The organism is Vibrio sp. LaRot3 (assembly GCF_027587025.1).
In the GTDB taxonomy this organism is placed as follows: domain Bacteria; phylum Pseudomonadota; class Gammaproteobacteria; order Enterobacterales; family Vibrionaceae; genus Vibrio.
In genome coordinates this window covers 344,444-402,114 of sequence record NZ_JAPPTI010000001.1, presented here as the reverse complement: position 1 = coordinate 402,114, position 57,671 = coordinate 344,444, and the positions used below count along the sequence as shown (strand labels likewise).

Sequence of the window (57,671 nt, the reverse complement as noted above, 5' to 3'; positions counted from 1 at the left end):
ATCAGGGTTCAGCAAATCTGAACTAGGTTCATCGAAAACCTCATTTCGGTTAGCCATGAAATCATCTGTAACCCGTTCTCCCCCGTCGGCGAAGGATATCCAATCAGGTTTTGTTTCGCTCTTTGCAAGCAAATCACTGTGGATATGATAAGGAGTCATCCCTTCTAGCAGTTCTTTTTCGGTCAACTTTTTCTTGTTCATCGCATACAACCTGACAGGATATTTAGATTAGTTGCAGTATAGCAAAATCAGCTAGACTGCCGTTAAAACGAATGCGCTGAAACAAACTTTGGGGCACAGGTAAGTTATCACGCAAATTGCGTGACGCAGCCTGCGTGATGGGTTTGTAACGCGAAATGGGGCAGAAACGATTTACGATCCTGGCCCATTACACTTTGAACGTGAGAGCGCGTTACTTGATTGGTGTCACAACCGAATTTTCATCTAACAGCTCTTGCTGTAGGTCAAACACCCTAAAGCGAAGCCTCGCATTTTCAGCCTCTAGCTGTTTTCGGGCCTCAACTGCATTGTTTCGTTGCACCCTGTATTTATCCTTAAGCTCATTAGCTTTTTTTAATTCGTGCTTTAGCCTATCAAGCTCAGATAACGGGACATCCAGCTCAATATCTAAACCTGTCGTCATCGCCTTATCGCGGTTGAGGTTGTATTCGTCGATAACAGGTTTAGCGTAAGCCACGAACTCTTTGAACTTATGGACATAGCTATTGCCAAGCTGGGCTTCATTATTGATTCGGTTTAACGTGAGCTTCCCCGTCGGCTTAACGTGAAGCGGCTTACCATCTAATAAGCGCTGAAATGCATTGACAAGCAACCCCTCGACCTTACAGGTTGCCTTATACTCTACTTTCATGACCACACCGCCTTAATGCCATCATTGAAGTTATCAAAAGGAATGTTGTGCTTGACTAGAGTTGGTTCAATAGACTGAATCTTCTTTTTTCTGGCATCCAAAATCAACTCATTGGCATAATCACCCATGTCATTGATTACCCTGAATGAAGCTATGAGGTTGTCCCGCTCTCTTGAAAGCCTTTTGGCTGCTTTATCAGTGATAATCTTATGCTCACAGGGGGCTTCAACAATGTCCATCAGTGAGCAAAGGCGTTCACAATTGCGGTTGGTGCAGTATCCCCCTGTAGGCAGCAACACAATGGATTTGTCACCAGACCGTACCAAAGCGAGCAATTCACTGCGGGACATAACTATTTCTTCACCCTGTGCTAGTCGCTCGGCTTTAGTTTGAGCTATGCGCTCGCCTTCAGCACCACTTAAGGTATCTGATACGTTGTAAATCTCATCCCATGCATCGACCGCTGAACTTTCAATGGCTTCCTCAAAATCACTCATTAACTGAGTATCCATCAACATCTGGTTGGTACGCGCCAGTTCGGAATAGTTCGCGTACCAATTGGACATATTTATATTGCGATGTTTGAGCTGATATTTCACAGTTAGTGCGTTGCCTAGGCGGTTCTTTACCATAAAGACTACAAAACTTCGCCGTAAATCATGCGGGCTAAGCTTCGGTAAAGCGCCTCCAACGTTTAAACATCCAGTTCTTTCTGGATTTAAAAGGTCAAATTCATCAACGTCCTCTGCGGTCGCAGTAATGTTGAACTCTTTCATATTCAATGCATCACTAGCCCCTTCAATCGTATATTTTAGTGACGTTTTATTCATTAAACCGTCACTGGCATAAGGGATCTCGGGAGAAATAAAGGCACTCTCAAGGTCTTTTTTCTTAGCATTATATTGATCTTTAGTTAACTGTCCGTTTTGATAACCGTCATCCAGTTTTTTTAACGAATACTTTCTCGTGGCTTGCGTGGCATCAAAAGCTAGATCCAGTGCTAGTTTTGCAATAGGAGCAGTATTCCACGTTGTATAAATCTTCTCGCCCTTATTTCCTTTTGTAGAAAACCCAGAGATTTTGGGTACAGCCGCAAGTGAATCATCATAGCTATCTTTATTCATGGAGAGCAGTTCTTCTTTTCGGGCAGCAGAGAATAACCCCAAGCAGATAAAGCACATTCTGAGCAATCTACCCAACCAATTTCCCTTGCGGTTAAATGAGAAATTTGGAATAGCTGTTCGTTCAGGCCATTCCTTAGTTACTCTATGTACCTTCATTAATAAAGTATTCATTTGCCTCGTTGTAAGGGTACTCATGCCTAGCGCTTTAAGCTCAGCATTGAATATTTCGTCCTGATACGTGTAAAGCTTTTCCATTGCTTCCGAAATTTGATAGCGATATGGGTGATAGGTTTCCACAAACTCAACAACGATCTTTAAAATACTGACGTAGATAACCTCAGGAAATGCAATTGCTTGACCGTCACCAGCATCAGGTTTTACCCAATTGATATACTCTCGTTTATGTACATAACGCGTTACAAGACCTACTTTATTCAGTGCATTAATAATAGAAGCAAGGTGTCTGCACACACTTAGACAGCCAACGCCTTCTAATTTCCTTGTGCACTTTTTCCATTCTCGTTCGCTCGAGAGTAAACTAAACTCACTCTTTCCCCAGCGTGTTGCCAGGGTGTTTAACTTATTTCTGTAATTTATTAACGAGCTAACCGCTACATGTGAATCAGAGCTTGAGTTCTTCTTTTGCCATTGCATCAGTGCATAGAGGTAAGACTGAATATCGTGGCGGTACTTTTCATTAATATGCCCAAAAGAGAATGTTTTTTTGTTTTGGTTCAGGGCGTGAAAGTCCCACTCTAAATCAAAGACACGAGACACGCCATTATCGTCAGTGTCAAACGTCACATACGGATTTTCAGCTAGTTCTTGGCGAAGATGTATAAGCTGTTCTGACATAAATTACCACTTAAAAAATTGGCTAGCGCTGGCTCGGTCTTGGTAAAGCGGGTGGTAATCTCCGTCATCCACTTTTTGTTTTGCTTGAACGTAGTTTTTAGGTGCTTTTTGTTTCAGCCTGAGAAGGACTTTTTTTAACATGCCTTCCACCACGAAGTACTCATCCTTAGGTACCGAATTACTTGCCAGCATCTCTTTGAGGTCTTCAATTTTTTCTAAAAATGACAGCATTAACCAGATATCATCTTCTGATGCCACCAATTTATGGCTGCCACAATCAAAGCAAGAAAGAAAATCCGTACAACGCCCTGTATCTTCCGAAAAATCAATACCCAATTGCTTCATGCGCCTCGCCTCAGCAATAAGCTTCTCTGGTGTTGCCCCTGCGCATTTGATGCCACTGGGTGTTGTCATTAATGGTTGTTTTTTGCTTGCACGGTTACGTAAATTCTTATAATCATAATCTGACAAAATATCGCTGTGCATCACCTTTGCATTCTCAATAGCTTTACCAACCTTCTCTCCCTTGGCAATAGCACTCATCGCGCCAAACGTAGCATTTAAATTATTATTATGGTCTGCCTTAACCCCACTGGAATACTTTTTACGAACAACATTTACAGTATTGTTCAGCCCCTGTGACACAAGGAAAATATCCTCAGTCACTTGCATCAGCACATCCGCCTTTGTCGCCCTGAATCGACTTGTAGTAACCTTTAACCCTATTATTTTCTCAAGCTGTGAATTGATGCAACCAATACCCGTACCATTGATATTGAAAGTCCAGACCTCACCATTCGCACTAAAGAAAGGGCAGAGTGGCAGCTCATTTGACAGCGGGATACCCAGTGATTGGTACATCAAATTAGATGTTTTAAGCCATCGAGTAATCAACTCTTTGGTTCGCTTACTAAAACCACAACTATTATCCAAATCTTTATAGCCTGCCCTGAACTTTTCACCGTCAAAAACAAAGCGCCCACTGCCAATATTTTTAAATGAAACGTCCTTATGTCGCACCTTAGCGAGTACCGATGTATTCATACCTGTCAGCATTGAGAACACGAAAAACCAATTGCGTGATGCCTGATTATAAAAAACCTGTTGATGAAGTCGCTCAAGTGGCAGTCGGCTCCTCTCTATTGTTCCTGCCACCGGTCTCATACACGAATTAAAGCCTAATCTCTTATTTGCAACTTGCTGCTTTGTCCATCCCTGACTCTTTGCTTGGTCATAAAACAGATCTTCATCAAAGAACGGATGAATATCTAGTAACTCATTTTTCTCAATCGCTTCCTGAAAGGCATGCGCACCTTTAACCAATACTTTCGATAATGGTTTCAGCTCTGTTTCCAAATGAAACGCTTTACTAGCCGAAGCATGTCTAGGTGCTATTTCTGGCAGTGCATTAAGGTCGGATTCTCTACCCCAAAGCCTTAAGAAAATAGATAAGCTACTTTTAACATTTTGGACTTTATATACCTGCTGACCTTTATCACGCAATTGATTAAAATGCTTAATGCAATCAATCATGACTGTATTACTGAAAAGGTCACCGTGATAACCAATGCTGTCAACGTATCGGAAGTAATCAACAAGCCCAGAAAAATAAGTTCGCTTTGAGTGTTCTTCAGGTAAGAGAGTAAACCTTTGATGAATTTCCTTGACGATATCATCCCGATTAGCCAATACACCATTTCCTGATTTAATTTGTTTCACTGTCGGAACGTTAAGATAGCGCAAGCGGTAAGTAAAAGATTTATTTCCATTGCCGCAGAAAATCACCATATCGTCAAAGCGTAATGGAATAATGGGTGTACTAGTCTTCTTTAACGTAATTTTGGTGCGTTTTCGTCCTTGAATCATAAAGAATCCTCTAAATCATCAAAAGCGCCAATATAGTCCAGAACGTCCTCGTAGATTTCATCGGCGGAGGGCATATCCTGTGCTATTTTCAGGTACTCTATCGTCGTCGCTCTATCTTCATGACCAAGCAACGCTGACACCCTATCCAATGCCTCATCAGGTGTGATTGACGGGTTGCCATACTCATCCTTTTTATTTAAAAGGTGTCGGAAGATATTCACGGCAAACGTCGAGCGTAAATTATGTATGGAGCCAACAATCGGGAGGTCAAGACCTTGAGTTAGATTCGCAGTATTACGTATTTCGATCCAGCGGCCAGTGAAGTCTTGTAGCCGCGTAAACATAGGTTTCCCAGACTGGGTAATAAATAGGTACTCAAGCTCAGGATTAATCGCATCGTCACCCTCAAAAAAATGCGTGTTACCTGCCTGCTCCCTGCACCATGCCTTAAATTTCTCAAGGCGCTTTCGATACCTGTCAGACTGCGAGTAATCGTAAAGCATCTTCATCAATTTGGCAGGGATAATGGTAACGCGGCTTTTATTCTTTTCTGCGAAACCCTCAGCCGTCTTTGTGAGTGATTGGTACTTATCACCAACACCCAAATCCATCACAGGCCTTTTGAACACTTCTTCGCCATCCTGAATCATGGTTTCGGGGTTAACTATCTGCCCTAAATGAAGGCTTGCAGCTTCCTCACGGCGTAACCCCGTATAACGGCAAATCATTGGGTGCAGACAAAACTCAATCGGCAGTGAATGCAGTTTATTATTCTCGCAATGACGAACCACCCTACGGGATTTCATCAATATGGTTTGTAGGATGTTCCATTCATTATTGGTAAACGGTTTTAGGTCACGGCGTAGGTTGCTGAGACTTGTACCGCCACTGCGAGATGACTTAGCAAACTTAATCCGCATATCCGTCGTGTGCACCTGCTTACGTTGGTAAGCTTTCATACTGGATGCAGACGCCTCGAAATGGATATTCACTGTCTCAAACTGGAAGGGAGGATTATTAAAACGGATGCCTTGGCGAAGACAGTGTTTATAGAAACCCACGACACTGCTCATATATTGCCTAGCCGTAGTTTTAGCCAATATACCCTCAATAGCGAGTTGCTTTATGCCATCCCGATATTGATAGGTTAATCGCTCCTGTTTATTGCGAGGAAAAGTATTCCATTCTGGGCGAGGGTCATCATAGATAGGGTCAAAGTACTCTTCATCGTATTCAGCATCCCACTCTACCTGCTTGTCTAAGACAAAACTGAAGTAATGGGCAAGCCCCTGTGCATCGGTTCCAAGCTCAAGCACACCATCATCGATTGCTTTCGACAACAAAAACTCATTGACCATGTCTAATGGTTGGTATCTGATTAGGTTGTTTTTGTCGCCATACCAAACAATATGGAGTAAAGGGAGTTTCTTGATGGGGATCTTATTGCCATTGGTACGGTATGTAACCTGAGGTTCACCATTCTCATCAATGGACACCAATGGTTTCTCGTAAACGAAGTTCGAGATAGTCGAAATTTCTACTTCTTTTCGTATGACCTTTTTCTGATTTATATCGTTATCTGACATAGAAAACCCCACACTGTACATACAAACAGCATATACAGCATTCTCAACTTTGAAAGTTAATTATGAGGTTTTAGTCTATCAGGTAAGTTTTGGATGTGGTCTTCCCAGTTCACCACGTCAATTTCGTACACCACTTTATTACGCACGCTTTCGCCTGCAGCGTGCATAGCCGATTTTGAACCGGTAATGAGTGGATGCCACTCAGGTAGACCTTCACCATTGGCCATCAAGCGGTAAGCGCAGGTATGAGGTAACCATTGAAAATCTTCGATGTCTTCACGAGTGAGCTTGGTGCACTCTTCATCATAATTGAAGCGGTTTGGGTAATCTTTACATGAGCAAGTTTTACTATTCAGTAAGCTACACGCCACATTGGTGTAGTAAATCTCATCGGTATCCTCATCCATAAGTTTATGTAGGCAACATTTACCACACCCATCGCACAGAGATTCCCACTCTTGCTCACTCATTTGCTCTAGGGTTTTCGTTTGCCAGAATTGTTCGCTCATAGACTCAGTACTTCAGTGTTTTTAATCGTGTCAGCTTTTAAGTTTAGCTTTTGTTGTAAGGGTGCGATTTATACTCTTGTCACTGTCAAAGTGCAAGTCTCAAACTGCTCACCATGTTCTATGCTTACTACGTATCCAGCTCTATTAAGGAGAGAACATGGGCATTATTTCTTGGATTATTCTTGGTTTGATTGCTGGCGCACTCGCCAAATGGTTAATGCCGGGTAAAGATGGTGGTGGTTGGATAGCCACTATGTTGCTTGGTATTGCGGGGGCATTTGTTGGTGGTTTCTTAGGTGGCTTACTAGGCTTTGGTGGTGCTGATGGCATCAACATTGGCAGCATTGTTACCGCTACCCTTGGTGCATTCGTACTGCTGTTTGTCTATAACCGATTCTTGAAGGGCTAGGGGTAGCCTCTTCCAATTTCAACAAAAATCATGATAATAGCCCCCTTTGTTTTCTGGGGGCTATTATTATGGAATGTCGATTAGGATGCGGCGCATGCTGCATTGCACCAAGTATTTCTTCTGCCATTCCTGGTATGCCAAAAGGAAAACCTGCTGGTGTCCGCTGCATTCAACTCAACGACGAAAACTTGTGTAAGTTGTTTGGTAAGCCAGAACGTCCTAAGGTTTGCCACGAGTTTAAACCTTGCCCAGTAGTGTGTGGTACTACCAACAAACAAGCGATAGATAATATCACTGAGCTAGAGCAGCTAACCTAACTCTCGCAAGTAGAGGTAGATAGTATCTCTTGAAATACCCAGTTGATTAGCGACGGTTAACACTGCATCTTTGATCTTGAAGATACCCAAGCCATGTAGCCTTGTGACCACCTCACGGTTACGCTTTGATGGTGAAATCGCATCGTTGCTCCACACCTCTTCTTTCACCGTATCAATGGTACTTTCAATGGTCTCATCAATATTACGTGCGAACGTTTCTGGTGATGGGGTTTCATTACAGCAATCACCGTTTGGTGGCAAGATAGCGCGTAAAAACGAATGTACTGGTGCGCCCATATCTACGTTGATACACAATAAACCAATCGGCTTATTCTTTGGGTTTCTAACGATAGTAGTAATAGAGTGCAAGGTCTTCCCGCAGTTCGTCTTAGTTAAATAAGAGTCGGAAACATCCTTGCCCTCTTTCAGCTTCATTAACGCTAAGTTAGTGATGGGCGCGCCTTCGTCTCGTTCGGTAACATGACCATTAGCAATCTTTATTATCTTAGGTAGCTCGGCATCTAAGCTATGCAATACTACTTCGGTGTATTCACCATACATTCGAGCGATACCGTCGACGACGTTTCTCATAGAGTTCAAGATATCGAGGTCGCTTTTGGTCAGTTTTTTAAGTTCCAACGTGCCTTACCTTAGCGTTTAAATGATTTTACGCTGACATAATATCGATAATTGATTTATCGGTATATGCCATGCCTAAACTTACCATAGAGCCAACGTTTTTAATGGTTTGCTCTACTTCTTGGCCTACTATACCTTGATTTTGAACTGAATGGTTATTCATCGCCATCAAATAAGAGCGTACAGCAGTGGTTGATGAGGTACATACTTTCATTGCACAAGACGATTTGGCACCATCACATACCATGCCTGAGCTATCACTGATGACATTCTGAATCGCAAAACAAGATTGTTCAAAGCTACCACCCGCTAGGTAAACCAACGCCATCGCCGCCGCGGCACTGGTTACCGTGTTACCACAAAATGCAGACAACGGAGGGTAATGAGATTTAATGTAGATAGCACCAAGATGGCTCATGATAAGTGCGCGAGCTAACTGATCTTCTGAGCTATTTAATACTTCTGCTGCCACCACAACTGGCATCGTCGCAGCAATACCTTGGTTACCGCTACCAAAGTTACTCATTGCAGGTAATGTTGCGCCACCCATACGTGCATCGGAAGCTGCTGATGTCATCATTTGAATACGGCTCATCAGGTCATTACCCAATAGGCCTTGCTCGATGTTCGTTTTCAGCGTGCGGCCAATTTCCAAGCCATAGGCATGAACAATCCCTTCTTGAGCTAACTGAGTATTCAGCTCAGCCGCTTGTAAGATAAAGCGGATGTCTTCAAACTCCGCTTGCATCGCGAAGTCATAAATCTCTTTGATTGAAATGTTTACGCCTTCACAAACAGACGCCGTTGCTACACGTTGATCCTGAGCGGCTTCAAAAATCACTTCACCATTAAGCGTTTTATTGATCACATTTGTATGACCGCCACTGATAGTGATGCTTACTGTATCGTCACCAGCAGTCATGGTCACGCTGCAGTAGATAAACTCTTGAGTATCAATGCGTGATACCGTCACGCGGTCTTGGTCAATCAGAGCTTGTGCAGCGGCAACATCTTGTGCATTGATTTTCGCCAGCACTTCGAGTTCTGCCTCAGGATTCCCTGCCAAAGCACCCACCGCCGACGCGATCTTTAAGCCGACTTTTCCTGTTCCCGGTACATAAACTCCCATCGAGTTTTTGTACAGGTTGTCTGACACTCGCACTTCAATACGGTCAGGGGTTTTGTTCCCAAGTTCTTTACTCGCTACTGCTGCCGCATAAGCAGCAGCAATGGGTTCGGTACATCCCAAAGCAGGTTTAACGACTTGCTTAATGATTTGGATATATTGTTGCCACTGCTGTTTCATGATCAAACTCCGTGCTTACGCTTTACAAGCGATCGCTTCAACTTCAATTAGTACACCAAGCGGCAGATCTTTTACTGCAAAGCAGCTGCGCGCTGGGCAATCTGTTTTGAAAAACTCTGCATACACCTTGTTAAACTCAGCAAAGTCTTCAATGTTCGCTAGGTAGCATGTCGTTTTCAGTACGCTTTCGATGCTGCCACCGCCAGCTTCTAATACATTTTTCAAGTTCTCTAATGACTGATGGCTTTGCGCTGTAATGCCACCTTCAACCACTTTCCCCGTTTCACTATTTACCGGTAACTGACCTGACGTAAAAATAAACTCGCCAAATGACGTGCCGTGAGAGTAAGGGCCAATCGCAGCTGGAGCTTTCTCTGAATTGATCACTTTTCTCATCATTTCCTCACATATATTTTAGTTATTTATCTACAATTGCGTAACACAACAACGTGCCACACCTGCATTCTTTCAACTTTATTCGAGGATAACAACCTACACAGATCACAAAAACGATCCATTTCTCATCAAAATTTGAAAAATATCGCCAAGTTCTCAAATTTATATGAACTCAGATTAATTTGATTGATCAATTAAATTCTCTCAACTAGATTTGAGAAAAATTCATAACTACACGAGAAAATACAAATGAGCGTGAATGTACCTACAGAGAACCTCCCTCTAGGCAAAGAGCCGCCGCACATCAAAGCAGGCATGAGCGAGCAAGAGTGGAAACAAGCAATCAAATTAGACAGCACTGACTGGGGCTGGGTAATTATGAGTATTGGTATGGCAATTGGTGCCGGTATCGTATTCTTACCTGTGAAAGTCGGTGTGCTCGGCTTATGGGTATTCTTAGCTTCGGCTGTTATCGGCTACCCTGCGATGTACCTTTTCCAACGTCTTTTCATCAACACTCTTTCTACATCACCAAAATGCCAAGATTACGCGGGCGTTATTTCAGGCTACCTAGGCAACAAGTGGGGCGCTCTACTCGGCGTGCTTTACTTTGTCATGCTAGTAATTTGGGTATTTGTTTACTCCACTGCAATCAACAATGACTCTGCATCATTCCTGCAAAGCTTTGGGGTAACCGAAGGCTTATTGTCTGAAAACCCATTCTATGGCCTAGCGTTAGTCGTCGCGTTGGTGGCAATCGCTTCTCGCGGTGAAAAGATCCTATTTAAGATCAGTACCGGTCTTGTGCTGACTAAGTTGTTCACCGTTGCACTGCTTGGTTTCATGATGGTTGAGAAATGGGACTTTGCAAATGTTGGCGCTATTCCAGAAACGGGTGCTGGCCTAAAAGATGCGATTGAACTACTGCCATTTACACTAACTTCAATCTTATTTATTCAAAGCTTGAGCCCAATGGTTATCTCATACCGCTCTCGCGAAAAATCTATCGAAGTAGCGCGCTTCAAAGCAATGCGTGCAATGAAGATTGCTTTCGGCATCCTGTTTGTAACCGTATTCTTCTACGCGATTTCTTTCACTCTAGCAATGTCACATGAGCAAGCAGTGAAAGCAGCTGAAGAGAACATTTCTGCACTAGCGATGGTTGCTCAAGGTATGGACGGTGCAACGCTGAAACTACTGAGCCTAATGCTAAACATCTTCTCAGTAATGACAGCATTCTTCGGCGTTTACTTAGGTTTCCGCGACTCTTGCCAAGGCCTAGCAATGCTAGCACTTAAGAAAGTGATGCCAGAAGAAAGCATCAACAAAGATCTAGTGACTAAAGGTATTATCCTATTCGCAATTCTAATGTCTTGGGGCGCAATTGTACTGAACCTTCCAGTACTAAGCTTCACGTCAGTGTGTAGCCCTATCTTCGGTCTAATTGGCTGTTTGATCCCAGCGTACCTAGTGTACCAAGTGCCATCTCTACATAAGTTTAAAGGCGCTTCACTCTACCTAATCATTGCGACAGGTATTCTACTTTGTATCTCTCCATTCGTAGCGTTTAGCTAATCGAGTTTATGCTCCTGTACCCCCGTGCAGGATAATAAAAAGCCCGCTATCACTAGCGGGCTTCTTCGTATTGATTACCAAATCTTCATAACGTTAACCGTTGCACTGCTACCATCAGTCGCCTGATCAACCACTTCCAGTACAATGCCATAATGCGGCGTTAAGCGGCCAGTCGCTGGTCTGGTCGGGTTCGAGTAATCTTCCCAATCCGCAAACTGTGGGTTCGCGACTACATATGGGTCTGTTAATACTCGACCTTGTTTGTCCACCATGGTAATTGGTGTTCCTACCGCGGTATTAAAGGCAGCATCACGAACTTGATAGCGCGAAGTCGCTGGTATACCGTCATCCCACACCTGTGGGTTTCTATCGGCATCCACCACACCCAACCAACCTTCTCCCGGATGGCCAGATACACCGTTATCTGTGTGCGAAGTATCCACATACCAAAGTACCAAGCCCGGGTCAAAACTCATAATGTGCTGATTACGGTTAATATGCGCTAAACCTTTATCGACACCTTTATGCTGACGCCACTCAGCTAAGTAGTAATGCTCATAATCAAATGACCCATCATTAAGCACCATACCTGCAAAAGTGAGCTCTGGTTCTACAGTTTCCCCATTGAAGTAAGCCACTTCTTGACCATCAGCTACGATGCGAACCTCATCGAACCAAAAACCATTTTGAATATAGCCACCATCGGTTAAATAGTTAAAACTGATCGTTACGTTTTGACCGGCAAAAGCACTCAAGTCAAAGCTCGCATCTACCCAATCTGCCGATGTTCCAGTAAAGCCGATACCATAGCCAATTGCATGTGGATCATGAGTAGTCGTGATGTTTCCTGCTATTGGTGTTCCATTTACCAAAACGCGGCCAAAATCAAAATCAGATTCGATGTCGTACTTAACCTTAAAGTTTAAAGTCGCACTAGCGGCATTCGGAATTTGCACCGTCACATTCAGGTTAGTGTTTAGGTTATCACCTCGCTGCGAGTAGAATGACTGAGTCCCAATAACATCCGACAACGTGACTTTCTTAGGCGGCAAATTGATACGAAGGTAATCATGGTTACCCCCTTTTCCTGCCGCTTGGTCTAGCTTCACCACTTGTGGCTGACTATTAAGCGCAGCAAATTCTAGCACCTCACCATGAAGCCAATTGCCCCCTAGAGAGTTTTGCAGGAATTGTCTTGCCCATGGACTAAACCCTGTCGGCTCAGTTCCCGGGATCAGCCCAGCCCAAGAACCCGACGACATGATAGACCAATATGACACTGGCTCTCCGGGAACACTGTTCCATTCGTCTTCACCATAAACGGTGTCGTATTCATCGGGTAAACCTAAATCATGACCATATTCGTGCGCAGCAACACCGGCAGCAGCATCGATTGGCTGAATTGTATAATCGTACGCAGCAAGTTGACCGCCCCAATTAGGAATTGGTGTAGATGTACCGTTAATAGGGAATACACCACCCAGATTCCAACGGTGAGACCAAATCGCATCAGAGCCTAAATGACCGCCACCTGCTTCTTGACCGACCGCTGAGTGGAAGATCATGATGTGGTCGATAAGGCCATCAGGTTCGCGCAGGTTTCCATCACCGTCAATATCGTAACGATCTTCTAAATCGTAATCGGACAAATCAACGTTTGGATCAGCCGCTGCAGCGAGCAGGGCTTCGCGAACTAAATCACGTGCGTTCACATCTCGGGCAGAGCCTTGTTGTGCCCCATAAAACGCAGCGGGATGTTTGGCCTGATACCAACCGCCAACACCACCGATTTGCGTATATGAACCACCCGACTGCTGCTCATAAAACTGCACCATAGAGATAAGATTCTCGCCATTGCTCCCTACGTAACCAGCGCGGTTAAATAGCATGTCTTGATAATGGCTCGGCGCGTAATCCTCATAATAATTTGAGGTTTCTTCAGGGGTAACTTTATTCGCTGGGTAATCGGGAAACTCAATCAAAATAGCGAGTATCTTGTCTTGAGTGACTGGGCCATTCCATTGCTGGTTTGAATCCGGCAAAGCGTACGGCGCAGCAACTTGCTGCTGTGGTTGGCTTTCCATCAAAGAAAGTAAGCGCTGATTGCGCTTTTCTTCTAAGTTGGCCAATTGCCCTTTTTCTGGCAACTGGGTATGAGTCATCGCAAGGTACTGATGTAAGGCTTTAACCGCCTCTGTTTCATTTGCCTGTGCTGGAATAACTCCTGTTTTCTTGAGCATCATAATCATACGATCTTGGTTAATGACGCCAAAATCCACGTGAGGATGCTGTTTTGGTGCTGCCATAGCGCTCGCACCGATGCTACCCAGTAATACTGACGTTAAAACGGTCGCTAATTTAAGGGTAAAGGTTCTTCCTTGTTTCTTCATTTATTAACCTTTCTGTAAATATTTATTATTTAAAATATAAATTAAACACAAAAGAAAATATAAGACCGCATACTTTATAAATTCCAATTTCATTTATTTTGATAAACTAATTGAAACTATTTGTCTAATATCAAGTCAATAAAAATCACTGTTAATCGCGTAAACAACGCTTGCACACAAAACAAACAAAAACTTACAACAATCTCAATAAAAACAACAACATACATCAGATTTAAAATTCAATATTATTATAAAAATCAAATATGTATAGCCGATTATATCGTAATATCCGTTCTTGAACCCATTTCAAACTATCAACATAATTCGATTTATGTTAATAATATTAATAGATAAAACTATTATTATTCTAATAAAAAATAAGCCCATTGCTAGGATGGGCTTATTTATAAAAAGATATTTAATAAGACACTAAATCTTATGTCTACCAAGTAAAGAATGTGATAACGTCGTGCCGTCCACCAGCTCTAGTTCCCCACCAACAGGAACACCATGAGCAATACGACTTGCCTCTACTTGGTGCTCATGACAAAGCTCTGCAATATAGTGCGCTGTCGCTTCGCCTTCTACGGTTGGGTTAGTGGCAAGAATCACTTCTTTAACATCGCCTCGACGTAAACGGTAGTCCAACACATCCAAGCCAATATCACTAGGGCCAATGCCATCTAACGGCGACAAGTGCCCCATAAGAACGAAATAACGCCCTGAATACTGGCCCGTCGCTTCGACTGCCGCGATATCTGCTGGGCTTTCGACCACACAAATTTGCCCATTTTCCTGACGCTTAGGGTTGGTACAAATATGACACGTTTCTTCTTCAGTAAACGTTCGGCATTCGTTGCAGTGGCCTATCTCTGTCATTGCTTGACTCAGAGCATCCGCCAATTGCAAACCGCCTTTTCTATCCCGCTGTAACAAATGAAAGGCCATACGCTGCGCCGACTTGGGGCCAACCCCAGGTAGACAACGTAAGGCCTCCATCAATTGCTCCAGCATATGACTGGTGCGCATTTACTAACCTTATCGATTAGAACGGCATTTTCATACCTGGTGGTAATTGCATACCGCCAGTTACGCCAGCCATCTTCTCTTTTTGAGTTTCTTCAACACGACGAGCTGCATCGTTAAATGCTGCTGCGATTAGGTCTTCTAGCATCTCTTTGTCGTCTTCCATCAAGCTCTCATCGATCTCAACGCGACGCACGCTGTGGCTACCAGTGATAGTCACTTTAACTAGGCCAGCACCAGACTCGCCAGTTACTTCCATATTAGCGATTTCTTCTTGAAGCTTTTGCATACGCTCTTGCATTTGCTGGGCTTGCTTCATTAGGTTGCCCATTCCGCCTTTACCAAACATGTTTATCTCTCTGGGTTAGCTTGTTTCGTTATTAGATGGGGTCGAAAGTCGCGCTTTCAACCCCCATGATTCTTTATCTATTTGTGTTAGACCGGTCTAACACTGTCTTTATCTAGCTCAGCGGCGAATCGTGTCTCGATAAATTTAATATTGTCATCAGACTCTAAACTATCAAACGCTTGTTGAAGCTTGCCTTGGTACAAGGCTTCGCGCAGCTCTAACGGAGATTGACCACTCTCACCTACTTCGACACTCAAATGGCACTCTTCGTTCAATGCCGTATTCAGCGCTTGCAGTAATTCACTTTGCGCACGGTCAGTATTTAAGTGCGCTTGCTGCGGACGCAGCGTCAGTAAAATAGACGAGCCATTTTTCTGATAATGAGAGTTAAGTGCAAGCTGCTCGGTTAACTTCGCCGTCTCTAAACGGGCGATCAATGCTGCCCATTCATTTTGTACGACTGATTCATCCGCCAACTTTTGCGCCATTTCTGGCGTTTTTTCATGCTCTAGCGCCTGTTTAATTTGCGTAGGCGTAAGCTCTTTCTTTTTCTTCTGCGTTTGTGGTGAAGAAGGTTTCCAGCGATACGCTTGATCTTGTTCTTCAACAGGTGGGGCACTTGGCAAACCGTTGCTTAATGGCGACACCTGCGCTGAACCTGCGTGTTTTTGAGCAACACGGTCAAGTACAGACTCTTTTTTATTTGCAGATGTCGCATTAGGCTTTTTTACCGATGAGCCAGATACAGACGATGCTTGATTACCCGTCAGACCATTACGCTGCGAACGCAATTGATGGCGTAAACCACCAGCTCGTGAAGCGGGTTGGGCAGGCGAAGCTTGAGTTGTTGGCCTTGCCACGGGTTGTGATTGCGGCGGCACTGGTGCTTGTTGCGGCGACATATCATTGGCAGGCATACTTGCCGGATGAACCGCATCATACTGGTCACTGTAATGTTCTGGCGGTGGCGCTAAATCATACTCAGGCGCAGATGGCGGCACTGACACTGGTGCGGCAGGCGCTCTCTGTGGTGTACTTGAGGCATTGGCCATCACTTCTTGCTTAGCCGGCGTTGGTTGCGCAGGTTTAGCAACTGGTTCTGGCGTGGTCACTGGCGAAGCCACTTGCTGTGGAGCGCTGACTTCGGTAGAAATGATGTTCGCCGATGCCGTCGTCGCTGGCCTAAAGGCCATCATGCGCAAAACAACCATCTCAAGCCCAACTCTTTCAGAAGGCGCGAGTGGTAAATCTTGGCGGCCTTTCAAGGCAATTTGGTAATAAAGCTGAACGTCTTGTGGTTGTAACGCTCGGCTTAATAATTCAATCTTTTCCGCATCCGGCTGCCCTTTATCAAGCGTACTTGGCAGTGCCTGATACATGGCGATTCGATGTAATTGACTCGCTAATTGCTGTAATAACCCATCCCAATCGACACCATTTTGTGCCAACTGATTAACGGCTTCGATCGCAATCTTCGGCTGCTTTTGACTGATCGCTTCCAGCATGTGAATCGCATGATCTGTATCCAGCGTACCGAGCATATGAGAGACCAGTTCAGTTTGAACTTGGCCATTGCCGAGAGCAATTGCTTGGTCGGTAAGGCTCAGTGCATCACGCATACTGCCATCAGCAGCATGAGCAATCATGCCTAATGCGCGTTGCTCAAAGCCCATGCTTTCAGCATTAAGGATCGTTTCGAGTTGCTGATGAATATCATCAACACTGATCGGCTTAAGATGGAACTGTAAGCAACGAGATAATATCGTTACTGGCAGTTTTTGCGGGTCAGTTGTCGCTAATAAAAATTTCACATACTCAGGCGGCTCTTCTAACGTTTTCAGCAAAGCGTTAAAACTGTGGCGCGACAGCATGTGAACTTCATCGATTAGGTAAACTTTAAAGCGACCGCGTGCAGGTTTGTACTGCACGTTGTCTAAAAGCTCACGAGTATCTTCAACTTTAGTGCGAGATGCCGCATCGATTTCTAATAGATCAACAAAGCGACCTTCATCAATCTCTTTACAGGTATCACACTCACCACAAGGGTTAGCAGTAATACCCGTTTCGCAGTTGAGTCCTTTCGCAAATAATCGACCAATAGAGGTTTTACCCACACCACGAGTACCACTGAATAGATAAGCATGGTGCAGTCGATTCTGCTCTAAGGCATTTTCAAGGGCTGTTAAAACGTGGGCTTGGCCAACTACTTCTTTAAACTTAGTTGGTCGCCATTTTCGCGCTAAGGCAAGATAACTCATGAACCGTTCCGATTAGTGACCTTCAAACTCACAGATGCTGTAAACATTCAGGCCTAGTTTTTCTAGACGCTTGTCACCACCAATTTCAGGTAGGTTGATAACAAATGCAGCATGCTCAACTTCGCCACCAAGTTTACGAATTAGCTGAGTCGTCGCTTCAATCGTACCGCCAGTTGCCAGTAGGTCATCAACTACAAGAACTTTATCGCCTTCTGAAATAGCGTCTACGTGGATTTCTAGCGTGTCAGTGCCGTACTCTAGCTCGTAGCTTTGAGCGACAGTCTCACGAGGAAGTTTGCCCGGTTTACGTACAGGTACGAAGCCAAGACCTAGCTCAAGAGCAAGTGGCGCACCAAACAAGAAACCACGCGCTTCAGTACCAACGATTTTGGTGAAGCCCATGTCTTTGTATTTTTCTACCAATAATTGAATGGTTGCTTGGTAGGCTTTTGGGTCTTCCATCAAGCTAGTTACATCACGGAAAAGGATGCCTGGTTTTGGATAGTCTTGAATGCTTTTAATGCTTGCTTTGATCTGTGAGATTGTTTCAGTCGTCATAATTTCTTTCTTAAGATTGGCTGCGCAGTCGTATCGATTACGGCTAATGTGGCGCAGATAAGGATTGTTCACACTCCCCACTCTGCTTTTGAGACTATTAGCCTGCCAGCAATCTAGGGGCGAAAAAACAAACGCCCACTTACAATAAAGCGGGCACACTTCTTACCAATCTTAGTGATTTTCTTCTTGCTCAGCAAGGCGCTCTATCACAGGTAAACGAATAAACCAGCTCAGAAGCACCACCAGCATGACGACTAGCATAATCTTTAACCAAAAATGCGGGACGATGTAGATTGAGAAGCTAAAACTCGCCACCATCGCAATAGCACCACGCGCTTTCACTTTACGGGTCACAGCTCGGTGTTGGTGCCAGTTATCGATGATAGGTCCGAACGTTTTATGCTCCAGTAACCATTGATTAAAGCGGGGGCTGCTGCGCATAAAGCAAGCGCTAGCAAGCAGTACAAATGGTGTTGTCGGCAGCACAGGTAAAAATATGCCGAGGAATCCAAGCAATAAACTCAGGCTGCCCACTATGTTTAGGGCTATACGACGAATGGTAATGGTGTGCTCCAGTCTTAAAAGTTCGCGTAGCCATTTAGCACACGAAGCCAAGTTATGATTGCCGGTAACATTGGGATGAGTAAAACCAAAATGAATCCCAAAAAGTAGAAGATATTATAAGGTTCTTTGAATTCGTTGTCTGTCATGTTTGCTTGCCTCACTGTAATGAAATATTGCAGCCCAATAAGGTGGGTGCTGCTTTGTTAGTATGCTCAAACTATAGTCGATTCAGAGCTTCACAAACACGGAGTAAAAGTGAGGATAACCCCGTTTCTATCAGTGACCAGTTGATGACAGCAAACAAAAAAGCAGCCTTGCGGCTGCTTTCTACATCTTTAGTCATTTAGTGTTTTTTCTTCTGCAGCTCCAAGCTAAAGCTACTAGTACCGATCCGGCTTAAGCTAATATTACTGGCCTGAGTAATCGCTAACCCATCGACAATTGAATTTTGACGGCATTGCTCGCCAAGAGACACACCACCATCAATATGCTGCGCATAGGTCTCGCTGCTAAAATTGGCGTCTAATCCTGCAGGCAAAATTGAAATCGTCCCTTCGGCTAAATCAGCTACACCAAATAAGGCATTAACCGGCGCTGCACAATCTGAACATTCAATGCCTTTTTCAATCAACTCGGCAAGATCTTTGAGCTCTGCATTAAACGATTTTAGGTTTCGTAAGTAGTCATGGAACAGTGCTCGGATCAACAACGTGGTCGCCGCGCCATTCTCAGCTTGGGAATCCACTAAGTAAAAAGCAAACTGACCATTGATTAACCACGCGTAATCAAAAACGAGCGGCATCACTTCTGTCGATTGTAATAAGCGATAGGTGCATTTCCAATCGCCTTGCGAAGTATCTTTTTCTGGCAATAGAGCGTGAAGCAGATCTTTGGCGGCGCTCGGGTTTTGTTGAAGATAATCTAAGTGCCAATGCAATTCTTGCTCTTCTGGCATATCACCACTCTCAACCCTAAACCACTGACTAGAGAAATCGCGCTGATCGCTCATGTGGTTATCGGAGTCTTCTAACGTGTTTTCAATGGCCTCAGAAAGGTGTTCGAACTTACTGATCGGCTTAGTCAGAAAATCTTTAATCCCATAACGCAGTGCTTTGGCAACGTCTGAAATTTCCTCGGTCGCTGATACGACGATCAATGGTAAAGATGGGTACTCTAAACTCACTTCTTCAACAAACTCGATGCCATTCATTACTGGCATTGCGAGATCACACAAAATCACATCAGGCTCAAAATCACGTAACAGGCGCAACCCTTCTAACCCATCTTCTGCTTGAAGTACTTCATATCCCTGGCTCACAAGAAAAGCATCAGTGATACGACGAAAAATCGGATCATCGTCTACTAACATAATACGTTTCTTATGCGCTGAAACATGCTCAGCAGGAACAATTTGAGCATCAATAATCTTATGCATAAAAGCCTCACACAACCTGAAAACTGGAGATTCGTTATTTAGTTTTTTATAGTTATTGAATAATTTATTCGGCAAGCCAACCTAAATATAGTAGCTAACCAGATTTATAGAAAGCGACGCTGGGAGAATGTTTCTACAGAAATAGTTAACTTGTACGCTGCCACTTTTTGCATGTACGAAATGTGAAAGATCGCATTACTTGTTGATGTGACTCAATCTTTAGCGCACATTAAGGATATAGATTAATGACAATTCGTAAATATATGTGTCTGAAACATGAAATTAGATGATCTAAACCTATTTCGACTCGTTGTCGAAAATGGGAGTTACACAGCAACATCACGCAAGACCATGATCCCTGTTGCAACCATTACGAGACGAATCCAAGCCTTAGAAGACTCACTAAACCTAAGGTTATTGAACCGTCATGCGCGTAAACTCTCTTTGACAGAAGCGGGAGAAAGATTCTACAACGAATGTTCACCACTACTGCAAAGACTCTCTTCAGCCGCGGAAGAAATTTCCGACGAATGTCGCGGCGCTGCGGGTAAGATTCGCATTTCATCTCCATCAAACCTGACCAAGCGTATGATGATGCCGATGTTCAATGAGTTTATGATGCAGTACCCAGACATCAACATTGAACTGACTACCAGTAATCATGCTGACCAGCTTGACCCAACAGAATGGGATGTCATTTTCCGCGTCGGCCCTCAACGAGATTCTAGCTTAATTGCACGCAAAATCAGCTCAGTAAAAGATATCTTAGTTGCGAGCCCAGACTATTTGAAAATCTACCCAGCACCGACTCATGCAGAGGAGCTGCACAACCACTCACTACTTAAAGGTCATCCATTACTGAAATGGCAACTTATGAATGAAAGTGGTGAAACAGTCATCAATAATGACAAAGGCCGTTTTCAAGCTAACGCTTTAAATGTTGTTCGTAGTGCATGTTCTGATGGGTTGGGTATTACGTTGATGCCGGATGTTATGATCCGCGAATTTATCGAAGATGGCAGTTTGATACAGGTACTACAAGATTGGAGCGCAAACCCGCGTGATATCTACATGCTGTACAACCATAAGGACCACCTACCTGAAAAGGTGCGTTTGTTCATCGACTTTGTGATTGCTTATAACATCCACTAATTTTCACATCGTCTCTTTCCCTACAAATGTGTTTGTATAAACGGTTGGCTTTAAGCCAACCGTTTTCTATTTCACCCTATTTAAAGAAACTCAACAAACTTCGACAAATCTCTTTCCGGCACTTTTAGCGGGGTACAGCCCGGAGTTCCAAGGTAGAGAAAACCGACAATTTGATCCTCCCCTTCCAGACCAAACGCCTGTTGTACCTTGTCATGAAACATCCATTTTCCTGAACGCCAAAAACCTTGAAAGCCTTGAGCTACCGCAGCCATTTGCATCGCATGTGCCGCACAGCCCGCTGAGATATGCTGCTCAATCGCAGGCACTTTTTCATGGGGTGTCACTTTGGCAATCACAGTAATTACCATCGGCGCTCGAAAAGGGGCATTGCTGACCTTTTCTATCACTTGAGGATCACTGCTATCCGCCTTTGCAGCAGATACAAGAATGTCGGCCAATTTTTGCAATCCCTCGCCTTGAGAGATAACAAACCGCCAAGGGGTTAATCCAGCATGATCTGGGGCTCTCAGACCAGCGCGAATAATGTTTTCGAGTACTTTACCCTCTGGCGCAGGGGCAGAAAGCTTACCAATAGAACGACGGTTAAGGAGTAGATCTAACGCATCCATGGCGATTCCTTTTTAATTTTATTAATTCATTTTGTTGAGCAATTGTTATCTATTGATAATAAACGCCTATTGGGATTTGGTACAGTTCGGAGTATGTCATTAAACACTCGGTTTCGATTGAGGCAGGCATAAAAAAAGCTGACGTGATAACGTCAGCTTAATGTTTTAGCGAAATTGAACACTAAACGAGCTTTTCGATGCCATACTGTTGACCGTAATGTTCAACAACAAAATCGATATCCTTGTCGCCACGCCCAGATAAGTTAAGCAATATTGAGCCTTTTTCACCTTGTTTGGCTAACTTCAATGCGTAAGCGACTGCGTGAGACGACTCTATCGCTGGAATGATCCCTTCAAGGCGTGATAGCTCAAAGAAAGCATCGATCGCTTCTTTGTCGTCAGCGGTGCCGTAATTGACGCGACCGAGATCTTTTAGGTAAGCATGTTGAGGCCCAACTGATGGGTAATCGAGTCCACTCGCCACAGAATACACCTCTTGTGGCTCCCCTTGGTTATCTTTGAGCATGTAGGATTTAAAACCATGCATAACGCCGGGCTCACCCAGAGTTAAAGTTGCAGCATGTTCACCCACTTGTTCAATAGAACGACCCGCGGGCTCTACGCCATGTATAGATACCTGTTCATCCTCAAGGAAAGCGCTAAACAACCCCATAGCGTTTGAACCACCACCCACACAAGCCACCAAGTTATTAGGCAATACACCCGTCATTTCTTGGAATTGCTCACGCGCTTCGTTACCTATAATCGATTGAAAATCTCGCACCATCATTGGGAAAGGATGCGGGCCAACAACAGAACCGATGGCATATAGTTGATTGATTGGATCTTTTAAGTAGGCCTCAAACGCCGCATCTACGGCTTCTTTTAGGGTTTTGCGCCCATGAGTCGCAGGAATGACGTTCGCGCCCAAGATGCGCATACGCACTACGTTCGGGTGCTCTTTAGCGATATCTACTTCGCCCATATAGATATCACATTCCAAACCGACCAAAGCCGCCGCTGTTGCCAACGCGACACCATGCTGACCTGCTCCCGTTTCGGCAATTAACTTCTTTTTGCCCATTTTCTTCGCCAGCAAAGCTTCACCCAAGCAATGGTTAATCTTGTGCGCGCCAGTATGGTTAAGATCTTCTCGTTTAAGGTAAATATCTGCGCCATATTTAGCTGAAAGGTTTTGGGCATGAAAGATAGGACTAGGACGACCAACAAAGTGCTTATACAGCCTTGCTAGCTCCGCTTGAAACTCAGGATCTTTGCGGCACTCATTGTATGCAGCCGTAATGTCATCCATCACTTTCTGCAACTCTTCTGGAATAAAACTACCACCATATTCGCCGAAATAACCTTGAGCATCAGGGGTGTTGTGATCAAATGTGTTTTTCATGGGGCTCCTTGTCCTACCTAACTAGTACACTTTCGCATAGTAAGGTTTATATTCAACTCACTCAAATACCATTGGTTGCATTAGTTAGCTCTCTCACAAAAAAGGCGAGCATAATGCTCGCCTTTATATAAACCAGTTGAACGCTAATCGTAAAACTTGGCATCAATGCTTGCCCGGGTTAACAAGCCGTCACACGGAGCGAAACGATCGCCGTATTTAGAAGCATGTTCATTCATGATCTCCACAACTTGCTTAATACCTAGCTGATCCATATAGCGGAAAGGCCCACCCAAAAATGGAGGGAATCCAATACCAAATATCGCTCCGATATCCCCATCACGAGCACTACGAATGATCCCTTCATCCAAACAGCGGACCGCTTCATTAAGCATTGGCAGTAAACAGCGCATCGCAATCTCTTTTTCGGTTAGCTTTGACTCTGGCTCTAACTTCAATAGTTTGTAAGCGCTCTTATCAACCTGCTTCTTTTTACCGTTGTAGGTATAGAAACCCTTGCCACTCTTGCGACCTTTACGACCATCATTGAGCAAGGTATCGAACACGTCAGGGCCTTTGAATCTAGGGCCAAGCTCATCAACCAATATCGGCATGATCTTAGCGCCAATATCGACTCCAACCTCATCCAACAATGCAATAGGACCGACTGGGAACCCTGCATTGACCAATGCATTATCTAAGTGTTCGATGGGCTCACCAACTAACAATATTTGCGCCGCTTCATTCATGTAGGGCGTCAAAATACGGTTTACATAAAAACCGGCTCTGTCTTTGACGACTATCGGCGTCTTACCTTGTTTTCGTGCTAAATCCACAACGGTAGAAATGGTTTCCTCAGAGGTTGACTCATGCGGAATCACTTCAACCAACGGCATTTTTTCTACCGGACTGAAGTAATGTAAACCCACTACATTTTCAGGACGTTGCGCTTCCTCTGCAATTTGGTGAATCGGCAACGACGATGTGTTGGTCGCGAAAATCGTATCGGTTTTGGCATTTTCTTCAACATCCGCCACCATTTTCTGTTTCAAAGCAAGATCTTCAAACACCGCTTCAATCACTACATCAGTGCGATTAAACGTGGTGAAATCAATACCGCCAGAGAGCTGGTTCATCTTGGCTTGCAGCTGAGCTTTAGAGAGAATTCGACGCTTTTTCTGTTTCTCGAACAATTTGTAGTTGTAGTTAAGCGCGTTCAATACACCATCATTAGACACATCTTTAATCCGCGCGGGTAGTTTCGCTTTTGCCACGGTCACATGGCTAATACCCGCGCCCATCAAGCCACCACCTAAAACCGCCACTCGGTCGACTGTTTTTGGTTCAGCGTCTGCCCCATTCTCTTTCTTCATTTCGGTGGTCGCGAAGAAAATGGAACGCAATGCTTTGGATTGGTCAGTCATGACTAACTCACCAAATTGCTGCGCTTCTTTCGCAAGGCCCGCTTCATAGCCATGCTCTAAACCATGGCGAATCACCTCTAAGATCGCACTTGTCGCCGGATAGTTACCTCGCGCTTTTTGCTCGGTCTTCTTGGCAGCTTGTTCAAAAATCACTTTACGGCCAAAGCCTGTTTGGGCCATCAGTTTTTCTTTGGTCGTAGTTTTACGTTTGGCTTTGTCCTTTTGCTCGACAAACTGCTTCGCGACTTCCAATAAAATGGTGTTAGGGACACAAGCATCCACTACACCAAGCTTTTTGGCATTTTTAGCTCGCAGCTGTTTACCGGTCAAAATCATATCGAGCGATGGCAGTAGACCAATCAACCTTGGCAGTCTTTGCGTACCTCCAGATCCCGGCAGTAAACCCAATTGAACTTCGGGTAAACCGATACGTGTTTTATCGTCATCACTGCATACGCGATAGTCACAAGCTAAAGCGAGCTCTAAACCACCGCCCAAGCATGGGCCATGGATTGCTGCAACAACAGGAAAGGCTAAATCAGCAAGCTTTTGGAACATCTGCTGACCTTTTTCAGCTAACGCTTGCGCTTCTTGTGCTGACTTGCAAGCATCCAACATGCGGACATCGGCACCAGCTACGAAGTTGTCTGGCTTACCTGAGTGGATAATCAAACCTTGTAACGCGCCTTTATGCTGCTCAATTTCAGCGAACACTTGCTCCATTTCATCAGCAAAAGCCGCTTGCAAGGTATTCATCTTCTCATTGGGTACATCGATGGCAAGCCATGCAATGTTGTTATCATCGATACTGAGGTTAAACGCTTTTAAATCACTCATTACTCAACCTCCAAAATCATAGCAGCACCTAAGCCACCAGCCGCACAAGCGGTATTCAATGCCAAGCCGCCACCTCGACGCTTCAGTTCACGCAGTGTTTGTGTCATCATCCGAGCACCTGTCGCTGCAAAGGGATGCCCGTAAGCGATAGACCCACCAAGCACATTAAACTTATCCATATCTATCTCACCAATAGCTTTCGCTCGCCCTAATTTCTCCTGGGCAAACTTGTCACTGGCAAACATTTTGACGTTCGAAAGAGCTTGAGCCGCAAACGCTTCGTGCATGTCGATTAGAGTTAAATCACTCAGCTCTATGCCTGCGCGGTCGAGCGCCATTGGCGTTGCATAAGATGGGCCCATCAACATATCTTGCTCAACCCCAATCGCTGAAAACGCATAAGAGCGAATATAACCAAGAATGTCTAAGCCTAGCTCTTTCGCTTTACCTTCCCGCATTAACATCACGGCCGCTGCGCCATCAGTAAGCGGGGTACTATTCGCTGCAGTAACGCTGCCATATTGACGGTCAAAGGCTGGTCTTAGCTTGGCATAACCTTCTAAGGTTGAGTCATGGCGAATGTTGTTATCTTCTGCTAACCATTTTTTGTAAGGTTCAGGGAAGGCTGTCATCACTTCACCGGAAATCTTACCTTCTTTCCACGCTTGAGAAGCAAGGGAGTGAGAGCGATGAGCTAATTCATCTTGCTCTTGACGGCTAATCCCATGACTTTTCGCCATCTGTTCCGCAGTTTGGCCCATCGATAGGCCTGTAGAATATTCAGCAACCGCAGGTGGGACAGGCATAAGATCTTTCAGTGAGAACGATTTGAGTATGCTCAGCTTTTGCTTCATTGAACGCGCTTTACTCAACGCCAACAAATTAGCAGCCATTTTCTTGGAAACACCAATTGGTAATACTGAGGAAGAATCTGCGCCGCCCGCGATACCAATATCAATGGTTCCCGCCATAATACTCTCAGCAACATTCACCGCCGCTTGAAAACTGGTCGCGCAAGCTCGAGTCACACTGTAGGCATCGGTATGAATATCCATTCCTGTACCTAACACGATCTCTCTTGCGATATTGGGCGCTTCTGGCATTTGCACAACTTGACCAAACACCACTTGCTCAATCAGTTGCGGTTCAATATCTACTCGGGCAAGCATTTCACTTACCACCATTTTGCCTAAGTCCACTGCCGGAACTTGGCTAAACTCCGTGCTTTGACGTGCAAATGGGGTGCGCAATCCTGCTACGATTGCGACCCTTTCTCCATTGCGAGTCGTCACTTGCTGCTTGCCCATTGGTGCTCCTTAATCCTTAGAGGTCTGACCAGAAACATTGTAACTAAAATGTTAACGCAATCAAACATACGTTTGAATAAATGTGATTTGATGACTTTTAGCATAGCTAAGTAAATGAAAAACAAGATTGTATCAGCTTAGAATTTCACTATATTTAGAAGAGTGTGTGAACTGAATGTAATACTATTCAAAGAATTTTTGGCAAAAAAAAACCACACAAATCTGTGTGGTTGGAATGTATAAAGCAATTAACTTACGCCAATTGAAAATAATCAGTTTCCTGATTAGGAGAAAGTAAAGTCAGCCTTCAAAAGGAAGTGTCATCTTGCTCAACTTGTTAGTGAAACACTAACTAGATGACAAGGTGTACTATAACCGCTGAGTTGGGTCATATTTTGAATTAGATCAATTTTTCATTCGATTTCTGACTTAATTGGTAAGGTAATCGTTTTAGTCACTTTAAAACAGTGAGTTATCTTTTACCTAACTGCCCTTTTACGCTGATTGACTCGTACCCCAAGTGATATTTGGAGGCTTTTGTGGCCATTATTGATTTTTTTGGGAAGAAAAAATCCAAACGTCCGGTCGATTTAGATATGGACAGACAAAGAAAATATGAAGCTCTAGTAAGAGCCTACCACCGAGACCTTTATCGCTATGCCTATTGGTTATGTAAAGACCCAACGATAGCGGAAGATTTGGTGCAAGAAACTTGTTTAAGAGCATGGAAGTCACTCGATAGCTTGCAGGATGATAAAGCAGCAAAGTCATGGCTCATCACTATTTTACGCCGTGAAAACGCTCGCCGCTTTGAACGCAAGCAGTTTGATCTGGTAGATATTGATGATCACTCTAACGAAGCCAAAGTCAGTGACGACCCACATCATCAATCTGAGTGGGTACATGCTCAGATAATGAAGCTTGAAGTGGACTATCGAGAGCCTTTGTTTTTGCAAGTGGTTGGAGGGTTCAGTGGTGAAGAAATTAGCCAAATCCTCGAGCTGAATAAAAATACCGTTATGACGCGTCTGTTTAGAGCAAGGAATCAGCTAAAAGAGATGTTAGAGTCAGATGATAATCATAAAGGAGCGCACAATGGATGAGTTAGAATTCCGCCGTCGAATTATGTCCGATCCCAAATGCCGGGATAGCGATATTGTCGATACGATGCGTGCCAATGAAAGTAACAATAAATTTGCGGAAGATATTCTTGAACTGGATGCGCAAATAGCCAAAGCGATGAATGTTGATGTACCAGAAGACTTGGCGGACAAAATTTTGTTCAACCAAAGCTCTCAGCAACAAAACAACGTTGTGAAACCTAACTTTTTTAAACGTAGCATGGCTTTAGCGGCGTCTTTCGCAGCCGGTATCATGGTTAGTCAAATAAATTGGGGAAACATTGTTGTTTCGCCTGCTCAAGCAAGCCTTGCAACAACCGCTGTACAGCACGTATTTGACGAGCAACCCTTCATTAACAATCTTGATGAAGAAGTGGGCAATTTGCAGATCAATACCAAAATGGCGCCATTTGCTCATCAATTAGGCCAACACTTCCCGTACCACGTTTATTACCTCAATCACTGTGGTTTTGGTCAATCGAATGCCTTGCACATGGTGTTTAAAGGTCAACAAGGTAAAGTCACGCTATTTTTAACTGGCATTGCTAGTTCAAAAGTTGAGACGTTCGCCGAACAAGGACTAACCGGTGTGATAGAACCATTAGATGATTTTAGCTTAATCATTGTAGGTAACGACGGCGAAGATGTTACTAACATCGCCAAAAACATCGTCAACATTCTTAAACCAATGTAACTCTCAACGAAAGGCCTAAGTTCTCCACTTAGGCCTTAAATTTTCACCTTTTCTAGAGTTAACACTCTAAAACGGCGCAAATAACAGCATTTTCCTGCCAAATACACATCATTTCCGCAATTTTATCATCTAATTAGGCAATGGTCGGATTTCTATAAACTATACTAAGCTCTAGGATCAGCCCCAACTGAGCAATTGCTCAAATAAAACGCCCAAATAGAGGCGAATACAAAAAGGAAAAAGCAACATGAATAACACGCGTCTGTTTAAGAAATCGCTGTTAGCAGTAACCATTACACTTGCATCGCAACAAGCTCTCGCCGCAGGTTTCCAATTAAACGCACAATCAGCTACCGGTATTGGTCGCGCTTTTGCTGGTGATGCCGTTATCGCAGATAACGCATCAGTAATGGCACGTAACCCTGCTGCAATGGCACTCTTCGACAAAATGGAGCTATCGCTCGGTTTTGAAAGCATCACTTCAATGATTGAAGTTAAAGATGGCGTCTACTGTGGTCCAACATGTCAAGCAACAAACGGCGCTCTAGGCGCAGAAAGTGCGAATTACGATGATGCTGGTGATACTTCTATTGCGCCAAATATTCACTTAATCGTTCCAGTAAATGAACAATTTGCCTGGGGCGTTAATGCATACACTAACTTCGGTACTAAAACTGAATTTTCTGGTGATTATCCAGGTTACGAATATGGCGGTTTAACTGACGTTAAAAGCATGAATTTAGGTGTAGCAGGCTCATACCGTATCAATAAACAATGGAGCATTGGTGCTGGTCTTGATTTTATTTACGGTGAAGGCACATTAAAGCGTTCATTCAGCCCTGAAATTGCTGCGGCGTTAGGCACAAGTAAAGCACTAGACGTCGAAGCTGACGGTTGGGCAGTAGGCTTTAACATCGGCACTGTGTTTGAGTTAGACGAAAACAACCGCTTCGGTCTGGCTTACCACTACTCACCAGAACTAGAAGCAGAAGGTGATGTTGTATTTAAAGGTGTTACGTATGAAAACGATACACTACTAATGCCGCTTCCTGACTTACTAGAGTTTTCTGGCTACCATAAGATTGAAAACACTCAGTTCGCTGTTCACTACTCTATCCAATATATTGGTTGGAACTCTTTTGATGTCTTAAAAAGTGAGAAAGCCGGCGTCTTGAATGAATACGAATGGCAAAATGGTATGCACTATTCAATCGGTGGTACTTACTACATGAACAGTGACTGGACTCTGCGCGCTGGTTACATGCACGACACTAGCGCACAAGATCAAGTTACATCAATTTCAGTACCAGACTCTGATCGCAACTGGTTCTCTGCCGGCTTCACGTATCACATTGATAAGTCATCAAACGTTGACTTTGGCTTCACTTACCTAATGGGTGGCGACGTCAATGTTAGCGAGTCTAATGCAAACCCATTCTTCGGCGCGCCAGGACAGCCAGAGAACATTTCTAGCATTTCTGGTACTACAAGAGCAGACGCGATTCTATTCGGCCTACAATACAGCCGCAGCTTCTAAGCTGAGCTAGCGTTTCCTAATTATCGGGCTGGTTTATCCAGCCCTTTTTTATATCTCCAACTCTGCCTCATCTATTTCAGCGCACACCTAGCAACACAATCTAAGCGAACAGCTGTAAGTTAAAGTCAACATTTCGCAAAACAATTGTTCGCTGAAAATCAAACTGGTCATACCACAAAAGCAGTTATATTAACTACTTAAATCCAAATTATTAAATTTTTATCCTGAAAATATCATATACACTGTTTTCTATTTCTAAAGTAATAACTCTAAACTTATCATCGCGGCACAAATTACAACTACATTCAGCGAACATTATAATGAAATCAAACAAGTCTCTCCTATCGATCGCAGTAGCGTGTGGTCTAATGGCTACAACTGGTACAGCAAACGCTGCAGGCTTCCAGCTAGCAGAATACTCAGCAACCGGTCTAGGTCGCGCTTATGCGGGCGAAGCAGCAATGGCTGATAACGCTAGCTCACAATGGCGTAACCCTGCACTACTGATGGACCTAGAAGGTACTCAGATTTCAACAGGTGCTATCTATGTTGATCCAAACATTGATATCAGCGGTACGTCTATGTACACGCCTGACCCACGAGTTCCAGCCCAACCATACGAAACTAAGTCTGATGATTTCGCGCACGATGCCGTCATTCCAAACCTATACATTTCACACAAGTACAATGAAAAAGTTGCTATCGGCTTTGCGCTAGGTACTAACTACGGTATGGAAACTGCGCTAGGTTCTGACTTCAGCGCTGCCAACCACGGTAATGAAGCATACGTTTACTCTATTGAAGCTAACCTTAATGCGGCATACCAACTAACCGAAGCTGTAAGCATTGGTGCTGGTCTACGCTACATTGACGCTGAAGGCCACTTTGGTGCTCAAGCATCTAAAAACATGCCTGCTGTAACTGGTCTAGCAGGTACACCACTAAAATACATGGCAGGTGACGATACCGCGTGGGCTTGGCAAGTCGGTACAGTTTGGCAAATCAATGATACAAACCGCTTAGGCTTTACTTACAAATCAGAAGTAGATTTGACGCTAGAAGGCTACGCAAAAGGCCTTGGTTTCAACCCGACCGATCCTCAAGCACACAAAAATGGCAGCCTAGACCTAGCGCTACCAGCAACAGCAGAACTAGCGAGCTACCACCAACTTAACGACAAAGTCGCAATCCACGCGAGCATCAACTGGACTGATTGGAGCAGCTTTAAAGAGCTTCGTGCCGAGTTCCCTGACGGAACTAACGAGCTAATCAAAGAAGAGAACTGGGAAGATAACTTCCGTTACGCTATCGGTGCAACTTACCAAGTAGACTCTAAGCTTTCTCTACGTACAGGTATTGCTTACGATGAATCAGCGGTAAGTGAAGAACACCGTACAGCAACAATTCCAGAAACTGATCGTCTTTGGTTAAGCATCGGTGCTGGCTACCAATGGTCTGAACAACTAAGTCTAGATGCTGGCTTTACTTACATCATGGCAAAAGATGCGAAAATGCATGAAACAGATCCTGCAGTATTGGGCGCAGATACATTCGGTGGTTCTTTTGAAGGTGAAGTATCAGGCTCTATCTGGCTAATCGGTGTTCAAGCAAGCTACACATTCTAATGAGCTAGAAAATCCAAATACAAAGGCAGTGGTTATCCACTGCCTTTTTCATTTCTGCTCATCAAATTATCAGGTAAGTTACTAATCACGCAATAAGAGCCATCAGAGCTCAATTCTCGCGATATTCTTAGCCACAGTAGCCTCACCTATTCCCTTCACTTTAGCAAGCTCCTCTGGCTTTTTGAAAGGCCCGTTCGCCTCACGATAATCGACTATCGCTTGTGCCTTTGTCAGCCCAATACCTTTCAACAAATCAGCAAGCTCTTGTGCACTGGCTTGGTTTACATTGACGACAATTTCAATGCCATCGTATTTAGGATCAGCAGGTTGTTCTTCGGCAAAAGCAGATATAGGAGCAAAGATTGCCAATAGAGCGGAAAGAAGTAGCGCTTTAATAGTCATAGGAGGTCCTTATCGTTATTTTCAGAACTTACATCCTAATGAGCTGAGAGATAATTATTAGTCACCTATGGCCAAAATAAAACGGACTGCCGAGGCAGTCCGTTTTGACATTATTGTTACTTACACAGTAATCACTTACTGAGTCACAACATAATATTCAATATCAATAGTCTGGCGTAGGATGCTAATCAAACCAGATAGGTTTTGTTCCGCGTTCATTTGCATTAGCTGAGAAGCAATCTGGTCATTGTACTGAGTCATGAACATATCTGATACTTGCTCAAGTTTCACAATCACAATGTCACCATTTAGCGACTTGCTTTGAGCGTATTGCACCTTACCATCAACAGGTTTTGGCATTGCGAATACAGCTTGTGCAAGTGGAGAGCTACGGTCAACAAGTTGAGTTTCACCAAACGCTAATGCGTTATCCACCAGCACTGATTCATTACCCGCATTAAGCTCAGCCACAACTTTAGTTGCTAGCTCAATCGCGTTTTGCTCGCCTTTCAATTTCGCTAGCTGAGCAACAACTTGCTCGCGCACTTCTTCAAGTGGCAAGACAGTTTCATCACGGTAATCTTCTACACGAACGACAATCACGTGCTCAGGTGCAACTTCCGTTACTTCTGAGTTTAAGCCATCTTCTTTCACTTCTGGGCTTAAAATCGCTTGTAGTACCGCAGGTGTTTTAAGAAGCTCCGGTGCATCTACTTGAGAGATAAAATCTGTCGTGTGGATTTTAGCGTTGATAGCTTGCGCTGCATCATCTAAAGAATCCGCTGATTCAAACGCCACTTTCTCAAGCGTGCTTTGCAGTTCGTAGAATTGATCCACCGCTTTTTGGTCAACAAGTTCTTGTTTAATCACTGCTGCAACTTCTGCTAATGGCTTAGCCACTGGCTGCTGAAGTTCATCAAGCTTGATGATGTGGTAACCAAACTCAGATTTCACAAGACCTGTTACATCACCAACGTTTTGCAGAGCGAATGCCGCATCTTCAAACGCAGGGTCCATAACGTCACGTTCAATAAAGCCTAGAGAACCGCCCTCTTCAGAGCTACCAATGTCGTCAGACTTCTCTTGAGCAAGTGTTGCGAAGTCTGCGCCTGCGTTTAGCTCATCAAGAATCGCTTGCGCTTTCGCTTCGTCATCGCCTTCAATAAGGATGTGGCTTACTTTACGCTGCTCTTGAGTAGAGTACTTATCAAGGTGCTCTTGGTAGTAGGTTGCTACTTCTTCGTCTGTCACAACAACAGACTGTTTCAACTGCTCAGCCGACAGCTCAATGTACGCTACTTTCACTTGCTCTGGGCGAGTGTAACGCTCTGAATTCTGTTGGTAGTAATCTGCAATTTCTTCTTCGCTTAGCTCAACTTTTGCTGCGAAATCTGCAAGGCCAAGGTTAATCGCTTGGATTTCACGCGTTTGCATGATCAACTTAGCTTGTGAGTTAACTTCACCAGCCAGAGAAAAATCGCTCGCTTGAATTGCGCTTAATAGTTGGTTGCGAACTAGGTTACGACGCAATAGCTCCGCGTAACCTTCTGGAGAGTAGCCGTAACGACGCAGAGTCGTTTGGTAAATCTCAGGGCTAAACTCACCATCCATTTGGAACTGTGGCAGTTCTAGCATCAGTTCACGTACTTGCTCGTCGCTAACACGTAAACCTAAAGACTGTGCATGTTGTTCAATCAGTGCGTCGTTAACCATTCGGTCAAGTACTGACTTACGGAAAGTCTCTACGTAGGCAGGATCTGCAAGTAGGTTTGAGAAGTATTCACCGAGCTGCGATTGCATGCGGTTACGTTCGTTTTGGTAAGCTTGCTCGAAGTCACCACGACTGATTTGCGTGTTGCCAACTTTCGCTGCAACGTTGTTACTGCCGCCTGCTAAGTTACCGACACCTACAAATACAAAAGATAGGATAATCAGTCCTAGGATAATTTTAACCGCGATGCTGTTAACGCCTTCGCGTAATCGATCCATCATACTTAAGTTACTCTCCGCGTATGAGCCGCCCTCGCCTTTAAATTCGGTCGATTGCGGTGTTCATTCAAATTAAAATTCAATAGCGCGATGATATCAGAAAAAGAAATGCGCATCAGTAGGATGCGCATAAATTAAAAAGGTTCTGACAAACTACGTGATCGTAGTGTGTCTGAATTAGTTACAAGCGTCTTTAAGCGCTTTACCAGCTTTGAAAGATGGTACTTTAGCTTCTGCGATTTGGATTTCTTCGCCAGTCTTAGGGTTACGACCAGTGCGTGCTGCACGAGTACGAACGCTGAAAGTACCGAAGCCAACTAGAGCAACTTGATCGCCAGATTGTAGAGTACCGCTAACTGCTTCGATGAATGCGTCTAGAGCACGGCCAGCTGAAGCTTTTGATAGATCTGCATCTGCTGCGATTTTTTCTACTAATTGAGTTTTATTCACTGTGATTCCCCTTTGCGCTGTCTGTTATTATTTTGTTAGACAGCTATTTTGTTCCATTTAGTTTCAAATCAAGCTCAAACCCTTATTTATCAAGGCTTCAAGCTACAGTCGCTAAAGTTAGCGCCCAAAAAAAACGCTGACAAGCATTTTCGGGCTAATCAGCGTAATCTTTTACTTATTTTTGCTGCACATCACTATTTTTCAGCAGCAAACTCGACACCTGTAGGGTCTTTTTCAAGCGCGACACTCAGTACCTCATCAATCCACTGTACTGGAATCACCTTCAAGTCTGCGATCACGTTCTCAGGAATCTCTTCCAAATCACGCTCGTTGTCTTTCGGAATCAGTACTGTTTTGATGCCACCGCGGTGTGCTGCCAGCAGTTTTTCTTTCAAACCACCGATAGGTAAAACTTCACCACGTAGGGTGATTTCACCAGTCATACCCACTTCTGCTTTCACAGGGTTACCTGTTAGGCTAGAAACAAGCGCAGTACACATTGCGATACCCGCACTTGGGCCATCTTTTGGTGTTGCACCTTCTGGTACGTGAACGTGAATATCACGTTTCTCGTAGAAGTCCGAGTTGATACCCAGTTTCTCAGCACGAGAACGTACAACCGTCATCGCTGCTTGGATGGACTCTTTCATCACATCACCAAGCGAACCCGTTTGAGTCAACTTACCTTTGCCTGGCATTGATTCAGTTTCGATGGTCAATAGATCACCACCCACTTCTGTCCACGCAAGACCTGTCACTTGACCAATACGGTTGCTGTCGTCTGCTTTACCGTAATCATGGCGTTGAACACCTAAGTACTCTTTTAGGTTATCCATAGAAACCGTGACAGACTTCAGCTCTGGCTTAAGCAGGATGTTCTTCACTGCTTTACGGCAGATCTTAGAAATCTCGCGCTCTAGGCTACGTACACCCGCTTCACGTGTGTAGTAACGAATGATGCCGATAATTGCCGAGTCTTCAATAGTGATCTCAGCTGGCTTCAAGCCATTGCGCTTCACTTGCTTCTCAACAAGGTGACGCTTAGCGATATTAAGCTTCTCGTCCTCTGTGTAACCAGATAGACGAATCACTTCCATACGGTCTAATAGTGGACCAGGGATGTTCATCGAGTTAGACGTCGCGACAAACATTACATCAGACAGATCGTAATCCACCTCTAGGTAGTGATCGTTAAATGCGTTGTTTTGTTCTGGGTCTAATACTTCAAGCAGAGCTGAAGATGGGTCGCCACGCATGTCTGAAGACATCTTGTCGATCTCATCCAGAAGGAATAGCGGGTTTTTCACACCAACTTTCGACATCTTCTGAATCAGTTTGCCCGGCATAGAGCCGATGTAAGTACGACGGTGACCGCGAATTTCCGCTTCGTCACGTACGCCACCTAGCGCCATACGGGTATATTTACGACCGGTAGCCGCCGCAATTGAGCGACCAAGCGAGGTTTTACCCACACCAGGAGGACCAACAAGACAAAGAATCGGGCCTTTTAACTTGTTGATACGGTTTTGAACCGCCAAGTATTCAAGAATACGCTCTTTAACGCGTTCTAGACCGTAGTGATCTTCGTTTAGAATCTCTTCTGCTTTCGCTAGGTTTTTCTTAACCTTAGAACGCTTAGCCCATGGCACACCAATCATCCAATCAATGTAGCCACGCACTACTGTCGCTTCTGCTGACATCGGAGACATCATCTTAAGCTTTTGCAGTTCTTGCTCGGTTTTTTCACGCGCTTCTTGAGGCATTTTCGACTCGTCGATCTTCTGTTTAAGAGTTTCGAATTCGTCTACGCCATCTTCGCTTTCACCCAGCTCTTTTTGAATGGCTTTCATTTGCTCATTCAAATAGTACTCACGTTGAGATTTTTCCATCTGCTTTTTAACGCGAGTACGAATGCGTTTCTCTACTTGCAGAATGTCGATTTCAGATTCCATTTGCCCCATTAGGAACTCAAGGCGCTCTGTTACATCCAACAATTCAAGTACGTTTTGCTTATCAACTAGCTTAAGCGGCATGTGCGCTGCAATCGTATCGGCTAAACGCGCTGCTTCATCAATACCGTTAAGAGAAGTCAGAACTTCAGGCGGAATTTTGTTGTTGAGCTTAATGAAGCCTTCAAACTGATTGATCGCACTGCGAACAATCACTTCTTGCTCGCGCTCATCAAGATCGGCTGTTACTAAATATTCAGCATCCGCTAAGAAGAAATCATTTTCGATAAAGTGATTAATTTTTGCACGCTGCTGACCTTCCACCAACACTTTGACGGTGCCATCTGGTAGTTTCAACAACTGTAGAATCGTAGCTACTGTACCTACTTCAAATAGATCATCTTTTGAAGGTTCATCGGTGTCCGCTTCTTTTTGAGCGACAAGAAGCACTTGTTTGTTGTTGTCCATTGCTGCTTCTAGGCAAGCAATTGATTTTTCACGGCCAACAAACAGAGGAATTACCATGTGCGGGTAAACAACGACGTCTCTTAGAGGCAGTACAGGGATCTCGATACGTTCGGAACGTTCCAAGTTCATATTATTCTCTCTTCCGCTATAACGTTTAACGTATTACTTAAATGAGTATATGGGGACTAATTGGTTGGTTTCAATGGAGGAATAAAAAAAAGGAGCTAATTGCTTAGCTCCTTTAACTTTCTGTTTGTTCAGTCGTATTAAATTACGATTCAGCGCCTGCGGCTTGGTTGTCTGCATTGCTGTAAATCAGCAGAGGATCAGACTCACCTTTGATGACTGACTCATCGATAACCACTTTGCTCACGTTGTCCATTGATGGCAGTTCGTACATTGTTTCGAGTAGAACACCTTCAAGGATTGAACGTAGACCACGGGCACCTGTTTTACGCTCCATTGCTTTCTTAGCAATTGCACGTAGTGCATCTTCACGGAACTCAAGTTCAGTGTCTTCAAGTTCGAACAAAGCACCGTATTGCTTGGTCAATGCGTTCTTCGGTTCACAAAGAATCTGTAGAAGCGCATCTTCATCAAGCTCAGCAAGTGTTGTTGTTACAGGTAGACGACCGATGAATTCCGGAATAAGACCGTATTTCACTAGATCTTCTGGCTCTACTTGAGTGAACAACTCACCAACTGTTTTGCTTTCATCTTTAGAACGAACTTCCGCACCGAAACCAATACCAGTACCTGTTGCTACACGTTGGTCGATCACTTTATCTAGGCCAGCAAATGCGCCGCCACAGATAAATAGGATCTTAGATGTATCAACTTGTAGGAACTCTTGTTGAGGGTGCTTACGGCCACCTTGAGGTGGAACAGAAGCCACTGTACCTTCAATCAGTTTCAATAGCGCTTGCTGAACACCTTCACCCGATACGTCACGAGTGATCGATGGGTTTTCAGCTTTACGTGAAATCTTGTCGATTTCATCAATGTACACGATGCCGCGTTCAGCTTTCGCTACGTCGTAATCACATTTTTGGAGCAGTTTTTGAATGATGTTTTCTACATCTTCACCTACGTAACCCGCTTCGGTTAGCGTAGTTGCATCTGCCATTGTGAACGGTACATCAAGGAAACGAGCCAATGTTTCAGCCAGTAGTGTTTTACCACTACCTGTTGGGCCAATCAGCAGGATGTTACTCTTGCCTAGCTCAACGCCTTCAGCTGTTGTATCACCGTTGCGTAAACGCTTGTAGTGATTATAAACGGCTACGGCTAGCACTTTTTTAGCGTAATCTTGGCCAATCACATAATCGTCAAGGTGCTCACGAATGTCTTTCGGCGTTGGTAACGCTTCAGACTGTTTCTTAGGAAGCACATCTTTGATCTCTTCGCGAATAATGTCGTTACATAGATCGACACATTCGTCACAGATGTAGACTGACGGGCCGGCGATTAGCTTGCGAACTTCGTGCTGGCTCTTACCGCAGAAAGAGCAGTACAACAGTTTGCTACTACCGCCCTCTTTGCTTTTATCTGTCATTCGCTAACCTCTTAGCCTTTTCTCTTTACGATCTGAGTGTATAACAATTTGTTTTAAATTGCCCCTCAGAATTGAGTATATATCCGTCTCACTCTGAGTCATTTCCACTCAAAAAGAAACCTTTAACCGCGGTGGGTTAGAACTTGGTCAATGATACCGTACTCAGCTGCTTGAGCCGCAGACATGAAGTTATCACGGTCTGTATCTTTCTCAATCACTTCTAGCGGTTGGCCAGTATGCTCAGCAAGTAAGGTATTTAGCTTCTCTTTAATGCTTAAGATTTCTTGCGCGTGAATTTGAATATCAGACGCTTGACCTTGGAAGCCACCTAGCGGTTGGTGAATCATCACTCGTGAGTTTGGCAGCGCAAAACGCTTACCCGGTGCACCGCCCGCCAATAGGAATGCACCCATTGAGCAAGCTTGACCAGTACATAAAGTGCTGACGTTTGGCTTGATAAACTGCATGGTGTCGTAAATAGACATGCCCGCAGTAACACTGCCGCCTGGCGAGTTGATGTATAGGAAGATATCTTTGTCTGGGTTCTCTGATTCAAGGAAAAGCAGCTGAGCAACCACAAGGTTAGCCATGTTGTCTTCCACTTGACCAGTCAAGAAAATGATTCGTTCTTTTAGCAGTCGCGAATAAATATCATACGAACGTTCACCACGGGAAGTTTGTTCAACGACCATTGGTACGAGTGCGTTCATGATTGGCGACATTGCATTTTGTTCTTGGTAGTTCATATTCTGATGTCCCTAAAATAAATGGCCCGGATGATACATATCATACGGACCATTGTTAGCAGAATAGTTAACGTTTAGTCAACTTTTCTACGCAAGATATTGCTTATTGTGCAGGCTGTTGGTTCATTAGCTCGTTGAAGCTAACTTCTTTCTCAGTAACCTGTGCTTTAGCGATGATTGCGTCAATAGCTTGCTCTTCTAGAGCAACGTTGCGCATGTTGTTCATCATCTGCTCGTTTTGCTCGTAGTAAGCAACAACTTCTGATGGATCTTCGTACGCTGTAGCCATTTCTTCGATAAGTGCTTTCACTTTCTCGTCGTCAGCTTTTAGCTCTTCAGACTTGATTACTTCACCTAGTAGAAGACCAACAACTACGCGACGCTTAGCTTGCTCTTCGAATAGCTCACGTGGAAGCTGTGCAGCCGCTTCAGGGTTGCCGCCGAAACGTTGTGCAGCTTGCTGACGTAGAGTACCGATTTCTTGGTCGATAAGTGCAGCAGGAACGTCTAGATCGTTCTCGTTTACTAGACCGTCAAGAGCTTGCTCTTTGATGCGGTTCTTAACAGCTTGCTTAAGTTCGCGATCCATGTTCTTACGAACTTCAGCTTTAAGACCTTCAACACCGCCTTCAGCACCGAACTTAGCAACGAATTCTTCGTTTAGTTCTGGTAGCTCACGCGCTTCAACTTTGTTTACTTTGATTGCAAACTTAGCTGCTTTACCTTTAAGCGCTTCAGCGTGGTAATCTTCTGGGAAAGTTACGTCGATTTCGAATTCCATACCAGCAGTCTTACCTGCGATACCGTCTTCAAAACCAGGGATCATGCGACCAGCGCCCATTTCTAGTGGGAAGTTCTCAGCTTTACCGCCTTCGAACTCTTCGCCGTCGATTGAACCAACGAAATCGATAGTTGCGCGCTTGCCATCTTCAGCTGCTTCTTCAACTTCAACCCAAGTAGCTTGCTGCTTACGTAGAGTGTCGATCATCTCTTCAACGTCTGCATCGTTTACTTCAGTTACAGGTTTTTCAACAGTGATGTTTTCTAGGCCTTTTAGCTCAACTTCTGGGTAAACTTCAAAAGTTGCAGTGAAAACTAGGTCTTCGCCTTCTTTGCTTTCAACTGGAGCGAAAGTCGGTGCGCCTGCTGGGTTGATTTTCTCTTTAACGATCGCTTCGATGAAGTGACGTTGCATTACTTCGCCCATCACGTCTTGACGTACTGCTTTGCCGTACATCTTCGCAACCATTTTTAGAGGCACTTTACCTTTACGGAAACCATCGAAACGACGGTTCTTAGCGATGTTGCGTAGTTCCGCTGTAACTGCATCTTCGATGTTTGCAGCTGGAACAGTAATGTTAAGACGGCGCTCTAGGCCTTCTAGCGTTTCAACAGTAACTTGCATTATTCATTAACCTCAATACTGGCTCAGGGTTGCTGAGCGTATGAGCTACCTACTTTAAACGTGGTAGCTGCATCCTTGTTTGTACTCAAAGAGCACCATTCAATTTAGAGAATCGCCAACAAAATCCGAAGGTTGTTGGCAAACTAATTAGCGATATCTTCTCTGCAAAAAGAGTAAAAGGTATCTCCGATTAGTCTCAGGATATAATTTTAGACGCAGCATTCTAACGACCTATGCCAGTGCTGTCGAGCCAATCCCCGTTAACATCTCGGGAATATCCTAAAATCTCAGTTAACTGCTCCAAAAACGAACGGATAAAACAGTAACGTTGTCAGAAATGGGGACATTAATCGCTTTTTCAAGAGAAACTAGCGTTTTTTTTACTTCGAATAGTAAAAGGAGATCTAAGTCCGGTTTTAGCGCCCATTTTCGTAACCTATCACAACACCTTAGTAACAAAAGCCAGTACTCTATCTAAACTCAAATTAAATATTCAGGAGGACAGAGTGACGATTCGGCGTGCCAATATCTACCTGTTTATCCTGTTTGTTATCTGTACTGTACTTGGCGTTACTTGGGTTTGGGGTGCACGTTATCAAAGCCAACTGGAACAACATGACGTTGAACTCGAACGTTTTGCCAGCCACATTCAAACCCAACTAGACAAATACGCTCACCTGCCACAATTGCTTGCTCAAGATAGCGAGATCATCGCTGCGCTAAATCACCCAGATAACTCCGCGCAGCTGGACTTAACCAATCGCTATTTAAGTGATGTAAACAAAGTGATTGAAGCAGCTGATAGTTACCTACTGGATGCACAAGGTAACACCATCGCTGCCAGTAACTGGAACTTAACTCGAAGCTTTGTCGGTAAGAACTTTGCGTGGCGGCCCTATTTTTCTCAAGCCATCCAAGGGCAAAGCAGTCAGTATTATGCCCTTGGTTCAACCTCAGGGCAGCGCGGTTATTACTATTCATACCCTGTTGTTTATGCTGCTGAAATCATAGGTGTTATTGTCATAAAGATGGATTTATCTCGCATCGAAGATAACTGGAGTAGCGAGCGCAGTTACTTTGTTGCGACAGACCCCAACCAAGTCATATTTATGTCCAGTAACAGCAAATGGCTGTTTCATTCCTTAATCTCTCTTAACCAAGAGCAAAAACAGCGTATTTATCACTCTCGCCAATACTTAGACGCCCCTCTCGACTCAATCGGGTTATCTGGGGATATGGTCAATGATGCGCACACTGAGCTCACCAACCATCGGCTAGGCGGTGGGCAAGGGGATTACATTGTGTCCTCCAAACCGCTCGACGACGTTGCATTAACGATTCGAGTGTTAACCCCCAAACGAATCATATTATGGTCAGCGCTTAGTTTTGTCCTGTTCGCATCGCTGTTATTTGTGATTGCTTATTTATCGCTGCAACTCTTTTACCAAAGGCATTTGAAAAAGCGTCAGTTTGAGCAATTGCAGTCCGAAGCCAAGCAAAAGCTCGAGTTTCAAGTCATGGAGCGCACCGCTGAGCTGCACGCTGAAATTGATGAGCGCATTAAAACCGAACACGCGTTGCGACAAACTCAAGATGAGTTAGTTCAAGCGGCTAAACTGGCAGTACTAGGGCAAATGTCTGCAAGCATTAGTCATGAGTTGAACAATCCACTTGCCGCGATTCGTAGCTTCGCCGATAACGGAAGACGCTATTTGGACAAAGGCAAACATGACACAGTCGACAGCAACTTGGCACGGATTTCCGCCTTAACCGAACGCATGGCAAAAATAAGCGACCAGCTAAAATCATTCGCTCGTAAGTCCGATGTAAGTGAAACACAAATAGTAACCCTGACCCCACTGATTATGGCTGCGCATGAGTTAATTGCGCCGCAACTAAAGTCACAGCAAATTCAACTCACGATGAAGCTTGATGAACAGGCAATTCAAGTAGACGTGAATCCGATCCAGTTTGAGCAGGTCATCATCAACCTGCTCACTAATGCCATGCAGGCGATGCCAAACCAAGCAACGCGTGAAGTTCAAATCCTTAGTCATCTTGTACAAGATCAAGTCATCATTCATATCGATGACAACGGTGAAGGCTTATCGGAACAGCTGCAACATCAGCTTTTTGAACCTTTTTACACGACGAAGAAAAATGGCCTAGGACTAGGTTTATCGATTTCACAACAAATTATGCAAGCCATGGGGGGGACACTAAGTTGCGCGGCCTCTCCCCTTGGTGGCGCTAGATTTACCGTAACCCTACCAACCGTACAGATATCAACAAAGGATTAGCAATGGAAGACGTATTTTTTATCGATGACGAAAGCGATATCAGACTTGCCATTGAACAAAGCTTTGATCTAGAAGACATCTCTGCGCAGTTTTTTGCTGATGCGGAAGAGGCTCTACTCGCAATTAAACAGCAAGGTATGCCCAAAGTGGTGATTACCGATATTTGCCTACCCGGACTTTCGGGCGAGAACATGCTTGCTAGTGTGTTACACCAAGATGCCGATGTTCCGGTGATCCTTATTACAGGCCATGGTGATATTCAAATGGCGGTCAATGCACTGCGCAACGGTGCCTACGATTTTATTGAAAAACCTTTCCCCATTGATCGCCTAATCGATACCACCCGTCGCGCGTTAGACAAACGTGCACTTACGCTAGAAAACCAAGCACTAAAACGTAGTTTAAAAGCGAGCAAAACACTTGGCCCAAGGATCATTGGTGACAGCCCATCAATACAAACTCTGCGTGACACCATCACACATATTGCTGATACCAATGCAGACATTTTGCTGTTTGGTGAAACAGGAACAGGCAAAGAGCTATTTGCTCGCTCGATTCATGAACAAAGCTCGCGTAGAGAAGAAAACTTTGTCGCCATTAACTGTGGCGCTGTTCCTGAAAACTTGATTGAAAGTGAGCTTTACGGCCACGAAAAAGGCGCATTTACTGGAGCAGATAGCAAACGTATTGGTAAATTTGAGCATGCCCATAAAGGCACTCTGTTTCTTGATGAAATTGAATCCATGCCGATGCAAGCTCAGATTCGCTTGCTACGTGTATTGCAAGAACGAAGCATAGAGCGTGTGGGTTCAAACACATTGTATCCGATTGATATTCGAGTGATTGCCGCGACTAAAGTCGATTTAAAACAAGCCGCTGCACAAGGAGAATTTAGAGAAGACCTTTATTACCGGTTAAACGTGGTTACCTTAGATCTTCCATCATTGAGACAGCGCAAAGATGACATACCCGCACTATTTCATCACTTCTTATTGGTTGCAGCAGCGCGATTTGGCAAAGATGCAAGCTCCCTGCCTAGCGCAGACCTACAAACGCTGATTAGCCATGATTGGCCGGGTAACGTCCGTGAGTTAAGAAACTGCGCTGAACGATTTGTTCTACTGGGCAATTTAGGTGACCTAAGCCAAACTAACAGTAACGACAATCAACTATCCCTCTCTCAGCAAGTGGCTGAATTTGAGAAGCTCACCATAGAGCAAGCACTCAATCAAAATCAGGGGAAAATTAATAAGACCCTCGAAGTGTTGCAAGTGGCGCGAAAAACGCTTTACGACAAAATGCAAAAATACGGTTTAGACAAAGAAGACTACAAAACGAACTAGTCAGAGTTAGGTCATAACCGAATGGAACTATTCACTAATCGCTAAGTCGTAGTTACAATGCCGTCGCTTGAACATCATCAACTTAGCCATATTAGTAAGCCTATACCAATGAATAACCCCGCCCAAAGGCAAAAAAGCACTAAATGGTCCCTACTTATTGTGTGGTGGGTTATTTGTGTGTGTCTGGCAAACAATATGGGATTATTCAGTTCATGCCCTGCTAAGCAATCCGCTGACTACACTGTGGTTGATGTCAGCGCTTCCACTGACGACCTCAGCCAAGAATGCCAGCTATCTGAGCACCTAATTAACTTTGATCAGCACCAAATAATGGATTTTGCGTTGATCATGCAAATTATCGCCCTCGCGATCATTTTATGGCTGCTCACTTCTACCGGTTCTTTATCTTCTGCAACCGAGCCGATACTCCATAAAGGGCGGCGAATACACCTCAAACTCTGTGTCTTTAGAGAATAAAACCTTCGAACGTTCACCAACTTCGAATTTTTATCTTTAAGGAATTTATTACATGCAAAAAACACGAACGTTATTACGTTTAGTCGTTGCTCGACTATTCGCGCTGCTCTGTATCTTGAGCAGCGCATATAGCTATGCCGCCCCTATATCAACAGGATGGCTTCAAGAGCCGAACCATCCACCTATCGAAACTCGTTTTGTACTGACGGGCCAATCTGACCCATCAAATAAGACAGTTTCGGGTTATTTGGAAGTCCAATTGACTGGAGATTGGAAAACCTATTGGAGAAGCCCAGGTGAAGGTGGAATAGCCCCAAGTATGGATTGGAGTCGCTCAAGCAATATCACCGATATTGACTGGCATTGGCCTTACCCGCAGCGTTTTGATTTACTTGGCATCGAAACATTGGGCTATAAACATAGCGCTATCTTCCCGATGACACTGCATCTCGAAGATCTCAATCTACCAGTGCTATTGAATGCCACGCTGACTCTCTCTTCATGCACGACTATTTGTGTGCTGACAGATTACCCAATTCAGCTTTCGTTTAACCCAGCGGAATTGTCAGTATCTGAACCTGCAATGCATACCTATGCCCAAGCCATGGCTTTGGTGCCTAAGCCATCGCCTTTACTTGCTGATATCGATGCCATTTGGGATGCAAACAACAATCAGCTGCAAGTATCTGCCACCAATCAGCAAGGTTGGAAGACACCTGAAGTACTGATAGATGGCGATTCAGAAGAGGTTCAGGACAGCAACTTTTCACGTCCAAACATTACAATTGACGGCGAGAAGCTCATTGCCACTTTCGAGGTTAGTAGTTGGATGGGGACGCCAGAGCTTGAAAATGAAAGCATTCGTCTTACCTTTCACGACAAAGCGTTCTTAGCCGAACAACAAACTCAAGTGGTGAATGGTCAAATCACGAACAATCAGCAATCACTACCCAGTATGTTACTCATTGGCTTACTCGGCGGGTTAATCCTTAATGTCATGCCCTGCGTGTTCCCAGTATTGGGCATGAAGCTTAGTACCATTGTCTCTTCAGTTGGCATAGAGAAAAAACAGGTCAGGCTGCAATTTATTTGCTCTGCATTCGGCATACTAGTGTCGTTTTTGCTGATTGCGCTGCTATTGGCCATATTAAAGCTCACTGGTAATGCGATTGGTTGGGGTATTCAGTTCCAAAGCGGTTGGTTTATCGGCTTTATGCTACTGGTAACAGCCTTGTTTGGTGCCAACATGTTGGGGTTATTTGAAATCCGATTGTCTTCCAATGCCAATACTTGGTTAGCGACTAAAGGCAATAATGGCTACCTTGGCCATTTCACTCAAGGAATGTTTGCAACGCTATTAGCTACGCCATGTTCTGCGCCGTTTCTAGGTACAGCGGTCGCCTTTGCACTCGCAACAAGTATCTCAACGATGTTTGCGATTTTTACGGCTCTTGCTGTGGGTATGGCTTTACCTTGGCTGACCATCGCTTTATTTCCTTCAATCGCGACCAAATTGCCACGTCCCGGCCGTTGGATGAATCAAGTCAAATACTTATTTGGCTTGATGATGCTTGGCACCAGCGTATGGCTTGCGAGCCTACTTTCAAACCATATTTCAACCACTTGGACATCCTTGTTACTTGCGTCTAGCGCAGTACTACTTTTCGTACGCATCAAGCAAATACACGGCAACAAAGTGGCGGCAGTCAGCACGATTATACTCGCAATGGTGATTAGCTTGGCAGCGATTGTCAGTATGACTTTATCTGCAAAGCCGCTTCCTCCTGAACCCAATTGGCAACCGCTGTCTACTCAAGACATAAAGCAACATGTTAGCCAAGGGAGTGTGGTTTTCGTCGACGTCACAGCAGATTGGTGCGCAACCTGTAAAGCCAACAAAATTGGTGTGTTACTACAAGAGCCTGTTTATAGCCAGCTAACCAATGGCCAAGTAATCCCGATGCAGGGAGATTGGACAGTACCGAATGAAAAAGTCACTCAGTACCTGCAAAGCCATGGAAGATTCGGCGTGCCATTCAATATTGTCTACGGTCCAGCTGCTCCAAACGGAATTGAACTGCCTGTTATTCTCAGCAGCGAAGCGGTGATTGAAGCCATTGAGCGCGCCAAAGGAGGTCGTAATGAGCAGAAAAAATAACAAAAGCACCCTCAAACAAGCGCTGGTTTATCTGTCACTATTTGTGATTGTGACCTTGGTTGTCGACATTTGGCGAACCAAAGATATGCCTATCGACAATGCCCCTGTTGTAAGCGGATTCAGTCAAACAGGACAAGCTATCGACATACTCGAAATGAGCAAAGAAAAGCCCGTGATTGTTTACTTCTGGGCAACTTGGTGCGCGGCCTGTAAGTTTGTTACGCCAACCATTGACTGGTTTAGTGACACCTTTCAGGTGGTTGGTATAAGCCTCAATTCAGGCCCTAACCAACGGGTTGAAAAGTACATGGCCCACCATGAACTCACTTTCGCCAACATTAATGACATCGACCGCAACCAAGCCAGCACATGGGGAATTACTGTTACCCCAACTATTGCGATTGTTAATGATGGAAAGATAGAAACAATCACCACCGGTATTACGACTCCAGTCGGGCTTTACGCACGTCTTTGGTTAGCTAAATTTTGATTTTTGGTACTAATATGAAATTAACACTCATCCTTGCTGTTATCAGCGCAGTTCTATTCTCACCTTTCTCGATCGCAAAATCAGATCAAGAGAAGCTACAAGAAATCAATGACATGCTGGCAGGCAACTCAGAGGTCATTGACTCTCTACATGCTAGCCTTAGTACTTACCTCGCACAGCAAAACAAATTTGACCAAGTACTTGTAGATAATCATGACTACATCTACAACAACCCTGACTTACCTTGGTTTGGCGCTAAAAAGCCTAAGTTAACCATCGCAGTACTGACAGACCTTAGTTGCCCTTGGTGCAAAAAGCTCGACCCTGTTCTGCACAAAATAGCCGAAGAATACCCTAACGACGTCAAGGTAATTAACCTCTATGTACCTCTGAAAGAGCATACTAACTCAACCAACTCGGCCACGTTTGCATTGAAGGTTTGGAGAGATGAACAAGACAAGTTTAGCGACATCGAGAAGATGCTGATGAGTAAGCCAGGTGTTCACAGCTTGCGTTCCATTATGAAAGTTGCCACGGCCAACAACGTCGCTGAACATGTATCGACCGATAAAACATCGATTGAGATGGTCAAAAAGAATTATGACCTGTTTGTCGGTCTAGGCATCCAAGGCACACCAGCCATGTTAATTGCTGGCGAAATCATTCCCGGCTACCTTCCTTATGAAAAGCTCGCACCACTGGTCGCGAGTAAACTCGCTGGAAAAAACGCGAAATAATGACCTAGAATCATTGAATCTTCGCTAATAGCAAAAAGTCCGCGAATCATTCGCGGACTTTTAATTTTATGGCCTAATGCAAACCGCCGAATGATCAATCAATAACACGAACTGACGAAGCAGAAATAAGCGTATACAGGATTTGATTCATTGCTGATTGCTGTTCACTAGCCGGAGACTTAATCAACTTAGCCAGTTTATCCAGCATGGTTTGACGCAGTGCCTGTAACTGCTGGGTTTGTTGGTCTGAGCCATCCCAATTGGTAAACAATGCATTGGTCATGTTTTCCTGCCACTCTTGCCAAGCGGTTGGGTGGGCAACAAACCAAGTCAACATCAGCTCATTTTGGTGAATTAACGCTTGCGCAATAGCAGGGGCGACTTCAACCCAAACAGCTCCATCCTTGCGTTGCCAAATCGAGCCAAGGGTATTCACAATAGGGATAACTTCTGCCAATTGACCACCTTGAATGGTTTCGACAATTTGCTGATGATTATCGAGATACCATTGAAAATTAACTGCACTAAGAGATTCACTCTCTGCTAAACATCGACCACTAACTAACAGGCCACTGAATAGGAATACATTCCATAGTCGCCATAACAATGGCCGTTTTTTACAAAACAGTGATGGCTTAAGGCTCATATCGATAATGACCTGTAATCTTATAGTCAAACAACATATCTTCCATTACAGGCCCTGCTCCAATGTTGTGAACCACTAAAGGTCTTTGGCCATCAGACGATTTCTCACTAACTAAGATACCAATATGGGGGAGGTTACCCGGAAGCATCCAAGTGACTATATCACCTGCTTTATAACTAACGCTCTGTTGCGACACGGGGATCGATTTACCATGACGTTTAAAGAACGCCTGCAAATTAGGCACTCTACGGTGATCGATGTTGGTATCAGGGCGAGTTAATCCCCAAATACGTTTTGAGGGATACTGAGCAAAGTTAGCCTTCATATCCTCGTGGACTAATTGCTGCAAATCTACGCCCAATGCCCGATAGCTACGAATAACCACATCGGTACAAACGCCAATGCTTTCTGGCACATCCCCGTTGGGGTAATTAATTTTTAGGTAACTGCCATCATAACGAACTTGATGTTGAGTTCGCTCCATCGCAGCTTCGACCAAGTCCGACGTAAATGTGTCCGCAATCGAATAACGTGACACCATCACTAAACCTAACAACGTAATCCATTTCATGCTAAGTCCCTTTTCTAACGATTATTTTTTAAAGTGGATATCGACGTAATCCGTTACTTCGTGAACTCGCATATTTTGCATGCGCCAGTATTGCCTTTGCCCATGAGCCTTAAAGATAAACTCTCCTTCGCGAAGTAAGGCTTCACCACCTGCAATATGATCAACGCGCGTAATCAACGAGCCCGTAATTCTGAGCTCCCGCGGATTAATGACCTTCACTTTACCCTCAAATTCCATGAAATTTACGCCATTAGAAACAGGCTCTTCTTGATACCCTTTGGCGATAATTTCATTCCCATCTCGAACAAATATAATTTCGCCAGGCTTTAGCGCATTCGCATCATTAATCCACTGTAAAGTGAATGGGTGGGAACCTAATATGGCGCGGTCAATAAATGCATCCGCGTCTCCTGCGGCATTAACGAACGAGCTCATTGATACAAGCAGTAATCCTAGAAAAGGATGCCATTTTCTAAACTTCATTTTACTATCCAATTACGTATTAATATTTTGCGATTTACCGATTCGCCATAGGGTGTTCTGGGCTGAGCTGAATCAAATCCCATAAGTTGCCATAGAGATCTTCAAACACTGCGACCGTGCCGTACTCTTCCTCTTTTGGTGGGCGTACAAAATGAATCCCGATGGACTGCATATGCTCGTAGTCACGCCAAAAATCATCAGTATTTAAAAACAGAAATACTCGGCCACCAGCCTGATTACCAACAAAATCCAACTGTTCTGGCTTAGATGCCTTAGCTAACAATAGGCTCGCTCCATGAGAGTTAGGTGGGGCGACCACAACCCAGCGTTTATCCTGTTCTGGTTGGTAGGTATCTTCAATCAAGTCGAACTTAAGCTTGTTCACATAGAAATCGATGGCTTCATCATAGTCTCTAACGACTAATGCAATGTGCACGATATTTTGCTTCATAGCTATTTTATTCCTCTGGCAAAAAACATTAAGGAGCGTTTGCCAACATTGTACCTAACTGATCTTCACATTCCGTTTTATCTTTAAAGAAAATAAAGTGTTTGAATTGTTCGACTTCACAAGCGTATGACACCACATCCCCTGTATAGCCATTACCTTCATGCCACTGACACGCTTTTGGTAAGAGAGGTTTCAATACCTTTATGTTCTGACACTTTGCTTCATCGGGTGTCATTAAGTTAAAACCATACGCTTGTTGGTTTGGCTGAGCGAGAAGTGGAAAAGAGAGACCTATCGAACAGAGAATGACGAGTATTTTACGGCCAAACATTTAGATCCCTCCATCATTCACGATTGAAGGGTAATATTTAGAGTCAGTAAGACACTGCTTAACACTGCCAATCTCTGGTGCGTTTACGAGCATCCCTAAACATAAACTAGTCGCAATATATTGTTTAAAGTCACACTCGCTGGCATCACCAAGCTCGAACGCAGTCACTAGGTCATTAAAACAAGAATCCACAGCAGGGTTTGCGGGATCGTCCGTTTCATACTCCGCCATACAATAAGCCATCTGCCAATGCACTATATCACCGGATATAACACATGACTTTTCAGCGGAGAGACTAACAGCTGAAAACACAAGAGTAAGCCAGAAGCAATGTCGTATCATAAAACCTCAATGTCGTTACACGAACAAAATTTGCAGCGCTCCACCAAGAATCATGATGGCGAAATATTCAACGCCATGATTAAACTTGGTCAGCAAACCAAAATAAACAAAAGCGACACACATCATTACGGCTCCCTGAATAACAACCGCTGACAATGCTGAGCCAAAAACGAGAGCAAGAACCAGAAGCGGCACACAGTAAAGTAAGGTTGGCTTAACAGGCTCACCCCTTACATCGTGTAGCTTTAATGCGGCAAATAAAAACAGTAGTTTAAATAGCATGACGAGACCTTCCTTGACTAAGCTATCGTTCCTCTAAGGCATCGCTTTTAAATGGTTTAATGGCGCCCAACCTAATTCTCCGCCTCGACTCAAGTGCTCACACCAGATCCAACCATTAAGCTCGTATTGCGCTAGCAACTCATCACCTACCGCTAAAAGGTGCTCATGGGCAAAATAGTCCTGCTCCACAAAGGCGATATCATCTTCTAAACGCAAAATTTGTTTCGGAACCCAGCCCGCTTTATTGTGCCCTTGGCAATATACCCAGTTCGGCCAATCCCCCAATGGGTCGGACTGTTCAGTCCACGTAAGTTGCTCACCTTGCTCCACTCTGATCGGCGTCTCAGGCAGATCGGTATATTCCTTTATCGCTTGGTACTTCATTAAATTTATTCCATTAATTACACACTAATTCGTATAGTGCTTGCGTCATTTCCTGTGAAAAATACTGCTCCGTGGCTTGCGCAGTAATGCTTTCATAAGCAAACAAAAGACCATTGCCTGACGCTGTTAAACGACCAGATTGGCAATCCATCTTAACTGGCGCTTGTAGCTCGCCAGACTTCCCCGCTCGATAAAGTACCAAGTCTCTATTGTTATCGATATCTCCGGCGACAGACCAGTCATCAAAATACGGCCCACCTACCAACTCCTGATACAAAAATTGTGGTTCGGTTTGAATGCTATTCGGCTCAGCCATCACGTTGAAGGCCAATGAAACAAATCCAGCGGCGATAATTAACTTTTTCATGCTATTTGCGACTACTTAAATTCTTAATATGGCTATCCTGCCGATAGATGGCGCAATACTCAACAAGCGGTTATTTTTATTAGAGATTTAGCCCATTACACCGAGTTATTTGGCTCTCTACTCGGTGAATTTCACGTTTTTTTCATGATCGCTATGACAGGATGACCCTCGGTATCTGCTCCACTGCGAGCACATTGGGTTTGGAACTGTAAGAACGACTCCTACGGATTCTTCACTCGACTCTTTGCTTTTAAACGCTAAAAGTGATTTTCCCAGCAGCAAACTGTTGTGCTGCTGGGATCTTTTTTTTGCCATCCCTTACTCCACTTTGGTCTTTTCAACAAATTCGCCAATACTTAGATCAACGCCCCATATCCGGAGAGCGCCTGATGAGTGATAAATTTAAGGCTCCAATTATTGCAGAAGCGGTAGAAGTCGATGGCGTATATCAAGCTGAACAACGTTCAGGCAAAGACAGACGAAAAAACCGCACAACAAAGTGGCGGTTTTATGAAAGAAGGCATTCGGTTGATCCTCGACTAAAACGAGGAAAAACCATTGATGAGGAGATATAACTCCCCACCAATTATTTCAAGATGACTACTTGGTGATAATTTCAGGCCCCATCAAGGTCGTAGGTAACCACGTTGATACCCAAGGCACGTAAGTCACGATGATTAAGAACAAGAACATCACGGCGACCCAAGGAAGCGCGGCTTTCACCACCTGCATCATCGACATCTTCGCCACACCTGCGGTCACAAAGAGGTTGAGCCCTACTGGCGGAGTAATCATACCTATCTCCATGTTAACCACCATCATGATACCAAGGTGAATCGGGTCAATGCCGAGTGCTATCGCGATTGGGAATACCAATGGTGCAACGATGATCAATAAACCAGACGGTTCCATAAACTGACCACCAATCAGCAACAATACGTTCACCACGATCAGGAAGGTGATTGGGCCAAGACCTGCCGAAAGCATCGACTCGGTAATCATTTGTGGAATGCGCTCTTCGGTTAACACATGCTTGAGTATCAATGCGTTCGCAATGATAAATAGCAGCATAATCGTCAGCTTACCCGCCTCATACAAAGTGTGCTTAGTGTCTTTATGTACAAACGCTTGGCATATCTTCACTAAGGCAGGTTTGGTGTTTTCTTTGTCCGCAAACGGCCCCATGTCTTTGTAGACAAAGTTAGCAATAAAGAACGAGTAAACGGCTGCCACTGCGGCGGCTTCTGTTGGAGTAAAAATACCGCCGTAAATACCACCAAGGATAATCACCACCAGCAAAAGCCCCCAGCTTGCATCTTTTGCCGAGTCGAACATCTCTTGCCAGCCAACAAAAGGCTGTTTAGGCAGGTTTTTCACTCGTGCTGCGATATAAATGGCAATCATCAACATCACACCAGCAAGTAGACCGGGAATCACACCACCGAGGAACATACGGCCGACAGACACATCTGTCGCGGCGGCGTACACGACCATGACGATAGATGGCGGAATCAAAATACCCAATGTACCTGCATTACAAATAACCCCGGCAGCAAAGTCCTTCGAGTAGCCGTTCTTGATCATACCCGCAATAACGATACTACCGATGGCGACTACTGTGGCTGGCGAAGATCCTGAAAGCGCAGCAAACATCATACATGCAACAACAGAGGCCATCGCTAAGCCACCACGGAACCAACCGACCATTGCAATCGCAAAACGAATAATCCGCTTAGCCACACCACCGGTCGACATAAAACTAGACGCCAAGATAAAGAATGGAATCGCCAATAATGTGTAGTGACCAGCAAAGGCATTAAACAGGGTTTGCGCCACCGATGCTAAAGAGGCATCAGAGTGAATCATCAAAAATACAATGCTGGATAAACCAAGCGAAACGGCAATTGGCACACCAATTAGCATGAAGCCAATCACCATGATGAACAAAAACAAAATATCCATGATTTAGCGCTCCTTGCTCTTATTGGCTGAATCCGTTGAGCTTTCAGCCATTGCTTCACCGGCATCTGCCATTTCCGCTTTTAACGCTTCAAGATCTTCTTCCGCTTCGTGACCTGCGATCAAACGGTCAACTTGATCGGTCGCTATTTGCCATGTTGCTTGCGCAAATCTAAATGTGAGTAAGGCCATGCCTATTGGCAACGCCATATAAGGGATAAAGCGCGGCATTTTTTCGTAGCGTTCACCTTCATTGAGCCAGTCCGCTAGGAACTGCAACATTTCTGGCATTGGAATATCATCGGTTTCATACCAAGCACGCTCAGTGGCGAATGGATACCAATAATTCCAAGAGCCAATGAGTAGTAAGGTAGAAAAAGCAAGGCAGCACGCAGCGGCAACTAATGCATAAGCCTTACGTGTTTTCTCCGAACCCATATTGATGATGACATCGACACCGATGTGAAAATGCTTCTTTACACCATACGAGGCCCCCACCAGCACCATCCATGCAAACATGAATACCGTGAGCTCGAGTGCCCAAAGTATGTTGTCGTTAAATACATAACGAAAGATGACATTGGCGAAAGTCAGTAGCGTCATGCCACCAAGAAAAAACGCAATTAAGGTCTCTTCAATGGCATCGGTCACTTTACCAACTCGGGCAAAAATTGACTGTTCCATAGTAAATCTCTTCTAAATGGTTACTGAAAAGAAAAGGGGCTCTCTTCCCGATAAGAGAGCCCAAAGAGGGAAGTTATTTATTATTAGAATCTAGTGCGGCTTGGATGAGATCAGAGCCGATATCCTTTTCAAACTTCTTCCATACTGGCTGTAGTGCAGTGACCCATTGTTGACGCTGATCAGCCGTCAATTGACGGACTTCACCACCCGCCTCAATGATGTTGTTCTTGTTGGCAATGTTAACTTTGGTGGATTCTGAATTACGTGTTTGTGTCACTTCTTGAATGATGGTGTTCAACTGCTCACGCTGATCGTCTGGTAGACCTTTCCAGAAATCGGTCGACGTCACCACTAGGTAATCCAAAATGCCGTGATTGGTTTCAGTAATACCATCTTGTACTTCAAAGAATTTCTTACCGTAAATGTTCGACCAAGTGTTCTCTTGGCCATCGATAACCTTGGTTTGTAGACCACCATAAACTTCTTTGAACGACATTTTTTGCGGGTTTGCCTCTAGCTGCTCAAACTGAGCCACCAGAACATCAGACGCTTGAACACGGAACTTAAGGCCTTTTGCATCTTCTGGCGTCATCAGGGGTTTGTTAGCTGACATTTGCTTCATGCCGTTATGCCAAAACGCTAGCCCTTGTAGGCCACGACGCTTCATTGCATTTTTCAGCTTGTCACCAGACTCTGAGTTTTGGAAACGGTCAACCGCATCCACGTCTTCAAACAGAAATGGTAAATCGAAGATACGGTATTTTTTGGTGAACTTTTCAAACTTAGATAGAGAAGGGGCAGCAAGTTGCACATCACCGTTTAGTAGCGCTTCAAGCACTTTATTATCATCGTAAAGAGTCGAGTTCGGGAAAACCTGCATACAGACTTTACCATTCATCTCTTCGTTGACGCGTTGCTCAAGCAGTGAAGCCGCAATCCCTTTCGGGTGCTTATCCGTATTGGTCACGTGGCTAAATTTAATCACCGTTTCACCAGGATCACAGCTTGCCATTACATTAAAACTGGTCGCCGCGAGCACAGATACAGACAGTAGGGTCAAAGGCTTAAACATTATTATTCTCCTTATTGAATGAACAACCCCATCACTGGGTATTGATAATTCAATAAGGGCAATAACTAAGCCAAGTTAACCAACAAAACATAACCTTATGATTTTGTTTGGGTAATTTAATTTACTATATGAATGGTACGCCCTGCCGATGATATAGCAAGACAAATTTGGGTGGAAAACCACCCATACTAAAGACATGAATGAGTAGAAACCTTCACATTTTCAAACTACCGATCCGCGGTGCAAACCGCTATTCAGGAAGAGCAGCTAATCTCCATGCCTTTACCCCATTCTGGAGGAAGATTGGCGTAGGCAGAGTGCTCTGGCTGCTCTTGATAGGGCTGAGATAAAATCAACGCGAGCTTTTGTACCTCACTAAAATCGCCTTGCTCCGCCTTATCGATAGCAAGCTGAGCTAAATAGTTGCGCAGAAGATATTTGGGATTAACTAAGCGCATCTGTTCGCAACGCTGCGGAGCCGGCTGCTCTTCTAACTCACAACGCTGCAGGTATTGGTTTAGCCAAACACTAGCCGCGTCTCTATCAACAAACAAATCCAACACCGCTTGCTCCGGTTGTTGATCAAGCATGGAGAGTTGACGCATGAATCTCGGGTAGTCAGTGCCGTTTTGATGCAGTAATTCAAACATGGCTTGGAATAACTGGCTGTCACCTTGTTGTTTGCTCAATAAGCCCAGTTTTCCACGCATATTGTGACTGAAATATTGACCAAGCAATGGTTCGAACTGAGACAAACCCTGCTCTAAATACTGCTTTTCAATTAATGGTGAAAGAGAGTGAGCAAGTGCTGATAGATTCCAAAGCGCGATTCTCGGTTGCTGGTCAAAACGGTATCGGCCTTGGTAGTCGGAATGATTGCAAATGTAATGTGGGTCATATTCATCTAAGAAAGCAAACGGCCCATAATCGAAAGTTTGACCGAGAATCGACATATTATCGGTGTTCATCACCCCATGACAAAAACCAATCGCTTGCCAATCAGCAATCATTTTTGCGGTTTTGTCGACGACTTGGTTAAACATCGCCGCATACGGATTGTCTTCTTCTTTGCATGCTGGCCAATACCATTCAATGACTTTATCCGCTAACAAACGCAACTCACTAAACTTATTGGTATAGAAAAAGTGCTCAAAATGACCAAAGCGAATATGACTATCTGCCATTCTTAGTAGCAGTGCCCCACTCTCTTGTTTCTCACGATAGACTGGCATTGTACTGGTTAACATACCGAGCGCACGTGTGGTTTCGATGCCAAGTCCGGCCATCGCTTCACTACATAAATATTCTCGAATCGTAGAACGTAACACCGCTCGGCCATCGCCCATTCGCGAATAAGGAGTTAGCCCTGCTCCTTTCAAATGCAAATCAAACACCCTGCCTTGCTTATCGGTGAGTTCTCCGAGCAATAAGCCTCGGCCATCACCTAGATCTGGGTTATACACGCCAAATTGGTGGCCAGCGTACTTCATAGCTAATGGATTAAATGCCTCACAAGAAGATTCACCCGTCAGAATCTGTTTAAGTTCTCCTTGCGGGGCCTCATCAGGCAAAGAAAAGGTTTTGGCAAAGTCGCTGTTCCATACGACCCATTGCGTCTCCTCTAAGGGCTGAGGATTCACCAAAGAATAAAAAGCAGGAGGGAGCGAAGAGAATCGGTGAGAGATTTTTAAATCTTTGAGCGTTGCCATAAACAATCCGTTAACATCGACAGTTAATGGCAAATTAGCACAGGCAAGTTAGTGGGATCTAGCCAAAGCACAAAATAAGTTAGTACCCACACACTTGTTAAGACTATTAAACTAATGAATTAGACCAATAGAAATACACCTAAAATACCAACCAAGGAGA

At 44.3% G+C, this 57,671-nt stretch carries 55 protein-coding genes (1 of these 55 cut by a window edge); 15 read left to right on the top strand and 40 right to left on the bottom strand.

What is annotated here, in order from left to right; all coding sequences use genetic code 11:
* From OH461_RS01985 to OH461_RS01960, 6 genes are all read right to left on the bottom strand, one after another.
* Window positions 1-201: the 5' portion of a hypothetical protein gene (locus tag OH461_RS01985; RefSeq protein ID WP_270018965.1), read on the bottom strand. It extends 198 nt beyond the left edge of the window; only the first 201 of its 399 coding nucleotides appear in the window; the start codon lies at window positions 199-201; its stop codon lies beyond the left edge, outside the window.
* 211 nt (window positions 202-412) lie between these two features.
* Window positions 413-871 carry a hypothetical protein gene (locus tag OH461_RS01980; protein ID WP_176312977.1) on the bottom strand — a complete coding sequence of 153 codons (459 nt, stop codon included), beginning with the start codon at window positions 869-871 and terminating at the stop codon, window positions 413-415.
* Window positions 868-2,850 (bottom strand): hypothetical protein, encoded by a 1,983-nt coding sequence (locus OH461_RS01975; RefSeq protein ID WP_270018964.1) that lies wholly within the window; start codon window positions 2,848-2,850, stop codon window positions 868-870. Before OH461_RS01975 ends, OH461_RS01980 begins: the two co-directional genes overlap by 4 nt.
* Window positions 2,851-2,853: 3 nt before the next feature.
* Window positions 2,854-4,716: a hypothetical protein gene (locus tag OH461_RS01970; protein ID WP_270018963.1), complete on the bottom strand. Its 1,863-nt coding sequence runs from the start codon at window positions 4,714-4,716 to the stop codon at window positions 2,854-2,856.
* On the bottom strand, window positions 4,713-6,302 hold the full coding sequence (locus OH461_RS01965) for a site-specific integrase (protein WP_270019838.1): 1,590 nt from the start codon (window positions 6,300-6,302) through the stop codon (window positions 4,713-4,715). The genes OH461_RS01970 and OH461_RS01965 overlap by 4 nt, the downstream gene beginning before the upstream one ends.
* A gap of 56 nt (window positions 6,303-6,358) precedes the next feature.
* Window positions 6,359-6,811 carry a YcgN family cysteine cluster protein gene (locus OH461_RS01960; protein WP_270018962.1) on the bottom strand — a complete coding sequence of 151 codons (453 nt, stop codon included), beginning with the start codon at window positions 6,809-6,811 and terminating at the stop codon, window positions 6,359-6,361.
* Window positions 6,812-6,968: 157 nt separating this feature from the next.
* On the opposite strand from OH461_RS01960, the gene OH461_RS01955 reads away from it, so the two are divergent.
* Window positions 6,969-7,220 carry a GlsB/YeaQ/YmgE family stress response membrane protein gene (locus OH461_RS01955; protein ID WP_270018961.1) on the top strand — a complete coding sequence of 84 codons (252 nt, stop codon included), beginning with the start codon at window positions 6,969-6,971 and terminating at the stop codon, window positions 7,218-7,220.
* 68 nt (window positions 7,221-7,288) lie between these two features.
* Entirely contained in the window at window positions 7,289-7,537 is a 249-nt protein-coding gene (locus OH461_RS01950) for a YkgJ family cysteine cluster protein (RefSeq protein WP_270018960.1), read from the top strand.
* Here the strand turns inward: OH461_RS01950 and OH461_RS01945 are convergent.
* From OH461_RS01945 to OH461_RS01935, 3 genes are read right to left on the bottom strand one after another with little or no spacing between them, the layout of a single operon-like run.
* Entirely contained in the window at window positions 7,529-8,176 is a 648-nt protein-coding gene (locus OH461_RS01945; protein ID WP_270018959.1) for a helix-turn-helix transcriptional regulator, read from the bottom strand. The two genes, OH461_RS01950 and OH461_RS01945, sit on opposite strands and share 9 nt — an antisense overlap.
* Before the next feature lie 28 nt (window positions 8,177-8,204).
* The gene (locus OH461_RS01940) at window positions 8,205-9,482 is read right to left on the bottom strand and encodes an L-cysteine desulfidase family protein (RefSeq protein WP_270018958.1); all 1,278 of its coding nucleotides are present in this window, start codon (window positions 9,480-9,482) and stop codon (window positions 8,205-8,207) included.
* Window positions 9,483-9,497: 15 nt separating this feature from the next.
* A complete protein-coding gene (locus OH461_RS01935; RefSeq protein ID WP_270019837.1) occupies window positions 9,498-9,878 on the bottom strand; it encodes a RidA family protein in 381 nt (126 codons plus the stop codon).
* Window positions 9,879-10,193: 315 nt separating this feature from the next.
* Between OH461_RS01935 and OH461_RS01930 the strand changes: the two genes are divergently transcribed.
* Window positions 10,194-11,453 carry an amino acid permease gene (locus OH461_RS01930; RefSeq protein ID WP_260259178.1) on the top strand — a complete coding sequence of 420 codons (1,260 nt, stop codon included), beginning with the start codon at window positions 10,194-10,196 and terminating at the stop codon, window positions 11,451-11,453.
* Between the two features lie 74 nt (window positions 11,454-11,527).
* Here the strand turns inward: OH461_RS01930 and OH461_RS01925 are convergent, their stop codons facing one another.
* The 7 genes from OH461_RS01925 to OH461_RS01895 all read right to left on the bottom strand — a co-directional run bounded on the left by OH461_RS01925 (window position 11,528) and on the right by OH461_RS01895 (window position 20,033).
* The gene (locus tag OH461_RS01925; protein WP_270018957.1) at window positions 11,528-13,843 is read right to left on the bottom strand and encodes an immune inhibitor A domain-containing protein; all 2,316 of its coding nucleotides are present in this window, start codon (window positions 13,841-13,843) and stop codon (window positions 11,528-11,530) included.
* 429 nt (window positions 13,844-14,272) lie between these two features.
* Window positions 14,273-14,872, bottom strand: a complete 600-nt coding sequence (recR, locus tag OH461_RS01920; protein WP_260258897.1) for a recombination mediator RecR — start codon at window positions 14,870-14,872, stop codon at window positions 14,273-14,275.
* Between the two features lie 16 nt (window positions 14,873-14,888).
* Window positions 14,889-15,218, bottom strand: a complete 330-nt coding sequence (locus OH461_RS01915) for a YbaB/EbfC family nucleoid-associated protein (protein WP_006959389.1) — start codon at window positions 15,216-15,218, stop codon at window positions 14,889-14,891.
* A gap of 86 nt (window positions 15,219-15,304) precedes the next feature.
* Window positions 15,305-17,476, bottom strand: coding sequence for a DNA polymerase III subunit gamma/tau (dnaX, locus tag OH461_RS01910; RefSeq protein WP_270018956.1), 2,172 nt, complete (start codon window positions 17,474-17,476; stop codon window positions 15,305-15,307).
* A 12-nt stretch (window positions 17,477-17,488) separates the two neighbouring features.
* Entirely contained in the window at window positions 17,489-18,034 is a 546-nt protein-coding gene (gene apt / locus OH461_RS01905) for an adenine phosphoribosyltransferase (RefSeq protein ID WP_260259179.1), read from the bottom strand.
* 171 nt (window positions 18,035-18,205) lie between these two features.
* Window positions 18,206-18,610 (bottom strand): YbaN family protein, encoded by a 405-nt coding sequence (locus OH461_RS01900; protein ID WP_270019836.1) that lies wholly within the window; start codon window positions 18,608-18,610, stop codon window positions 18,206-18,208.
* A gap of 331 nt (window positions 18,611-18,941) precedes the next feature.
* On the bottom strand, window positions 18,942-20,033 hold the full coding sequence (locus tag OH461_RS01895; protein ID WP_270018955.1) for a response regulator: 1,092 nt from the start codon (window positions 20,031-20,033) through the stop codon (window positions 18,942-18,944).
* Window positions 20,034-20,309: 276 nt separating this feature from the next.
* Between OH461_RS01895 and OH461_RS01890 the strand changes: the two genes are divergently transcribed.
* Complete coding sequence (locus OH461_RS01890) at window positions 20,310-21,185, top strand: LysR family transcriptional regulator (protein WP_270018954.1); 876 nt, start codon at window positions 20,310-20,312, stop codon at window positions 21,183-21,185.
* Window positions 21,186-21,265: 80 nt separating this feature from the next.
* On the opposite strand, the gene OH461_RS01885 is transcribed toward OH461_RS01890, so the two are convergent.
* The 4 genes from OH461_RS01885 to fadI form a co-directional block, all read right to left on the bottom strand.
* A complete protein-coding gene (locus OH461_RS01885) occupies window positions 21,266-21,814 on the bottom strand; it encodes an NAD(P)H nitroreductase (protein WP_270018953.1) in 549 nt (182 codons plus the stop codon).
* A 181-nt stretch (window positions 21,815-21,995) separates the two neighbouring features.
* The gene (gene trpB, locus OH461_RS01880) at window positions 21,996-23,219 is read right to left on the bottom strand and encodes a tryptophan synthase subunit beta (protein ID WP_270018952.1); all 1,224 of its coding nucleotides are present in this window, start codon (window positions 23,217-23,219) and stop codon (window positions 21,996-21,998) included.
* Between the two features lie 143 nt (window positions 23,220-23,362).
* Window positions 23,363-25,477 carry a fatty acid oxidation complex subunit alpha FadJ gene (gene fadJ, locus OH461_RS01875; RefSeq protein WP_270018951.1) on the bottom strand — a complete coding sequence of 705 codons (2,115 nt, stop codon included), beginning with the start codon at window positions 25,475-25,477 and terminating at the stop codon, window positions 23,363-23,365.
* Entirely contained in the window at window positions 25,477-26,784 is a 1,308-nt protein-coding gene (gene fadI / locus OH461_RS01870; protein WP_270018950.1) for an acetyl-CoA C-acyltransferase FadI, read from the bottom strand. The genes fadJ and fadI overlap by 1 nt, the downstream gene beginning before the upstream one ends.
* Window positions 26,785-27,380: 596 nt before the next feature.
* On the opposite strand from fadI, the gene OH461_RS01865 reads away from it, so the two are divergent.
* From OH461_RS01865 to OH461_RS01850, 4 genes are all read left to right on the top strand, one after another.
* Entirely contained in the window at window positions 27,381-27,887 is a 507-nt protein-coding gene (locus OH461_RS01865; protein ID WP_270019835.1) for a sigma-70 family RNA polymerase sigma factor, read from the top strand.
* Window positions 27,880-28,599 carry a DUF3379 family protein gene (locus OH461_RS01860; protein ID WP_270018949.1) on the top strand — a complete coding sequence of 240 codons (720 nt, stop codon included), beginning with the start codon at window positions 27,880-27,882 and terminating at the stop codon, window positions 28,597-28,599. The genes OH461_RS01865 and OH461_RS01860 overlap by 8 nt, the downstream gene beginning before the upstream one ends.
* A 247-nt stretch (window positions 28,600-28,846) precedes the next feature.
* Entirely contained in the window at window positions 28,847-30,136 is a 1,290-nt protein-coding gene (locus tag OH461_RS01855) for an outer membrane protein transport protein (RefSeq protein ID WP_270018948.1), read from the top strand.
* Between the two features lie 320 nt (window positions 30,137-30,456).
* Window positions 30,457-31,761 carry an outer membrane protein transport protein gene (locus OH461_RS01850; protein ID WP_270018947.1) on the top strand — a complete coding sequence of 435 codons (1,305 nt, stop codon included), beginning with the start codon at window positions 30,457-30,459 and terminating at the stop codon, window positions 31,759-31,761.
* Between the two features lie 102 nt (window positions 31,762-31,863).
* On the opposite strand, the gene OH461_RS01845 is transcribed toward OH461_RS01850, so the two are convergent.
* The 7 genes from OH461_RS01845 to tig all read right to left on the bottom strand — a co-directional run bounded on the left by OH461_RS01845 (window position 31,864) and on the right by tig (window position 40,725).
* Window positions 31,864-32,163, bottom strand: a complete 300-nt coding sequence (locus OH461_RS01845) for a ComEA family DNA-binding protein (RefSeq protein WP_270018946.1) — start codon at window positions 32,161-32,163, stop codon at window positions 31,864-31,866.
* Window positions 32,164-32,298: 135 nt separating this feature from the next.
* Window positions 32,299-34,155, bottom strand: a complete 1,857-nt coding sequence (ppiD, locus tag OH461_RS01840; RefSeq protein ID WP_270018945.1) for a peptidylprolyl isomerase — start codon at window positions 34,153-34,155, stop codon at window positions 32,299-32,301.
* 174 nt (window positions 34,156-34,329) lie between these two features.
* Window positions 34,330-34,602, bottom strand: coding sequence for an HU family DNA-binding protein (locus OH461_RS01835; RefSeq protein WP_260258911.1), 273 nt, complete (start codon window positions 34,600-34,602; stop codon window positions 34,330-34,332).
* Window positions 34,603-34,796: 194 nt separating this feature from the next.
* Window positions 34,797-37,148, bottom strand: coding sequence for an endopeptidase La (lon, locus tag OH461_RS01830; protein WP_270018944.1), 2,352 nt, complete (start codon window positions 37,146-37,148; stop codon window positions 34,797-34,799).
* Between the two features lie 142 nt (window positions 37,149-37,290).
* Window positions 37,291-38,574 (bottom strand): ATP-dependent protease ATP-binding subunit ClpX, encoded by a 1,284-nt coding sequence (gene clpX / locus OH461_RS01825; RefSeq protein WP_270018943.1) that lies wholly within the window; start codon window positions 38,572-38,574, stop codon window positions 37,291-37,293.
* A 122-nt stretch (window positions 38,575-38,696) separates the two neighbouring features.
* Window positions 38,697-39,320, bottom strand: a complete 624-nt coding sequence (gene clpP, locus OH461_RS01820) for an ATP-dependent Clp endopeptidase proteolytic subunit ClpP (protein WP_260258914.1) — start codon at window positions 39,318-39,320, stop codon at window positions 38,697-38,699.
* A 103-nt stretch (window positions 39,321-39,423) separates the two neighbouring features.
* Window positions 39,424-40,725 carry a trigger factor gene (gene tig, locus OH461_RS01815; protein WP_270018942.1) on the bottom strand — a complete coding sequence of 434 codons (1,302 nt, stop codon included), beginning with the start codon at window positions 40,723-40,725 and terminating at the stop codon, window positions 39,424-39,426.
* A 506-nt stretch (window positions 40,726-41,231) separates the two neighbouring features.
* Here tig and OH461_RS01810 point away from each other — a divergent pair.
* The 6 genes from OH461_RS01810 to OH461_RS01785 all read left to right on the top strand — a co-directional run bounded on the left by OH461_RS01810 (window position 41,232) and on the right by OH461_RS01785 (window position 48,230).
* Window positions 41,232-43,025, top strand: a complete 1,794-nt coding sequence (locus OH461_RS01810; RefSeq protein WP_270018941.1) for a sensor histidine kinase — start codon at window positions 41,232-41,234, stop codon at window positions 43,023-43,025.
* Window positions 43,026-43,027: 2 nt separating this feature from the next.
* The gene (locus OH461_RS01805; RefSeq protein WP_270018940.1) at window positions 43,028-44,368 is read left to right on the top strand and encodes a sigma-54-dependent transcriptional regulator; all 1,341 of its coding nucleotides are present in this window, start codon (window positions 43,028-43,030) and stop codon (window positions 44,366-44,368) included.
* 195 nt (window positions 44,369-44,563) lie between these two features.
* On the top strand, window positions 44,564-44,845 hold the full coding sequence (locus OH461_RS01800; RefSeq protein ID WP_270018939.1) for a copper resistance protein: 282 nt from the start codon (window positions 44,564-44,566) through the stop codon (window positions 44,843-44,845).
* A 52-nt stretch (window positions 44,846-44,897) separates the two neighbouring features.
* Entirely contained in the window at window positions 44,898-47,003 is a 2,106-nt protein-coding gene (locus OH461_RS01795; protein WP_270018938.1) for a protein-disulfide reductase DsbD family protein, read from the top strand.
* Window positions 46,987-47,493, top strand: coding sequence for a protein disulfide oxidoreductase (locus tag OH461_RS01790; protein WP_270018937.1), 507 nt, complete (start codon window positions 46,987-46,989; stop codon window positions 47,491-47,493). Before OH461_RS01795 ends, OH461_RS01790 begins: the two co-directional genes overlap by 17 nt.
* 14 nt (window positions 47,494-47,507) lie before the next feature.
* Complete coding sequence (locus OH461_RS01785; protein WP_270018935.1) at window positions 47,508-48,230, top strand: DsbA family protein; 723 nt, start codon at window positions 47,508-47,510, stop codon at window positions 48,228-48,230.
* A 94-nt stretch (window positions 48,231-48,324) separates the two neighbouring features.
* Here OH461_RS01785 and OH461_RS01780 read toward each other — a convergent pair whose 3' ends face one another.
* From OH461_RS01780 to OH461_RS01740, 9 genes are all read right to left on the bottom strand, one after another.
* The gene (locus OH461_RS01780; protein ID WP_270018934.1) at window positions 48,325-48,876 is read right to left on the bottom strand and encodes a hypothetical protein; all 552 of its coding nucleotides are present in this window, start codon (window positions 48,874-48,876) and stop codon (window positions 48,325-48,327) included.
* Window positions 48,866-49,447 carry a DUF1287 domain-containing protein gene (locus OH461_RS01775; RefSeq protein WP_270018932.1) on the bottom strand — a complete coding sequence of 194 codons (582 nt, stop codon included), beginning with the start codon at window positions 49,445-49,447 and terminating at the stop codon, window positions 48,866-48,868. Before OH461_RS01775 ends, OH461_RS01780 begins: the two co-directional genes overlap by 11 nt.
* Before the next feature lie 21 nt (window positions 49,448-49,468).
* On the bottom strand, window positions 49,469-49,930 hold the full coding sequence (locus OH461_RS01770; RefSeq protein ID WP_270018931.1) for a hypothetical protein: 462 nt from the start codon (window positions 49,928-49,930) through the stop codon (window positions 49,469-49,471).
* A gap of 34 nt (window positions 49,931-49,964) precedes the next feature.
* Window positions 49,965-50,381 (bottom strand): VOC family protein, encoded by a 417-nt coding sequence (locus tag OH461_RS01765; protein ID WP_270018930.1) that lies wholly within the window; start codon window positions 50,379-50,381, stop codon window positions 49,965-49,967.
* 28 nt (window positions 50,382-50,409) lie between these two features.
* Window positions 50,410-50,712 (bottom strand): hypothetical protein, encoded by a 303-nt coding sequence (locus OH461_RS01760; protein WP_270018929.1) that lies wholly within the window; start codon window positions 50,710-50,712, stop codon window positions 50,410-50,412.
* Window positions 50,713-50,943, bottom strand: a complete 231-nt coding sequence (locus tag OH461_RS01755) for a hypothetical protein (RefSeq protein WP_270018928.1) — start codon at window positions 50,941-50,943, stop codon at window positions 50,713-50,715.
* Between the two features lie 126 nt (window positions 50,944-51,069).
* Complete coding sequence (locus tag OH461_RS01750) at window positions 51,070-51,336, bottom strand: hypothetical protein (protein WP_270018927.1); 267 nt, start codon at window positions 51,334-51,336, stop codon at window positions 51,070-51,072.
* Window positions 51,337-51,369: 33 nt separating this feature from the next.
* Entirely contained in the window at window positions 51,370-51,720 is a 351-nt protein-coding gene (locus OH461_RS01745; RefSeq protein WP_270018926.1) for an SH3 domain-containing protein, read from the bottom strand.
* Between the two features lie 13 nt (window positions 51,721-51,733).
* Window positions 51,734-52,087: a hypothetical protein gene (locus OH461_RS01740; protein ID WP_270018925.1), complete on the bottom strand. Its 354-nt coding sequence runs from the start codon at window positions 52,085-52,087 to the stop codon at window positions 51,734-51,736.
* Window positions 52,088-52,476: 389 nt separating this feature from the next.
* Here OH461_RS01740 and OH461_RS01735 point away from each other — a divergent pair, with 389 nt between their 5' ends.
* Entirely contained in the window at window positions 52,477-52,662 is a 186-nt protein-coding gene (locus OH461_RS01735; protein ID WP_270018924.1) for a hypothetical protein, read from the top strand.
* Between the two features lie 25 nt (window positions 52,663-52,687).
* Here OH461_RS01735 and OH461_RS01730 read toward each other — a convergent pair whose 3' ends face one another.
* The 4 genes from OH461_RS01730 to OH461_RS01715 all read right to left on the bottom strand — a co-directional run bounded on the left by OH461_RS01730 (window position 52,688) and on the right by OH461_RS01715 (window position 57,511).
* On the bottom strand, window positions 52,688-54,049 hold the full coding sequence (locus tag OH461_RS01730; RefSeq protein ID WP_270018923.1) for a TRAP transporter large permease: 1,362 nt from the start codon (window positions 54,047-54,049) through the stop codon (window positions 52,688-52,690).
* Window positions 54,050-54,052: 3 nt separating this feature from the next.
* Window positions 54,053-54,730, bottom strand: a complete 678-nt coding sequence (locus OH461_RS01725; protein ID WP_270018922.1) for a TRAP transporter small permease — start codon at window positions 54,728-54,730, stop codon at window positions 54,053-54,055.
* Between the two features lie 73 nt (window positions 54,731-54,803).
* A complete protein-coding gene (locus tag OH461_RS01720; RefSeq protein ID WP_270018921.1) occupies window positions 54,804-55,802 on the bottom strand; it encodes a TRAP transporter substrate-binding protein in 999 nt (332 codons plus the stop codon).
* 254 nt (window positions 55,803-56,056) lie between these two features.
* Window positions 56,057-57,511, bottom strand: a complete 1,455-nt coding sequence (locus OH461_RS01715) for a protein adenylyltransferase SelO (RefSeq protein WP_270018920.1) — start codon at window positions 57,509-57,511, stop codon at window positions 56,057-56,059.
* Window positions 57,512-57,671 lie beyond the last annotated feature (160 nt).

Bases quoted from the DNA above. Each gene is read 5' to 3' on its own strand.
- OH461_RS01980 (WP_176312977.1), bottom strand. From the start codon at position 871: ATGAAAGTAGAGTATAAGGCAACCTGTAAGGTCGAGGGGTTGCTTGTC.
- OH461_RS01975 (WP_270018964.1), bottom strand. From the start codon at position 2,850: ATGTCAGAACAGCTTATACATCTTCGCCAAGAACTAGCTGAAAATCCG.
- OH461_RS01970 (WP_270018963.1), bottom strand. From the start codon at position 4,716: ATGATTCAAGGACGAAAACGCACCAAAATTACGTTAAAGAAGACTAGT.
- OH461_RS01965 (WP_270019838.1), bottom strand. From the start codon at position 6,302: ATGTCAGATAACGATATAAATCAGAAAAAGGTCATACGAAAAGAAGTA.
- OH461_RS01960 (WP_270018962.1), bottom strand. From the start codon at position 6,811: ATGAGCGAACAATTCTGGCAAACGAAAACCCTAGAGCAAATGAGTGAG.
- OH461_RS01955 (WP_270018961.1), top strand. From the start codon at position 6,969: ATGGGCATTATTTCTTGGATTATTCTTGGTTTGATTGCTGGCGCACTC.
- OH461_RS01950 (WP_270018960.1), top strand. From the start codon at position 7,289: ATGGAATGTCGATTAGGATGCGGCGCATGCTGCATTGCACCAAGTATT.
- OH461_RS01940 (WP_270018958.1), bottom strand. From the start codon at position 9,482: ATGAAACAGCAGTGGCAACAATATATCCAAATCATTAAGCAAGTCGTT.
- OH461_RS01935 (WP_270019837.1), bottom strand. From the start codon at position 9,878: ATGAGAAAAGTGATCAATTCAGAGAAAGCTCCAGCTGCGATTGGCCCT.
- OH461_RS01930 (WP_260259178.1), top strand. From the start codon at position 10,194: ATGAGCGAGCAAGAGTGGAAACAAGCAATCAAATTAGACAGCACTGAC.
- OH461_RS01925 (WP_270018957.1), bottom strand. From the start codon at position 13,843: ATGAAGAAACAAGGAAGAACCTTTACCCTTAAATTAGCGACCGTTTTA.
- recR (WP_260258897.1), bottom strand. From the start codon at position 14,872: ATGCGCACCAGTCATATGCTGGAGCAATTGATGGAGGCCTTACGTTGT.
- OH461_RS01915 (WP_006959389.1), bottom strand. From the start codon at position 15,218: ATGTTTGGTAAAGGCGGAATGGGCAACCTAATGAAGCAAGCCCAGCAA.
- dnaX (WP_270018956.1), bottom strand. From the start codon at position 17,476: ATGAGTTATCTTGCCTTAGCGCGAAAATGGCGACCAACTAAGTTTAAA.
- apt (WP_260259179.1), bottom strand. From the start codon at position 18,034: ATGACGACTGAAACAATCTCACAGATCAAAGCAAGCATTAAAAGCATT.
- OH461_RS01895 (WP_270018955.1), bottom strand. From the start codon at position 20,033: ATGCATAAGATTATTGATGCTCAAATTGTTCCTGCTGAGCATGTTTCA.
- OH461_RS01890 (WP_270018954.1), top strand. From the start codon at position 20,310: ATGAAATTAGATGATCTAAACCTATTTCGACTCGTTGTCGAAAATGGG.
- OH461_RS01885 (WP_270018953.1), bottom strand. From the start codon at position 21,814: ATGGATGCGTTAGATCTACTCCTTAACCGTCGTTCTATTGGTAAGCTT.
- trpB (WP_270018952.1), bottom strand. From the start codon at position 23,219: ATGAAAAACACATTTGATCACAACACCCCTGATGCTCAAGGTTATTTC.
- fadJ (WP_270018951.1), bottom strand. From the start codon at position 25,477: ATGAGTGATTTAAAAGCGTTTAACCTCAGTATCGATGATAACAACATT.
- fadI (WP_270018950.1), bottom strand. From the start codon at position 26,784: ATGGGCAAGCAGCAAGTGACGACTCGCAATGGAGAAAGGGTCGCAATC.
- OH461_RS01865 (WP_270019835.1), top strand. From the start codon at position 27,381: ATGGACAGACAAAGAAAATATGAAGCTCTAGTAAGAGCCTACCACCGA.
- OH461_RS01860 (WP_270018949.1), top strand. From the start codon at position 27,880: ATGGATGAGTTAGAATTCCGCCGTCGAATTATGTCCGATCCCAAATGC.
- OH461_RS01855 (WP_270018948.1), top strand. From the start codon at position 28,847: ATGAATAACACGCGTCTGTTTAAGAAATCGCTGTTAGCAGTAACCATT.
- OH461_RS01850 (WP_270018947.1), top strand. From the start codon at position 30,457: ATGAAATCAAACAAGTCTCTCCTATCGATCGCAGTAGCGTGTGGTCTA.
- OH461_RS01845 (WP_270018946.1), bottom strand. From the start codon at position 32,163: ATGACTATTAAAGCGCTACTTCTTTCCGCTCTATTGGCAATCTTTGCT.
- ppiD (WP_270018945.1), bottom strand. From the start codon at position 34,155: ATGATGGATCGATTACGCGAAGGCGTTAACAGCATCGCGGTTAAAATT.
- lon (WP_270018944.1), bottom strand. From the start codon at position 37,148: ATGAACTTGGAACGTTCCGAACGTATCGAGATCCCTGTACTGCCTCTA.
- clpX (WP_270018943.1), bottom strand. From the start codon at position 38,574: ATGACAGATAAAAGCAAAGAGGGCGGTAGTAGCAAACTGTTGTACTGC.
- clpP (WP_260258914.1), bottom strand. From the start codon at position 39,320: ATGAACTACCAAGAACAAAATGCAATGTCGCCAATCATGAACGCACTC.
- tig (WP_270018942.1), bottom strand. From the start codon at position 40,725: ATGCAAGTTACTGTTGAAACGCTAGAAGGCCTAGAGCGCCGTCTTAAC.
- OH461_RS01805 (WP_270018940.1), top strand. From the start codon at position 43,028: ATGGAAGACGTATTTTTTATCGATGACGAAAGCGATATCAGACTTGCC.
- OH461_RS01800 (WP_270018939.1), top strand. From the start codon at position 44,564: ATGGGATTATTCAGTTCATGCCCTGCTAAGCAATCCGCTGACTACACT.
- OH461_RS01795 (WP_270018938.1), top strand. From the start codon at position 44,898: ATGCAAAAAACACGAACGTTATTACGTTTAGTCGTTGCTCGACTATTC.
- OH461_RS01790 (WP_270018937.1), top strand. From the start codon at position 46,987: ATGAGCAGAAAAAATAACAAAAGCACCCTCAAACAAGCGCTGGTTTAT.
- OH461_RS01785 (WP_270018935.1), top strand. From the start codon at position 47,508: ATGAAATTAACACTCATCCTTGCTGTTATCAGCGCAGTTCTATTCTCA.
- OH461_RS01780 (WP_270018934.1), bottom strand. From the start codon at position 48,876: ATGAGCCTTAAGCCATCACTGTTTTGTAAAAAACGGCCATTGTTATGG.
- OH461_RS01775 (WP_270018932.1), bottom strand. From the start codon at position 49,447: ATGAAATGGATTACGTTGTTAGGTTTAGTGATGGTGTCACGTTATTCG.
- OH461_RS01770 (WP_270018931.1), bottom strand. From the start codon at position 49,930: ATGAAGTTTAGAAAATGGCATCCTTTTCTAGGATTACTGCTTGTATCA.
- OH461_RS01765 (WP_270018930.1), bottom strand. From the start codon at position 50,381: ATGAAGCAAAATATCGTGCACATTGCATTAGTCGTTAGAGACTATGAT.
- OH461_RS01760 (WP_270018929.1), bottom strand. From the start codon at position 50,712: ATGTTTGGCCGTAAAATACTCGTCATTCTCTGTTCGATAGGTCTCTCT.
- OH461_RS01755 (WP_270018928.1), bottom strand. From the start codon at position 50,943: ATGGCGGAGTATGAAACGGACGATCCCGCAAACCCTGCTGTGGATTCT.
- OH461_RS01750 (WP_270018927.1), bottom strand. From the start codon at position 51,336: ATGCTATTTAAACTACTGTTTTTATTTGCCGCATTAAAGCTACACGAT.
- OH461_RS01745 (WP_270018926.1), bottom strand. From the start codon at position 51,720: ATGAAGTACCAAGCGATAAAGGAATATACCGATCTGCCTGAGACGCCG.
- OH461_RS01740 (WP_270018925.1), bottom strand. From the start codon at position 52,087: ATGAAAAAGTTAATTATCGCCGCTGGATTTGTTTCATTGGCCTTCAAC.
- OH461_RS01735 (WP_270018924.1), top strand. From the start codon at position 52,477: ATGAGTGATAAATTTAAGGCTCCAATTATTGCAGAAGCGGTAGAAGTC.
- OH461_RS01730 (WP_270018923.1), bottom strand. From the start codon at position 54,049: ATGGATATTTTGTTTTTGTTCATCATGGTGATTGGCTTCATGCTAATT.
- OH461_RS01725 (WP_270018922.1), bottom strand. From the start codon at position 54,730: ATGGAACAGTCAATTTTTGCCCGAGTTGGTAAAGTGACCGATGCCATT.
- OH461_RS01720 (WP_270018921.1), bottom strand. From the start codon at position 55,802: ATGTTTAAGCCTTTGACCCTACTGTCTGTATCTGTGCTCGCGGCGACC.
- OH461_RS01715 (WP_270018920.1), bottom strand. From the start codon at position 57,511: ATGGCAACGCTCAAAGATTTAAAAATCTCTCACCGATTCTCTTCGCTC.